The following is a 57,671-nucleotide window of genomic DNA, read 5'->3' as shown; positions in this document are numbered from 1 at the left end:
TAAATCAGTGCGCCTGCCAAGGGTGCTGAGACACACGGCGATACCACCAGGGCTGATAAAACCCCCATGACGGCTGCACCTGAAAGACTTCCTGACTTCTGAGGCTGTTTGTTCAGACGATCCCTGAGCTTTTCCGGAAGCTGGAGTTCATAAAAACCAAACATGCTCAGGGCCAGAATAACGAAGAGAATGGCAAAGGGGATCAATAGCCAGGGTGATTGAAGTTTTGCCTGCAGGTTCAGGCTCGCCCCGAAAAGCCCCATCAAAGTGCCAGCCAGAGCGAAGGTGATCGACATACTGAGCACATAAATGATGGAAAGAGTGAGCGTTCTTTTTCTACTGGCTCCCTTTGCTGCAGCGCCTACCAGCAGACTGGAGAGAATAGGAATCATCGGGAGTACACAGGGGGTGAAGGCCAGCCCCAGCCCCGCCAGTAAAAACAGCAGAAGTGTAACAGGAAGGTTCTTGTCGACAAAGGATTCCGGGATACTCTGATCCTTGCCGTCATCCGGCGCCTTTTCAGAAGACCTGACCCGATCAGTACTGGAGACATGGGGGTTTGGCAGAGTAATAGTAAGAGTCTGTGGCGGATAGCAAAGGCCCGCATCAGCACAGCCCTGAAACCTTATCTGGAATTGGGGCTCGGCTTCAGAACTCTTGACAGGAATTTTAACAGTGACATTTTTTGGAAAGACCTCCATGTCCTGTTCAAAGTTAATGTCGTACTTTTGTTTGCCTTTTGGAAATATTGGCTCACCAAGCAGGGTAGTGCTTTCATCACTGGAAAAGCTGAATCGATCCTTGTAAAGATAATGTTCTGGTGTTATCAGAAAGTGCAGGAGCAGTGTGTTGTTTTCGATCTCTGCTTCCAGCTGAAACGCCTCTTCAACTGGCAAAAATTGCTGCGTCCCGGAGCCCAGTAGTGCGCTTAAATTAGCAGAAGCACCACTGGAAAAAGCCCAGGTAAAAAGAATAATGAAAAAGGTGCTGAGGTAAGATTTTTGATTGCTTATGAATAGCTGAACCATGTAAAACCAACTGTTCCTGTTTCTGGTTCTTTAATTGTGAAGTGAAATGGCCGGGATGCAAGCTCCCGAGTCCGCTAATGGTGCTGGAGATAACATCTCCAGCACCATCAAAGGATTAATAAACCACTTATGAAAATAGTTTACTGCGTTAATTCCTTCAGCCTTTGTAGTTTGCTGCAGACTTTTTGATGACCTCAAAGGCAGCTTCTTTGCCTTCCCAGCCTTCGATCTTGACCCACTTTCCGGGTTCCAGATCTTTGTAGTTCTCGAAGAAATGCTCGATTTGCTTCAGCAGTAGTTCTGGCAGATCAGAGTATTCCTGTACATCGTTGTATAATGCAGACAGCTTCTCATGGGGGACTGCAATCAGTTTTTCGTCCTGACCACTTTCGTCTGACATGTTCAGCATGCCAACCGCACGGCAGCGGATGACTGAACCCGGAACAACAGGGTAAGGCGTCACTACCAGAACGTCCAGAGGATCACCATCGTCCGCCAGAGTCTGGGGAATGTAACCATAGTTGGCAGGGTAGAACATGGGGGTAGCCATGAAACGGTCTACCATCAGAGCATCGACATCCTTATCAATTTCATACTTGATGGGTGACGCATTGGCCGGAATTTCGATGGCAACATAGATATCTTCAGGCAGACTCTTACCTGCCGGGATATTTGCATAGCTCATGTGTATACCTTTGCCTTATTTCGATTACAGAGGTAAATGGATGGAAAGCTGGTCATTATAGAGTTCCCGAAGGGAGTTGTCTCCGTTCTGGACAAGACTTTATGAAGTATGTTCCTTTGGCAACTGGACATTGTTCGAAAAAGAGTAGAATACTGTAAGGGTCATATTGCTCCTGACTGCTCAGAATAACCGGAGAGGTTTTATGAGATCAATCAAAGTTAAAGACTGCATGACACCTCAGGTGATCACTATTCCACCAACTATGGAAGTGGTTGAGGCCATACGAATACTGCTCCACAACGATATTACGGCCGTACCGGTTGTCGATGAGAGTGGGGGCGTGGTCGGTATCCTCTCAGAAACCGACTGTCTCCAGGGAACATTGATGGGAGGGTATTTTTCCCAGGAAGGGAGTCTTGTGGGAGAAAGTATGACCCGGGAAGTCCTCACCGTATCACCCTTCGACAATATCATTACTGCGTACGAACACTTTATGAAAGCCCACGCTTTCAGGGTCCCCGTTGTTGACGACGGTGCTCTGGTCGGAATGCTCAGTCCTAAGGATGTAATGTCAGCGGTGTTGGAATTTTATGAAACACCAGCTAAACAAAAAGCTGTGTAAGTCGTCCTGCTCTCTCACCTGAAGCCTTATTTATTCTCTTTGAGTATTAAATTTTCCTGCCAAAGCGATAGTTCATCTAAGCTTTATTGAAGTACATGACGAACTTTTGGAAGAAGGTTTATGGAAGGGAGAACGACGGGAGTCGAAACTCAAACTACATCACCTGTTGATTTGGTGCCACCAGAGCATAAGACTGATGAATCGGGCCGGTTGGGTCCCAGAAATGTAACCGGAACGCCGGGAAGGAGTCTCATTGGGGGGCGTGGTTCTGAAGTTTCGAGCCCAGCGCCAGAGAGTATACACTCACGTACTGCCAGTGTCCGTAAAGATTTGCCAGCGCTGACGGATTCAAAGCTGAAAGATTCCATGGAAGATGATGAAGCTTCTCAAATATTGAATTCGCTGCAAGCCTCCAGAAAGTCTTCCAGAACCAGCCCTCCCGAACTTTCCGGACTTTATGAATCATCTACAGCATCTGATCCGCACAGTGATGAAAGTGCTCAGCTTCACGAAGAACCCGGGCAAACATCTCCGGGTGAGCATGGGGACAGTCCAGCCCCTGACGCGAATGATGAATCCATTTCACCAACAGCGACTTCACCTTCTGCGCAACCCCACGTGTCTGTCAGCTCATCCGATGATCCTGATGTGCAAAGCAGAAAAGAAGCATTCAAGAATCAGCTTCAGCCCAAGCTTGGTTTTTTCGATAAACACAAAAAAGAGTCAACGGTCACTGCAGTGGGTGGTGTTCTGGTGGGCATAGGTGCACTCGCAAGCATTGCTTTTCCCCCAGCAGGACTTTGTATATACGCTTGTGGAATAATGATGTTGAGTATGGGCCTCACCGAGATCATGGCTGCTCCGGGTGATGTTCCGGTTAACCCGCCTGAACCGAAGCCTGATAAGCCTGAGCCAAAACCTGATGAGTCTAAATCCAAGCCGGTTGAAAACAATGTCGATGATGGCAAGTTCGTGGCTGTTCGCAAACCCATTCTGGAAGCCCTCACTCAGGGCGATGGCCCGATTCCTGTCAGGGAAGATGGTTCTCTGGATGAAGACGAAGCCAAAAAAAGGCTAAGGAAGTTTGCTCAGCAGAGCGGGATTAATGGAGACCCCGAGGCGCTTTTAGAGCAAGTTTCTTCAGGGATGCAAGCAGGCTTGCCTCTCTCAGAAGTGATTTCAGAGGCTATTGCCGATGTATTGAGTAGAGATAAGAATTTTGATCCCCGCGATAATGAATTCAAATCGGTCACAAACGCTATTTTGAGTGCGGCAGAAGCTATGATGAATGCCACATCAGCCACTGAGAGAGAGCAGGCTCTGGCTGATTTTCTGTCGAAAATGAAAGAGATGCTGCCCAGAATGAGCGATGCTTCCCTGGGTCAGCTGATGGCCATGACCCAGGGAGCGCTGGCCAGTCCCGGCACAGAACAAGCCAGAGAAATATTGACTCATGTCCTGAAGTTGCTCGAAGCAGAAAAAGCCGAGCGTTTGTTAAAACAGCAGAGCCTGGCTGCATTTGGGGCTTCTGCAGGGGTCTCTGATGCGGTGCCAGAACCTCCTCTACCTCCTCCACCTCCTCCTCCTGTAGCTCTTAAGTCTGGAAAACCGACAACACCTCTACAGTCCTCTGCCTCTGGAACAGGCGCTTCAGAGGCCTTTGATCCGACTATTTCACAAAATCAAGTCCACCTTCGAGTGCTTTCTTTTGAACTGGACACTTTGAACAGGGCCGATCGTCTTGGTGTCAGTGACAGAAATGACTTTCTGAACGCCGCGAAGGAGGTGCTCGAAAAACCCAGAGGAAAAAGGATCACGGGAGCAGAGTTCCTGGATGAGCTTGAAAGACATACCGGAGACAGGTTTAGTAATGTGATCGACAAAATGAGAGATAAAAATCATTTCAAATAGTTCTTAATTTATGTTGTTGATGAAATTTTCACATTGAAGTCATGTACTAAATTAATACTAATGTGATTTGCTCAGGGCGGCAGGGAGCCAATTTATGACTGATTCCACACCGGCAGTGGATAATAAGGGGGGAGTAACACTCACTGGCACGCGGGGGTCTGTTCATCTTACTGATGCCAAAAGAGACTCACTCAGAGCTGCGGGTTTCAGTGATGCACAGATTGATGCTTTATTATCACTGGCCGACCCTGATGATCAGGGGAATTCCCTGACACCCACTCACTTTTATACCGTTGATAAGTCGACACTCAACTCTCTTCAGTACTCAGGCAAACTCACGGATGCTGCGAGGCAGCTGGTCTATGTCCAGACACCCGTCTCGCTTCTGAATCAGGTCAGTAATCCGAGCAATTGGCAGGGAGATAATTATATTGGCCCGGGTGCAGCTTCTGTAAATGCCTATTTGAATGGAGAGCCTGTCGATTTTTCCAAGCCCAGTCTGGATGCCTTGGTGATGTCAGTTCTAACGGCCAGGGCGGAAATCATAGAGGTTCAACTCAGAGATCAGATTCAATCGATTCAGGACAAGAACGCCCAGTTGGAAGTAGCAAACGACTGGTTAGCCAAAGCCAAAGCTAAAAAAGCTGACGCCGGTACATCGGGCACAACAACCTTTAGTCAGGAGTACAAGGACTTTTGGGACAGCCTTGGCGCGAAGTACCAGAGTGGTACTAATCACAATTCAGCTGACTGGGAAGTTAATATCGAAGGTTTGAAGACCAAAATTGAAGCTTTGACCAGTCAATCCCAGCTGGAAACAACCAAGCTACAGCAGACTATAAATAAATATAACCAAAGCTTTGAAATGCTTTCTAACTTTGTCAACAAATACTATCAGTCACTCAGTACGATTATTCAGAACCTACGGTGAATCATGGAGGATCCCGCTGTGAATGAAGAAGCCAAGATGAATGAAGGTGAAGAACTTGATGATATGCTTCTCGAGTTCTTTGGTAAGGGCGGAACCTTCAAAGACCTCAAAAATATGAGCGATGATGCCATGGAAGCCATATACAGCGTCGCTTATAACCTTTATCAGGGGGGCAAGTACGACGAGGCGCAAAAGGTCTTTCAGTTTCTCTGTTTCTATGATCACTTCAATCGAAAATACTTTATGGGTCTCGGTGCCTGCCAGCAAATGATGAAGCAGTATGAAAATGCTATTGAAATCTTCACTTTTGCCACTGTACTGGATGCCGACGACCCCAAGCCCATGCTCTACATCGGAGACTGTCATCTGGCAATGGGTGACAACGAAAAAGCAAAAATGTCATACGAAACAGCCATTGAATGGGCTGGAAATGCGGCTGCTTTTGAGGAAGAAAAACAGAGAGCCGAAAGCATGCTGGAAAACCTGAGCAGTTAAGGGAAGAGGTGAAAGGATGTCTTCAATCGGTCAGGGGCCTGCCCCTACAGAGCAAACCGGAAATATTCATCAGGCTTCTTATAATGCTGTTGATAATGAGGAAAATCCGGTTCAGCGAGGTTTTAGTAACCAGAACAGTTACTCAAGAACGGAAGGTGGAGAAGCCCCTAAAGCACAGATCAATGCTCCAGTCCTGGATGCGCCTTCAGCAAATGCTGAGTCTGAAAAGGCTACCGCAGAAGTGTTGAAGCATCAGGAAGGGCAGGCAACAGACAAGTCGGCAAAAGGCCCGAGGTCGCCAGGTGAGGTGGTTCAGGAACACAGTAACCTTCCCATCAGAAAGCAGACAAACCATCTTCAGAGTAAGAGCAATGAACTTGAAAGTATGGGGTTCAGCAAATCCCAAATCAATGGGATGCTGGCTGTGGCTGATCCCAAAGATTCTGAAAACGCTCTTGCTCCCATGCACTCTGCCACTGCCAGATTGAAAGATATGGAGGCCCGGGGTGGCGATCCCAAGCTGAATACACTGTTTAATACTTTCGAAGATGTCATGGTTCGTTTCTCTGCCATCAAAGAAATTCCGGATGATTTGAAAGCTGAGCTGAAGAAGGATCTCGATACATTTACCAAAGCAGCTCTCAACGCTGAAAGGCCCCTTGATATAGACTCCGCTACCACGATGCTGGTTCAGATCCAGTCAAAGTTGCAGAACGAGCGACTCCGCTTTGACCAGGAAAGTATCAAGATAGGTCAGGTCGCTGCAGAGCAACGCAGTAGCAATATCATCAGCAAAATTCGTGAATCCATTGCAAAAGTCGAAGAATCGAAAAAATCCCAAAGGGTAGGGAAGATTTTCAATTATATCGCGCTGGCATTCATGGCGATTGCCACCGTCGCTTTGGCTGTTGCGGGAGTTCTTACCGGTGGTGCTTTGAGTATTGTTGCCGCGAGTCTGATGGTTGCAGCGACAGGTCTTATGATCACCATGACGGTTTCATCAGAAACCAGCAACTTTATGATGAAAATTTTTGATGGCCTTGCCAGTGACGAAGACGCTGAGCAAGATACCAAAATTGGTGCCACAGTCTTTTGGGCTGTCATTATGATCGCACTTTCCGCAGGCGCAGCTTTCGCAGGTGGCGTTGCCGGTGCAGGTGGAGCCGCTGCCAGTACAGCTTCATCGAGTACCGCAGCAGGGTCTTCAACCGCTGCAACGGTGACGGCGACAGGCGCTAACACGGCTGCAACCACATCCGCTGCTGTTGCAAAAAAAATCGCGATCGTGACCAAGTTAGGACAGACAGCCCAGTTGATAGGGGGTGCCGGTCAGATTGCTTCGGGTAGTGCTGATATCGCAACCACTGTTTACAAATATCAGGCAGACATATTCAGGGCAGAAGCGCTTGAAGAAAAAGCCGAAATGGTCAGGATCCAGAAGGCCATAGATGATGCTATGGAAGGTTTGGAGAAGGCTATCCAGGAACTCCAGAATGGCTACTCCACAGCCGCCAGCATCATTAAAGCGAATCATGAAACCAAGACAACACTTGCGCGCAACCTGCGTGCCTGAGTCTCAAGGAGGTAGATTATGTCACAGGTAGGACAGACAGGCGCGTCACAGAATACGCCAGTGGACTATAGTTCCCAGACATCAGGGTCAGGTGGCACAGCGCCGCTGGATGAAGTCGGACGGGGAGATCTTGACGGCGAAAACCTTCGATATTCCCGTGAAAGCAAAAGTACCGAAGTTTTGAAAGGTCAACAGAAGAGAGCACCAGAGCTTGATAAACCCGGTGATGTCAAGCCCACCCATCTTGAAACAGCCAGTTCTGACGTCAACGATATCAGCAAGCAAACTCAGTCATCTCTTGAAAATACTCAGAAGCTGGCGGAAGGGTTGCGCACTGGTAACCTCAGCCCGGAACAGCAACAGCAACTGAAAAAAAACGCTGATCTTTTGAACGGCAGCGCCGGTCTTATAAGTAACCTTCATGGCCATAATCTCGGAACTGCTGAGGGTAAGAGAAGTGTTCTTGCCGGAATGGGCTTCAGTCAGAGCCAGCTCGATGCTCTGATGTCACTGGCTGATCCCGATGATGCAGGCAACTCTTTGGCGTCCCTGCATGGCGGTGAATCAGCCTTACAGGGTAAAAAAGATGCTCTGAAGGCCATGGGTTTCAGTGAAAGTCAGGTGGATGCCTTGCTGTCACTGGCTGATCCGGATGATGAAGGCAATTCACTGATGTCAACTCATCAGGCCGGGTCCGGGAAAAATAAATCGGCCCTTGCCTCTCAGGGATTCAGCAATGCTCAGGCAGAACGTTTGACGGCTCTGTTGAACGGCCAGACATTTGGTACTGAACAACAGAAAGAACTACTTAAACAGATGGGCTTTAGTGATGCAGAAGCCGATGTGTTGCTGGCCACGGCCGATCCTCAATCGTTGAAAACTCAAGGTAAGCTTGCCCGATCAATAGATTCTAATCAGCTTGCTCATTTGCAAGAGATGGCAAAGGCCGCCAACGTACTATCAACAGGCAGCCCGATCGGTGACAGAGTGCTGCAACAGCTGGTGGACATTTTTACAGTGTTTGAACTCCTTCACGAGATGGGTGTTCAGGGTCGAAGAACCGCCAGAGAAACCAGGGCCGCTGAGTATGATGCAGCCAAGCAGGAAGTTTTGCACCAGGCCGAAGAAATGAGATCAGCGGCCCTCTACACTCTGATAGCAGGCACGATCAGCGGTACCATGAAAATTGGTGGAGGTATTATTGCAATGAGAGGAGCATCGGGTGGTGGTTCCGCCGCTGAGAAGCAGGTCAGGATGCAGTTGGCTACCCAGAAGGCTCAGATAGCGACGGGAGCGGGTGACATTGTTTCCGGGGGCTTTAACTATTACGCTGCAGGACACCAGGCAAGACAGAAAGAGCATGAAGCCTTCCAGAAAACCCACGAAAACTCGGCTCAGAGTGCATCTGAGTGGATGCAGTTGCAGCAGGACATGGTGAAGACTGTTCAGAGTAAGATGGATGAAATTATACGAACCTGGTTCGAAACACTGAAAACCACTACACGAGGCTAAACAGAGACGTTCAGACTCTGAGGGTTCCCGTCCACAGCATGCAGGAGGCATGACATGACTATTCCACTCGACAGGGCCGGTGGTGCATCAGCGCCATCGTTTCTGGAGAGTAACCAGAACGTTGCAGGCAACCAGGGAGCCAAAGGCAAGGTTGCCGGACAAACGGTTCAGGTTCGGTCTGATGCCACTTCTGCGCTGCTTGACAGTGCAGAAGAGCTTTCCATGGTCGCTGACCGCTTCAAGCAAACCAAACTCAAAGACAGAAAACTTTCCAGTGGTTCAGAACTCTCCGACAAGCTGCTTGAGCGCATCAAGAAAATACAGGCTATTCAGGAAACCCAGGCATTCAAGGATCTGGTTAACAATTTCAGTAATCAAACCAATCTCAACCCCAATCAGGTTCTGAAGCAGGCCCAGGAATTTTCGGACGACGTGCTTGAGCAATTTGCGGCACTGGATTTTGCCGCAGAATATTTTGAAGAGCAGGGAGACCAGGAAAAAGCCAATCAAATTCGTACGGCTCAGCAAAGCATCAGGGAAAAGAACCCGACACTGATCCAGGCTGGCCTCAATATCTCTGAGTCAGCAGCCGAGATGATCGAAGAGATGGGCTTTGATGTTGATGTTCGTACGGTCCGTGAAAGCTATGCCAACCTCATTGATTCAGCGAAGATGGATCATGTGCGTGATGACGGTTCACTCAAGACAACTTATCGCTATCTGGTAGAAACCTACGGAGCAGAGAATCTGGAAGGAGCTATTCAGGGACAACTTGATCTCCTTGCGACGGATTTGAACTGCACCACTCACTCCACTTCACCGGTCAGATTGAAAGTCATTATTGATGATATGAAAGGGCTGAAGATTCAGTCGGGTGTTCATGATGCCTGTTGCGAAGCTGAAGAGAGGCTGGAAAGAACATTCCCTGAAGAAAAAGTCGTTCGATTGGTGCTGATGGAAGAGATGCTCGATCTTGTCGATCAACAGTGGGTGACAGAGTCTGATTTTGAAAAATTGCCGTTAAAAATGAATCTGGAAAAACTGGAAGCTCATATTTTTGCGTTGACTTCCATCGTCGATATCGTGAGGTCCATTCCCGAAGAAGTATTTACCAATGATGAGACCAAACTGAATATGCTGTCTGCGGCAACAGACAGTCTGGATAGCAAAATTGAAGAGGAAGAGTCAGAGGCCATTGAAGAGGCTGATCTGGATGCCAAGCTGGATGATAGTTTTCTGGGTGAAGTAACCGCCTCTCTGGATTTGCCATCAAGTAAGAAAGTTGAAACGCCTTTTTTTGCTGCTGGGAAGGAACAAAAATCTCAGTAGCCACCATTGAAGACTCTACAGCTGAAAAAGGGCAGGGCGTGCCTGTGAAAGCTGTTTAGCACGAGGGAAGCAAGCTATGGATTGGCGCGATGAGGTGGTTTCGGATATCGGCCGGGGAATGGGTGTTGAGGGACTCAGTTTCGGCGTATCCGGAGTGATCAGCATGGAATTTGAATCAGAAAGGACCCTGTATCTGGAGACACAGGAAGAGGGTGTTCTGGTCTACATGGTTCAGGGATTGTCCCGATTCGATGCCTCCAAAAGTCTGGTTTACGCGCTAAAAAAGTGTCATTACACCCAGTCACTTGTGCTGCCATTGCAGGCAGGACTGAAAGGAGAAGAGGAACTGGTCTGGTTGATTTATCTCAATAATGAACAGTTCTCCCGTCCAACCGTCGAAAGTGCTATCGAAACAATAATAAGACAATCTGAGCAGCTTGCTGCTTAAGGCTCCGTAGGGTGGCAGGCTTGACCTGCTGAAAACTGTGACCAACTCAAGAGGTCTGTTATATGGCCGAAAATATTATCAACTCAAAAGGCCTGACAGAGAAAGCACTTGAATCTGCCGAAACCTTTGCCGTTCCGGAGAAAGTGGATGCAGGTGCGGCAGATAAATTTGGCAACTTGCTGTCAGGTGATGCCGATGGACAGCAGGCAATACAAGCTGCATCAGCTGTTGGTCAGCCAGAAGGGGGAGCCCTGACTCTGGGAGATAAGATTCTCAGAGGTATGCAGGGGTTAAGAGAGCATGTTGAAGCAGGTAAAGAGAATGTCGTCTCCAACCTGCAGCCTGGTGAAACCATGACCATGCAGGACATGTTTAAAACCCAGATGGCCATGACCAACCTGATGGTCACCGAGGACTACATAGGGAAGATTGTCAGTAAGAGTACCCAGACGTTTGATACTCTGCTGCGCAATCAGTAATTCCTGACGGAGTCCTGAAGCAGGTGCACAGCTGTCTGGTTATTTTGGATCCAGAAATACAGCCGGAGTCACCCGTTCATGATCAAGGGAACTGTGCACCGTACTCTGAAATACCTGGGAGTCATCTGTCTCAGCTTTCTGCTGGCCGGGTGTAAGGTTGAGCTCTACTCTGGTCTTTCTGAAAAGGAAGGCAATGATATGCTGGCTATCCTGCTGGATGGGGGCATACCTGCAGAGAAGCTCATTAATAAAGAAAAGATGGTGACCCTGATGGTGCCATCTGACGAAGTTTCACGTTCGATCAAGTTGTTGCGTGGTTATGGATATCCCAAGGAGAAGTACTCTTCCATTGGTGATATTTTTCCGAAAGATGGTCTGATCTCCTCACCCACTGAAGAGAGAGCTCGTTATACCTATTCCATGTCACAGGAGCTTTCATCAACATTATCCATGATTGATGGTGTCATCACCGCTCGTGTTCATGTGGTGTTGCCTCAGGAGCAGGATTCTCTGAGTGACGTCAATTACCCTTCATCGGCCTCTGTGTTTATCAAGTACACACCAGAGCTGGAGCTGGCGGGTTTCATTCCAAAGGTCAAAACACTGGTGTCTAACAGTATTGAAGGACTGTCCCTGGATAAAATCACGGTTTCTCTGTTTCCTGCTACCCGTATTAATCAGGGGAGCAGTGCTGCACCCAAAATGGAATCGGTATTTTTCGTTAAGGTCAATCCTTCTTCTGCAGGGGCTTTGAGAGGGGTTATCTATGGGCTCCTGTTTCTTTTGATCATGACCCTTGCTGGTTGTGGAGCACTGTATTGGATGATGTTTATGAAGAAAGGCAAGAAGAAAGTCAGGAAGACTGAATGAACACAGAGCAACCAAACCTTCAGATGGACCCTGAATTAGAACTGTTTCAGTCCATTGCTGAATTTAACCTGTACCTGGTGCGCTTTATCCATCACAGCTGGTTGCAAACCATCAAGTTATCACCATTGGTCAAACAGCTCAGAAAGGCCGGTAATGCAGATTTTCATCTGTCTCATTTTTTATTAAAAGAGTTTGATCTTAGCAACGACTTTGATTACGACTTTGATGAAAAGCACAAAAGAGTAGCGCTGGCTGACGAAGAAGCCATTACAAAACTGGCTTTTTATTTGGGTATTATTCTCAACGAAAGTGTTATTCGAAATACCCTTCGTAAGCGGGAAAGGCTGTTGCTAAAGAAAACGTTGGGTGAGGATGGGTTTCGTTTCGCGGTTAAAAAGGCGCAGTTTTTCAGTCGCATCGGAACTGATCTGGGGCCAAGTTTTTTGATTGACTGGGATCATCTCGATAGTTTTAAACGATATCTTACGCAATCCGGTTTTCAGGTGCTTGGAAGGGCTTTCTCAGAGAGTTCTCCTGCCTTTATCAAAAGGCTGGAATTAAAACTGCCTGTTTCATTTCGCGATACTATCTGGAGTTCAGACCGGAGTTCAGAGAAATCGGACCTGGATATCAATCAGTGCAAGACACTGGTCGTTAAAGTTCATAAAGAGGTGAATAGAGAATGGCGTCACCTGTTCGTCTGACTTCCGGACAGTTGACGATTGACCCGTCAGCGAAAGTCCTGAAATCACAAGATTATGCAGACTATCTTGAGTCTGAAGAAATCGTCAGCAAAGCTCGGGAGCATGCCAGAGAAATACTGGAGCAGTCTCGTCAGGCCTATGAGAAAGAAAAGCAGAGAGGTTTTGAAGAAGGTTTAGCAGAAGGTAAGGTGGATCAGGCTGAGCAGATGCTTAAGGTTGTCAGTCGAACCATAAACTATCTCTCAGAGGTGGAGAAAGCCCTGGCTGATATTCTGATGTCGGGGATTAAAAAAATAATTGGTGAATATGATCAGGAAGAACTTGCCGTAAGTCTGGTAAAAAATGCCCTACAGCATGTCAGAAATGAGAAGCAAGTCACCATACGTATCCCTCCCAGTCAATTCAAGATGGTTAAAGCAAGACTCAATGAAATACTGGGGGAATACAAAGGTGTAGGCTTTATAGATCTTGTTTCGGATGAGCGTCTGTCTACCGGTGACTGTATCATGGAGAGTGACATCGGGGTTGTTGATGCCAGTGTGGATCTGCAAATCAAGGCGCTACAAAAACGCTTTGAAAGAATTAACTCTGAAGCTGTAACCAGTATTACCAACGATCACTCCATGTTCGATGAGCCAAAATGATTGTGATTCATATATAACGCGATAACCTTCCCTGATCGTTTTTTCTCAGTCCCTGAGTCATATTCAGATACTGGCTTACCCGTATTTTTGGTGTGAATAATAATGGTTCGGACATTGTACTCCCCCTGTGAGAGTCAGTATGTGTTAAATACTCATAACTATGAGATTTGAACTGATTGTTTAAGATGTTCTTAGTGAGTATATTCAACTTATTAACTTGTTAATGGGTTTGGTTGGCCACTGTCATTGCATCAGCCATAAAGAGCATTGAATAGAGCTATACTGGCTTTCAATGTGAGCATTGAAAATCCAACCATCCATCAGGCAGTAGCCAGAGATTACCCAAAAGGTTTCCTTTCTGACGATTTCACTCACCCCTGTCCGGTTTTGATGAAGGCTGCTGCCTGACTGAAAGGCCGGACCTTCAGAAGAGGTTGGCATAAAATGCAGGTCATTAAGACCGATGTTGCAATTGTAGGTGCTGGCGCTACTGGCCTTCGTGCAGCTATAGCGGTTGCAGAAAAAGACCCAAACCTGAATATCGCACTGCTTTCAAAAGTCTACCCGATGCGCAGTCACACTGTGGCAGCAGAAGGGGGGTCGGCTGGCGTTATTCAGGATCATGACTCTTTCGAGAATCACTTCAAGGATACCGTTTCGGGTGGTGACTGGCTCTGTGATCAGGATGCTGTCGATTACTTTGTTCAGAATGCTACTGAAGAAATGATTCGGCTGGAACACTGGGGATGTCCATGGAGCCGGAAACCGGATGGTAATGTTAATGTACGTCCATTTGGCGGTATGAAGATTGAGAGAACCTGGTTTGCTGCTGACAAATCCGGCTTCCACATGTTGCACACGCTTTACCAGACATCTGTCAAATATCCTGCTATTGAACGTTTTGACGAGTACTTTGCTACTGACCTGATTGTTGAAGAGGGCCGTATTCAGGGTGTGGTGGCTATTGAAGTTAAAACCGGTGAGCCGAAGGTTTTTCTGGCTAAAGCCGTGATTATGGCAACCGGTGGTTCTGGTCGTGTATTCCGCTTCAACACTAATGGTGCCATTGTGACCGGTGATGGTCATGGCATGGCTATGAGAGCGGGTGCGCCCCTGAGAGATATGGAGTTTGTTCAATATCACCCAACCGGTCTGCCCGGTTCAGGAATTCTGATGACGGAAGGATGTCGTGGTGAAGGCGGTATTCTCCTCAATAAGCATGGCTATCGCTATTTGCAGGATTACGGCCTGGGTCCGGAGACACCGGTGGGTCAGCCAAAGAACAAGTACATGGAACTGGGCCCACGTGACAAGCTCTCTCAGGCTTTCTGGAATGAGCAGCGCAAGGGCAATACCATTGAAACCCCTCTGGGTGATGCCGTACTGCTGGATCTTCGTCACCTGGGTGAAAAAACACTGATGGAGCGCCTGCCGCTGATCTGCTCACTGGCTAAAAACTATGTAGGTGTTGATCCTGTTCATCAGCCTGTCCCGGTTCGTCCTGCGGTTCATTACACCATGGGGGGGATCCGAACTGATATCAGCTGTGCCGCCGATATTCCCGGCCTCTTCGCTGCGGGTGAATGCGCCAGCGTGGGTATGCATGGTGCCAACCGTCTGGGCTCAAATTCGCTGGCAGAAACGGTGGTATTCGGTGCCCTGGCGGGTGATAAAGCAGCCGGGTTTGCTCAACAGGCTGTAATGTCCGATGAGAAAAAACTAATGGATCAGGCGAAAATGCACCTGGTCAGCATCGAAAACCTGCGCAACGCAAAGGGTACTGAAAAAGCTTCTCACATTCGTCATGAGATGGCGAAAACTATGGAGCGTTGTTTTGGTATCTATCGAATCGGCGAAGAGATGCAGGAAGGGGTCGACAAGATTGCAGAGCTTCGTGAGCGCTTTCGTAACGTTCGGGTTGAAGACCGCAGCAAGGCTTTCAACACTGAGCTCTTGCAGGCTTTTGAGTTGCAAAGCTCTCTCGCTGTCGCTGAAACCATGGCTGTAGGCGCCCTGAATCGCAAGGAGTCTCGTGGTGCTCACCAGCGGATTGATGGCTTCGAACACCGTGACGACGAGAAGTTCCTGAAACACACTCTGGCCTACTATAACGGTGACTCAGCTCCCCGTTTGGACTACCAGAACGTCAATATTACTCGTTATCAGCCAGAAGAGCGTGTTTACGGTGCAGCGGCTGAGAAGGGCGCTGTGGCTGAAAAGAGTGCTGCGGCGTCTGATACAAAGTGACGGGAGAGCTGAAAATGAGTCACAAGACAATCAACATCAAGATTCTGAGGTACAACCCGGAAAGCGATGAGAAGCCCGGTTATGGCAAGTTTGAGGTGCCTTTCCTCGAAGAGTGGTCCATGTTGGATGCCCTTGAATACATCAAGGACGAACTGGACTCTTCCCTGGCCTATCGCTGGTCTTGCCGTATGGCTGTCTGCGGTAGCTGCGGCATGGTCATTAATGGAACACCAAAACTGGGTTGTGAGACCTTCCTGAGGGATTACAAGGGAACTATCAGGGTAGAACCTCTGGCTAACTTCCCGATTGAGCGGGATCTGGTGGTGGATGCAGAAGACTTTATCAAAAAACTGGAGTCCGTTAAGCCCTACATCATCAACGCAATGGAAAAACCGGTTGTAGAAGGTGTGAACAGACAGACACCCAAAGAGTTGAGCCTTTACAAGCAGTTCTCCAGCTGCATTAACTGCATGCTTTGCTATTCAGCCTGCCCGCAAATGGGAATTAATCCGCTGTTTACGGGCCCAGCCGTTATTGCACTGGGACACCGTTATAATCTGGATACGCGGGATGATGGTTATGATGAGCGTACCGAAGTCATTCAGGGCAAGAATGGTGTTTGGTCCTGTACCTTCGTGGGCTATTGCTCAGAGGTCTGCCCGAAGAATGTCGATCCGGCTGCTGCTATCAACCAGAACAAGTTGCAGGGTGCCCAGGACTGGGCTTTGTCTTTCCTGATGCCGCGTAAAGGAGGCAAGTGATGAGTCGTCGTCCTTATGTGCGCCCCATGAAGCGCACCTGGTATAAGGATCATCCTTTTTACCGCACCTATATGGTCAGGGAAGCAACCTCTCTGTTTGATGCGCTATACAGTATCAACCTGTTCTTCGGTATTCTTCAGCTAACCCGGGGAAAAGATGCCTGGGAGGCCTGGCTGTCTTTTCAGGCTAATCCTCTGATGATTTTGTTCACTGTTGTGACACTGGGGATGACTCTGTTTCATGCAGTCACCTATTTTGATATGACACCACGGGTATTACCTCAGCAGATTCGCAAGATGGTGGCTGATAATCTGGTCAATAAACTGATGTATGCAGGTCTGGCAGCAGTTTCTGTCATTATTTTTGCAGCTCTAGTGCGGTTTTGAGGGAGAGAGTCATGAGTCAGAAAAGACATATTGAGCCGTTGCTCTGGAGCCTGTTTGGCGCTGGTGGCACGACAATCGCCTTCTTCTTCCCGGCTGTGATCCTGGTGATCCTGGCGGTATCTCTGGGCGTGATTCCTGCAGAAGCGCTTTCTTATGAAAGAATGTCAGGTTTCTTCCTGAATAACCTGATTGGACAGTTGGTTCTTCTGGTCGCCCTGGTGCCTTCCTACTGGGCCTGTATCCACCGGATTTACCACGGACTGCATGATTTGGGTTTTCATCCGGGGGCAGGGCTGAAAGCACTGCTTTATGGAGCCACTCTGGTTTTGAGTGTGGTGACTGTGATGCTGGTACTGGTCTGAATTAAAGAGATTTCAGATCAAGAAAAGCCGTCAGACAGTGTTTGACGGCTTTTCTTCTTTCTAAGCCCGGTTATAAAGCGGACATTTCGATGCGAATCTGACGAAGTTGCTGCTCCAGGGCCTTCTGCTGATCAGGCGTCAGCTCCCCTTCCTGTAACTTCACCCCCAGTTTGTTGATCATCTGACTTAAAGAAGAGAGGCATTCTTTTTCCGTACGCTCAACCATTTCCGGGAGGAGATCCTGCCCAAGCCTGCTGTTATCGAGGTAGTCATGGGCCCTGACTTTGGCAATGATTCTGACCGGGTTCTCTGAAGTGCCCAGCTGAGTCATATACTCACTGATTTGTTCAAATTGCTCTGTCAATGAAACGTCTGAAACCACCAGTTTACTGACGATATCTTCAGCAGTGAGCTGGCCAGCGAAGCCGGCTAACAGTTTCATGGCTCCATCTGACTGATTTTTTGGTAAGGTTGAGATCAGTTTATTCAGTTGATTCAGGTCCTTGATGAAGCGATCCATGGACATCTGAGCACCGACTAAATCACCCTCTTTAAAAAACTCCAACATCATGCCCAGTTCTGCAGGCGCCAATTTGCCTTCCGAGGGCGTTGTTTTGATACCTCTGGAGAGAATCGACTTGTTTCCTGGTCCTGACTCTGGCTTCTCTGATGAGAGATATTTCTTCGCTTGGGCGGGATCAGCAGACGCATTGCCTTCATCGACAAGGGGTTTTTTGGGGTCAAATTGTGTCTGGGGGAGCGGTTGTCCTGAGCCATCAATTTTCGACATAGTACCATTCCGTGGTTTTTAGCAAGAAAGGACGCCTGAAAGCGAAAGCATTCTTGCTGATATCGCTGCCTGATTTGCAGGCAGAGCAGTATTGTGAGTATCTTCTGAAAGAATAGCTCTTTTTAGCGTGGAAATGCAGTATTCATTCAAGAATGAACTCCCGACTTTCCTCAATGGCAGATGAAAAGGCAGACTCTTCCATGATTGACACGTTACCCAAAGCAGAGCTTCATCTGCATATTGAAGGTACTCTGGAACCCGAACTGATGTTTTCTCTGGCTGAAAGAAATAAAATCAGCCTTCCCTACCAAAGTATCGACGACGTCCGGGATGCCTACCAGTTTTCCAATCTGCAATCCTTTCTGGATATTTACTATGCCGGCGCCCGGGTTCTTCAGACCGGGCAGGATTTCTATGATTTGACCTGGGCGTATCTTGAGCGCTGTCAAAAGGACAATGTGATCCATACCGAGATTTTCTTTGACCCACAGACCCACACCGATAGAGGTATTGCATTTGGCACTGTGTTTGAAGGCATTGATGCCGCACTTCAGGATGGCAGGAAACAGCTGGGTATCAGCAGTCACATCATTATGTGTTTTCTCCGACACTTGGGTGCCGGGGCAGCGCTGAACACGTTTGAAATGTCGAAACCCTGGCATCAGAGAATGATTGCTGTCGGTCTCGACTCTACTGAGTTGGGGAACCCTCCGGAGATGTTTGCCGAGGTCTTTGACAAAGCCAGACAGGCTGGGTTGAAGGCCGTTGCTCATGCAGGAGAAGAAGGTCCGGCAGAGTACATTTGGGGGGCTTTGAAGGCACTGAAAGTATTGCGGGTTGATCATGGTGTTCGATGCCTGGATGACGAAAGTCTGGTTCAATATCTGGTTGAGAACAAAATTCCTTTGACAGTGTGTCCCCTTTCGAACGTCAAGTTGTGTGTATTTGACAGACTGTCAGACCATAATCTTAAGCAGATGCTGGACAAAGGACTCTGTGTCACTATCAATTCTGATGATCCCTCCTATTTTGGTGGTTATATCAACGACAATTTCCGTGCTATGCAGCAAGCGTTAGGGTTGGACGATCAGTCTGTTTATCAATTGATTCGAAACAGCTTCAATGCCAGTTTTCTTGAGCGTTCAGAAAGGTCTGAGTATCTGGCTCGTCTGGACAGTCTTTATGAGGAGTTAAGTGATGACTAAAACGGTGGTGGTGACCGGAGCAAACCGGGGTCTGGGTCTTGAGTATTGCAGGCAGTTTTTGGAAAAAGGCGACAAGGTCTATGCCTGTTGTCGGGCACCGGAGTCGGCGGAAGATCTGCTGAAGTTGAAGCAGCAATACTGTGAAAAGCTGGAAACGGTGCCGCTGGATGTCACCCATCCTGCACAGAGAACGAATCTGAAGAACACGTTGCAGGGAGAGCAGATCGATATACTGGTCAATAATGCGGGCATCTACGGTCAGCGACTAAAATTCGGCGAAGTTGAGTCTGAAGAATGGCTCAAGGTCATGAAAGTCAACACCATTGCACCTCTTTTGCTGGTGCAGGAGCTGGTTGAATTCATGCCTCAGGGTTCAAAGATTGTATTGATGACCAGCAAAATGGGCAGTATCGCTGACAACACAAGTGGTGGAAGCTACATTTACCGCTCCACAAAAGCGGCATTAAATGCTGTTGGCAAGAGTATGGCGCACGATCTGTCGGATAAGGGAATCAGTGTTGCTATCTGTCACCCGGGTTGGGTTTTGACTGATATGGGTGGACCCAATGCTCTGATTGATACCCGAATCTCCATAAAAGGACTGATTGCAGTGATTGAGCGGCTTGGGCTGGAGAACAGTGGTCAGTTTTTTAACTATGATGGCGCCCTGATCCCCTGGTAATCATAAGGTTAGACACTGCTTTTACAGGCAGTGTCTATGAGTTTAATAAGTCCGTGTACTCCAGTTTCCTTTGTTCAGAACAGGCCCCATATCCCAGCCGTTGGGTGCGCCCTTCTGGTCCTCCAGTGTGACTACAATCTTCGCTTTGGAAAGCTTTTCTGCCCACCCCCTGGGTATCGTCATCTCTTTAGTGCCTGATTCAGGCAGCATTCCCAGAGAAATGGGCTCAACACCATCCATCATCAACCATAGTTCACAGGCTTTCCCTTCAGGGACGGAATCAGGCTGAACGGTCTCCATGACCAGCTTTTTACTGCCCAGAGATGCGTTGAGAATCCACCCGGGGCTTTTTTCCTGATTATTGACGACATAAACGTACTCCATACCTGTCGGGTTGACCGATTGGAAGTTCGCCAGAGCCATCAAAAGAGCCAGGGCAACAGAGGCAAAAGCGGTACCTTGCCAGAACTTCAGGCTGCTCCAGAATGATTCTTTGTTGCTGGTGGCTTTCTGAATATTTTTCCAGATATATTTTGGCGGCTTCACAGGAAGTAAAGCCTCGTTCAGAACATCCAGATGCTCTCGCCATTCATCAACTTCACGCTGAGCATCGTGGCTCACGGCCATCAATACTTCAAATTGAGCTTTTTCATCGGGCGTCAGCAAACCGAGCACATAGTCTGCTGCAGCCTGATTTCTTTCATCAGGATTGCTCAGGTCTAAGCGGTCATGCATTCCTTCAACCTCATCAGTCCACGTCGAATCCATGTTTTCACGGTGCCAATAGGAACCTCCAGCTGGTTAGAAAGATTCTGATGAGTCATTCCATCAAAATAACTGAGTTCCAGACAGCGTCTCTGGTTATCATTCAGAGTTTTCAGACAGCGGTGAACCTCTTGACTGTTCTGCCTGTCCGTCACCATTTGTTCCTGGCTGGAACTCTGGTCGACCTGCAAGTCAAGGGTTTCCGTTTCCATCTGGGGCTCTCGTTTCAGCTTTCGCAAATGGTCCAGTGCCTGATTTCTGGCAATGGTGTTCATCCAGGTCATAGGAGCAGCCTTGCTGCTGTTATAGCTGGATGATGCCTGCCAGATTTTGATATAAACCTGCTGAAGGCAGTCTTCAGCAAGCTCCCTGTCTTTCAATATACGCAGGATCACGGCAAAGAGTTTCGCCGAAGTCTGCTGGTAAAGATTTTTTAAGGCTTTTTGTTCCCCCCGGGCACACCTGGCCAAGTCTTTAGCAAGGCTCTGTGGAGAGGGTGTTGATAGTGGGGTGGAGGTCAGACTCATTCCGCACGTTCTGTTTATGGGTTAAGAGGCGTTACTCTACCGGATAAATCGCTCCCATCAAACCTCCATAAAAGACTCGTCTCCTGTCTGACTGTCTTAAAACAGACAAAGAGTGCATGCAACAGTGGTTCTGTAGCCTTGATCCGGGTCATCGGAATGCTTCCGGTAACATTGGCTGCTGAGATTATCCGGCAGGATCTTTCCGGTTTGAGTACAGCTCCCGTCAGACAACTGTAGTCGTGGTCTTTACAGCTTTCTGATAGCTTCAGAAACACCGCTGTAACACTCTTTGATAGCAGAAAGTAATGATTCGAACTTCTCATTTTCAGCGCGTTTGCCGACTTCTTCGAGCTCATTGGTCAGCTGTATCAGCTGGCTGGCTCCCACAATCATAGAAGAGCCTTTGATTCGGTGTGCCAGGCTGGCGATCTCTTGATGCATCTTTTTTTCAACCGCCTGATCCAGAGACCTGAGATCTTCTTCTGTGGTGTTCAGGAATTCATCCAGAAGCGTCTGCATGAGAGGAGCATCTTCCTCGGTGAGCTGTCGCAGATTCCCAAGGTCGATCAATGGATACCTCCTTTTTATCTTGATCAGTTCTGGAGAGCATTCAGAATATGTGTCGTCGATAGATGCTAAAACTTCAGGAATTTGTTCATCACGGCATGCAGAGCCTTATCGAAGAACTGAGTGTCTTCAATAATACAGATGCGCTCATTTTCTATGCCGGACTTGAGTGCATAGCCGGACATTTCGGCAACTTTCATCCCAGAGCTGTTAACAAAGGTATAGCGATGGGTGACTGCATTGATAGAAGAGAGTTTGCAACGGAAATGCTGATCCTTCTTGCCTATGAATTCAACCCATTGGCCTACAATTAGTTGCACTCCGGTATGTTCATCAAGAGTATTCTTTTCGCTGACTTCGTCATCTTCTGAAACATTATCATCGACTTCAGGGGTAAGAGCACCTAATTCAAGGTCAGAATCATCTAACCTCTTACTCTGGAGTACGATCTCTTCGGTATCCGGTTCTGGATGCACTTCTTCTGCTGTTGAATCTTCGGGGGATACAGTAATGACTTCTTCTCTGGGGAATTCACTGGGTATTGATATCAGTGCGTCCAAATCATTCATCCATTCAACTACGATAAAGGGGTCATGACTGGTTTTGTTGAGGTAGTCGAGTAACATAGTTTTCAACAGAAGCCAGTCCTGAGTTGAGACTGAGTCAAGGTGATCAGTTTGTAGATTCCATAACAAAATATCCAGTGTATTGATGGCATCGAACCATGAAACGTCTGTTGATTCTGAGTGACTAAGGACACTCTCCAGAATATCAGACCAAACGTCATTAACCAGCTTTTCCATGGACTCCGGGACTGTATATTGGCGTGTAGAAATAAGATTGGAGATGATGAACTGGAGCTCGTTGTTAACCTCGCCTGTCTCAGCTTCGGGATCAATAGCCTCGGTAATGTCAACCTCTTCATGTACGGCAGATTCAGTCTGATTGGGCTCTGTCGTGGTTTGATTCTGCTCTATGGAACCCCTGATTTTAAGTAGCTTTTCGTTAAAGTTTTTATGACAAATGGAAAATATTTCAGGGTTTTCTGTGAAGTGTTTGATAATGTACTTGATGGTGTCTTCAATCAACTCGATGACTGGCTTCTCGGTTTCTGGCTCCAGTGTCGTACGCATGCCAGCCGAAGTCATGTCATTGAGCAATTCTCTTGCCGCATGGTGGCGATCGGTTAAAAAATTTTCTTCCAGCAAAGTCAGTTTTAAAACGGGAATCTGAAGTAAGCCAATCAGTTTTTTAACTTCATCCGGTAACTCATGATCGTCCAGAATAAACTCGAACAGCATGCCGACCACGTTGATAAGGTCACGGTGCCTTGGTGATAGTTTTTGTTTTACGCCTTTGTCTTTCAAAGCGCTTTTTATAGACTCTGCCAGGCTGAAGATAGAGGCATTTTGACTTGAGAGCTCTTCTTGTATAGATGTCAGGGTGCTGGCTAGCTCGACGCTGGCAAACAGACTGGCATCGCAACTCACCGTAGCATCAGGAGCCTTTGACGGAGCATTCAGGAGTCCTTCTACTCTGGAAAGCAGCCTGTTTGCCAGCTCATTTATGAATGCTTCATTCCAGATGTGGGATGAGTCTTCCGTTTTTTGACTCGTATCAGGTGCAGGCGCTTCTTGCTTATTTCGGGGAACAGCATCTCTGCTGTTCCCCGCTGATAATACTTGAATGTGTTTCGATTTTGAAAAGGGTTCATCTTCAGGTATTTCTGCAATTTTTGTAGCCGGTTTACTGATTTCAAGGCCGATAGAGTCAAGGTAATCGTCTACTTCATGCCAGAGCTCCATCACTGCAGGCTTTATCTTGACAGCAAATTGTAAAAGCAGCTCCTGGGTCAGTTCCGGTTCCAGCTGAGCGGGAAATAGTGCCTGCGCAAAACTCTCACAGATCTTCTGAGCACCGAGTGGATTATTCTCCGGCTCATAATGGATTAATCCGGACAGCCTGTTTTGAATATTGTTGAAGTATTGAAGATGGTCATTCATGCTGAGCTGTCTGGCGGCAGACTGCCACGCCAGTTTTTTCTCAAGATCGCCATTGTCAATTAATGACAACTCACCCTGGGATATGGAGGTGTTTGTATTGTCCTCTTCTTCAAAATCATGAAAATGTTTTAATACTTCCATCCGGAAGTATTCTATGATTTCACTTTCTGATCTTATCAGGTTCTGCCTGGCTTCCATGAACTGCATAATTTGAACATTGTTTTCGCCAGCCTCAGAAAGCTCTACCAGATGTTGAATCAGGTCAGTAAGAATAGGATCGACAGGGGGGAATATCCTCTTTTGGAAAGCATTAATGAGAACGGTGTTTATTTCACCGACCTGAGAGAGTTTTGCCGAACTCGGTAGCGTTACAACATTGCTCAACGTTCCTGTCATAAATCTTACTACTCCTTGTATGACAATCAGATCTGAGTTTGGCTCTGGTCCTTTTATTGAGTGGCCTGTCTAACTGGCCTGAAACAGACTCAGGTTATGCCTCAAGCCAATGCATGTAGTTATTTGTCCTATTGAAATCTATCAAAAAAAGTAAAAGAGCTAGAGGGTTAGCCCTCTTTTAACTCTTTAGATATTTCCCGAGCTTTCTCCATAGCCTTGTTAAAGCCATTTTTGAAAAGGTTCTCCCTGATCTGCCTTTGAAGCTCTTCCGGGCTGATCATGCCGTCTTCGACTTCACTAGCCTCACCTTCTTTCATCTCTGCCTGCTTCTTGAGATTAGCAAAGCGCTCAGCCTCAGCCGCATCAATTGGCTGTACCGGCTTGGTCGGTTCAACTTGACCACGGTTGGAAGGCTGGATGGGTTCAGCGTCATGGTTTGTTATCATGGTTCTCTCCCTGGGTTGAATATTCTGATGAGCGGTTATGTCTATCCTTGCTTATATCGCCCACAAACATTCTTCATTGTAGCTAAGTGGGCTGAAAGTTTACCTGAGAGCGAAATGGAGGTTGTTCTATGGATCAAGGATTTTTATTTCCAATCTGTGTAAGAACAGGGGGGGCATACCTTAAAGCCCGCCATAGCTTCGCCGACAACTGGATTAGTTATGTTTGGAGAATGTTATGAGTGGCCAACATTTCACATTGACCATCAGTCAGAGCACATCAGACGCAGGCGATTTTGCCATCCATATGAAAGAAGAAGGCAAATCGGAGCAGCTTTTAGTACACCTTCGGTTTATGGACTTGCCCATGCTGGACGAGAAGTACCTTGATGATATCGTTGGCGTTCTGGCTCGAAAACTTGCCAAGCGAGTCATTGAATGGCGTGTAGCTCCCGACCTTAACCCTGACACTATGCCCGATGCGCAGGATGAAGCAAGAGCTGTTGTTGATGCTATGTTGGATAAAATGAAAAAAAGGCAGTAACAGACCTTATGCCTCTCTTCAGTCACACAGTATTTTGCCGATTGAATACCTGATAAATTGATCATGTCAGGCTATGGATATGCGCTTTGATCTGGGTAACGGATATTGTGTTAGAAGCTTTCTTTATGGTGATGCACCATCACTTTCACGTCATGGCAACAACTGGAATGTGGCCAAGAATCTCAGGGACAGTTTTCCTCACCCCTATACGATAGAGCACGCCAGGGCATGGATTCAGCATGTGAAGGAAAATGAAGCTGATTCCCGTTTTGTGATTGATCATCAGGGGGAGGCCATCGGTGAGATCGGCTTTGTAACCCAACTGGATGTTCATCGCTTTACGGCTGAAATCGGCTACTGGTTATCTGAGTCTCACTGGGGTAAAGGGGTAATGACTCAAGCTCTCAGCCGGGTTACCCAGTATGCTATGGACGAAATGGGTCTGGTTCGCATTTATGCCGATGTTGTTGATTACAATAAGGGGTCTGGGAAAGTACTCGAAAAGTGCGGCTTCCAACTCGAAGGTGTCCTCCGAAAACATATTTTCAAAGGTGAAGATTACTTTGATCAATACGTTTACGGTCTGGTTCGCTCTGATCTTCAATAATCCTCCAGCTAACGTCCTTTAAAAGAAGATCTGTCTTCATTCCCTGACTTTCTTTTCTAAGCAGACAGCCTTTCTACTAAAGAGAATAGGCTGTCTGAGTTATCAGCATTGATCAAAGTGATATACGACCCAAAGGTTGTACTGTGATCTCTTCAGTAAGCTCCTGGTGGGACAATACGGCCAGATCATAAACTTCCAGTTCCAGAAGTTTCCTGACGTATCTGCGAATATCCATGGATGTGATCAGGACAGGCTTATGTTCAAGGTGTCCAATTTTACCCACTGTGTTTTTTACATTCTCGACAAAGCGAGCAGACTGGGATGGATCAAGGGCCAGGTAACTGCCTGCCGACGTCTGTCGGATGCCACCACGAATGGTATCTTCTACATCTTGATCAAGAAGATATACGGGCAGCATGTTTTTACCATTCGAATACTTGTAACTGATGTATCGTTTCAATGATGAGCGGACGTATTCAGTTAGCTGAACCACTTCTTTTTCTTTATGGCCCCAGACGACCAGTGCCTGGAGTATGGACCTCAGGTTTCTGATCGAGATGTCTTCTGAGACCAGTCGCTGGAATATTTCAGTGATTTTATTGACTGGTAGAAGACGCTGGACTTCCTTTATCAGCTCGCCAAATGAAGATTCCATTTTTTCCAGCAAATATCGGGTTTCCTGAATGCCAATGAACTCTTCTGCGTATTTTTTCAATACATGTGCCAGATGAAATGTCAGGATTTTAGGGGCATCCATGTAATTAACATTATTTTTTTCCAACTTCTCTTTCTGGCTTTCTTCTGCCCACAGCGTATCAAGGCTGGGTAGGAAATCTTCTTCCTGCTCATAAGGTATTTTCAGCATTTCCAGATGGTCGATGGTTTCGCGCACGAAGACATAACCCGGTCTGAAATGGCCGTTCGCCACAGGAACTTCCTGAAGCATGATGGAATAGGTGTTGTCCATCATCGAGTCATTAAAGCGAAGATGGATACCAGGGAAGGGAACCCCGAGATCCATGTATAGAGCTTTTCGAACTTTCAGAAGCTCATCGTTAAGCATCTGGGTGTTCAATGTTTCCTGAATGGAAGTCGGTACATCAATAATCAGTGGCAGGGTTTGTGTAAACTCTTCCTGTTGATCCAGTCTGGACTTGGCATCTCCGGCTGTTTCAGTCGCAGCGGCCATGGCTGGAATTCCGCCTTCGGCTTCCTGAGCCATCTCGCGGGAGGCCTTCCTCAACAGGTAATAGCCACCACCACCAATTATCAGAGCCAGCATTAGAAATATGAATGTGGGAAAACCGGGAATCAGGGCAAAGCCAAGAAGCAGAACGCCCCCAACCAGAAGCGCTTTGGGTTTATCGAGCAGCTGTCCACCAATTTCATTACCCAGATCTTTGGAGTCTTCGTTGGAGACCCTGGTGACGATAATACCGGAGGTGATGGAGATCAGCAGAGCTGGTATCTGTGAAATCAGACCATCGCCCACAGTCAGTATGGCATAAAGCTGCAATGCCTCACCTGCCGTCATATCGTTCATCATGGTACCAATGGCAACACCAGCTGTGATGTTCACAAAGATAATGATCAGACCCGCGATGGCATCACCTTTAACGAACTTCATGGCGCCATCCATGGAGCCGTACATCTGACTTTCTTTCTGCACCAGTTCCCGACGTTTTTGTGCTTCTTCCATCTCGATGGAGCCGGCACGAAGGTCGGCGTCGATACTCATCTGTTTACCGGGCATACCGTCCAGTGAGAAACGGGCACTGACTTCTGCAACCCTCTCAGAGCCCTTGGTGATGACAAGGAACTGCACAATCGTGATGATCAGGAAGATTACGATACCGACAATCAAGTTGCCGCCGACCACAAAATTACCGAAGGTATAGACGATTTCACCAGCATCAGCCTGGAGAAGTATCAGTCGGGTAGTGGTGATGGACAGTGCCAGCCTGAACAGGGTCGTTACCAGAAGCACTGCTGGAAACGAAGAGAATTCCAGCGGAGATAACAGATAGATAGACGTCATCATCAGGATGAAAGAGAGCCCCATGTTAAGGGCAATAAGAAAGTCCACCAGAACGGTGGGCATGGGCAAAATGATGAGACTGACGATGGCTACCAGCATGACTGCCAGCATCAGGTCATTTCTTTGGCCCAGTTTATTAAGCCCTGCGACGACAGGATTCATGCTTTATGACCAGTCTGTTTGCAGGAGAGAGCAGTCTGGTCAAGCAAGAGATTATTTTACAGCAGCTTTCTTTCTCTTTTTGAGCAGTGCTCGCCCCTTGATCCATTTAATAGCCCGGGTATCCATTCCAGGCTTCGCGTACTGCAGAAAAGTATCGGCGGCCTTGATGGAATCTTCAGGTCGATCCGTTTGCAGGTAGGCGTAGCTGAGCATTCGATAAACATCGGGATTTTTGGGCTCAAATCGTCTAACGGCTTCCAACAAAGCGATCGACTTTCGTGGCTGTAGATACTCCATATAATAAGAGGCCTGAGCCAGTAACCACTGTCTTAATGGCCTATTCATGGTTTCTCCTCCCTATTGTTACTATTAGCCTGCGACCAGAACGTTTCGTGTCATGGTCAGGTATTCCTGCAATTCTTTTGACTCTTTTAATACGGCCAGAGCTGCTTTTGCTTCGGGCCATTCTTCAGCGTGTTTACTTAGAAGGCTCATGGCCATATCCGTCATCATGTGATGTTCATCAGGGGAGAGTGAAGGAGTCTTTTCAGTCAGGCCGAGCGCGTATTTTTTTTCACGATTCTGGTAGTTACGACCCAGTTCAAGGGCTTTCCAGAGCTCGGCTGAAATACCCTTGCCGGAGGGTTTAAAAGAAGACTTGTTTTTCGGAAAATCTTTATCAATGAAATCATTATTGATGAATGAAATCCCCGAAAGACCGTTTTTAAAAGACACGTCCATAATGCACAGCCTCTATTTAGATGAATTGATTATCTTCGTTTTAGCATCGGCTGGATGACAGTAAACCGTAGCACTGGCTCTAAAACTGTGTAAATGATTAGAATTGATGGGTAATCTTGGATACACTGGTCTTATTCTGTTGTGTATTCAAAATAGTTATAAAAAAATAAAATATTAATTGTAAAAAGTTTATTTAGCCGTTAATACCTTTATTACTGGGTTGTTTAGAGGATGGGCATGGAGGCACTCTTCAAATGGGCTCAAAAAATCTAAAGCTCTGGCTGATTTTGTTGCCTGCTCTGGCTTTGTTAAGCCAAATACTTTTTGCTGGCTTGTTGTCGTCCAATTCTCAGGCGGCGGTCTGGTCTTCCGTTTCCCAATCTGACACTACTCGAAGGCATATTGTGCGCCCTGGTGAATCGCTCTTCATCATTGCTCAGAATTATGGTTTTGAGCTCCATGAGCTGGCTGAGTTGAACAATATTAGCAACCCTTCAAATCTGATGGTGGGACAAACCATATACCTTCCAGATAATTCTACCGAATATGTTGAGCCCGGGTTTCTGACAACCCGGCCAGCAGAGCCTCCGGTTCAGGCTCTGGATGCAACTGCGTTTCCTCCGTCAAGATCCAGACCTGATGAAGAGGAATATTTCAGGTTGCAGCAGTGGATGGGTGGTCAGAAACAAACGACAGGTATCGAAAATATCGACTACAACTATGTGCGAAAGGCTCCACAGCCCGAAATCAGGGTTGGCTTTGATATTCCTCTGGAAGTTGAAGCATCATCCAGGGAACAAGATAGTTCTGAGTCTGCGGTCAAACAGATGAAAAGTATTGAGGCGGCCAGCAAGGCATTATTGGAAGAATTGGAGGAGGACGTAAAAGATTCAGACTCTCCAGCCCTGGCTGTCTTTGGAGACCGTCCTTATTCCTTCTATGGCAGTGGTGAAGATCTGCTTGAGGCATTACAGAACTTTGCTGCCAGTTACTATGTTCCAATCGTTATCTCTGAAGATGTTATAGGAGAAGTGAACGGCAAGATTGGTCCACTGACGCCCGTCGATTTTTTGGATCACATGGCTAATATTTACGGGTTTATCTGGTATTTTGATGGCCACTCACTCTACATTTACAGTGGCAGTTCAGCTGAGCAAAAGATCATCAGCCTAGAATACATGAGTACCCGGGACTTCAAGAAAACACTTAAAAAAGTGGGTGTCTGGGACGGTCGCTTTTTCTGGAAAGAACAGCCAAAAGATGGCCTGATCTATGTATCCGGACCACCAAGATACATTGAAATAGTGGGGCAAACGGCTGAGTTACTCGATGATAAAGAGGGGGAACGGCAGAAGAGTAAACTGACAGTGCGTATGTTCAGACTCAAGTACGCTTGGGCTACCGATAAAAGTTTCAATTTCAGAGGTCAGCAGATTGTTGTTCCCGGAGTAGCTAGCCTGTTAAGAAACATCGTCAGTGGAGGAGGGGTTGCCAGCGTTGAACGTAAGCCTGTTGAACCACTTGCAATGCAGCCCGCAAAGGGTGTTGTTCGCAATGGTGCTCAGAATAAACAGCAGTCCCGGCAGCCCGAAGAAGCATTGAATGCCGGTGCCTATATAGAAGGGGCTTACATTAGTGCAGATCCGAGGCTGAATGCCATTATTGTCCATGATCTGGAGTCCAAGATGGTCATGTATGAAGGCCTTATTGAATCTCTGGACAAACCTTCTTCCCAGGTCGAGGTCAGCGTCTCCATTATTGATGTTAATACAGCCGACATAGAAGCGCTGGGTGTTGACTGGAACAATACCCGTGGAACGAATTCTGAAATTACTTTTGATCCGGGTTCTTCTGCCTATGCTGATGACTTCTCTTCATTTACGACTGTTCTGGGTATGAACATTGGCAGTTTTAATGCTCGACTCAGTCTATTGGAGGATGAAGGTCGAGCCAAAGTTGTTTCCAAACCTTCCATTCTTACACTGGACAATCTGGAGGCAGTCTTCGATAACAGCAGTACCTTTTATGTTCAGGTGGCCAGCCAGGAAGATGCAGAACTGTTCCCCGTTACTTCGGGAACCGTTGTTCAGGTTACCCCCAGAATTGTCAAAGAGGAGATGGGTCGTCGGATCCATATGAGTGTGAATATTCAGGATGGAGGAGATTCCAACGACCAGAACCTTTCCCTGCCCAGGGTCAGTAACAGCTCGATTAGTACACAAGCAATCGTAAACGAAAATGAAAGTTTGCTGATTGGTGGCTTCTATAAAGAAAGTCAGGATCAGAAGACGACTAAAGTTCCGGTACTTGGCGATATACCTGTTCTTGGTCGCTTGTTCCGTGCCGATAAGAAGCAAAACATCAGCCAAATGCGCCTGTTCCTGATAACCCCTCGCATTCTTGGTGCAGGAGCCTGATCTAAGGTCTTCCTGCACCCTTCCTATTTGTGTTATTGCCCCGTTATGAGTCACCTGTATATTCGTATTTGTCCGAATTGGTAAATGCATTGGTTTTTTTTGTACTATTAAGTTCACTATAGTTTATAAGTATTCGTAAATATTCGTTTTGGGTGTGAGTGAAATGAAACAGGTGCAGACAGGGGATCTCTTTGACATCTACGTGATTGGTGGTGGTATCAATGGTGTAGGCATTGCCGTAGATGCAGCAGGCAGGGGCCTGAAAGTAGGTCTGTGCGAGAAGTCCGATCTGGCCGGTGCCACCTCATCAGCCAGCAGCAAGCTGATTCATGGTGGTCTCAGATATCTGGAGCATTATGAGTTCCGACTGGTCAGGGAAGCGCTGGCAGAGAGAGAAGTTCTGCTTAAAATGGCTCCTCACATTGCTTCTCCCATGCGCTTTTGTCTGCCTCACAGACCGCATCTGAGACCCGCCTGGATGATTCGTGCCGGGCTCTTTCTCTATGACAACCTCAGTGCCCGGTTTTCTCTGAAGGGATCAAAGTCTCTCAGGTTTGGCAAGGATTCTGCACTTAGGGAAGACTTCAGAAAAGGCTTCGAATATTCTGATGCCTGGGTAGATGATGCCCGTCTGGTCGTTCTGAATGCTATGGAGCTTCAGAGAAAAGGTGGGGAAGTTCGAACTCGCACTCAGGCATTGCATGCGGAACGAAAAGATGGCGTCTGGCATATTACTCTTCGTGACGAGATCACTGGAGAAGAGTCTATTGTTCGAAGTCGTGCCCTGCTGAATGCGGCCGGCCCCTGGGTTCAATCTTTCTTTGATGAGGGGCTGAAGCAAAGATCCCCGCGTAAAATTCGTTTGATCAAAGGCAGTCATATCATTGTTCCTCGTATTCACGAAGAGCCACGTGCTTATATTTTGCAGAACGAAGATAACCGGATTGTTTTCGTCATTCCTTATCTGGACCAATATTCATTGGTGGGTACCACCGACGTTGAGTATAAGGGTGATCCTGCTGATGTATGCTGCTCTGAAGATGAAAAACGTTATCTTTGTGATATCGTGAACAAACACTTTAAACAACAGATCTCACTGAATGACGTTGTTTGGGATTACTCTGGAGTGCGGCCACTCTGTGAAGATGAATCAGACTCTCCCCAGGCGATTACCCGTGACTACACCATGGAGCTGGAAGATCAGGACGGCAAGGCGCCGTTGCTTTCTATCTTTGGCGGTAAACTCACGACCTATCGTAAGCTGGCTGAAGCGGCTATTGGCAAACTTAAGCCTTATTTCCCTGTTATGGGTGAAAGCTGGACCAAAGCCTGTCAGCTGCCGGGCAGTGAAGGGTTCAAGAGTGTTCAGGACTGTACCGAAGAGCTTTGCAATGCTTACCCCTGGCTGCCTCCAGAGATCGCTTCCCGCTTCAGTAGAACTTATGGAAGCCTGAGTCGTCGTTTGATGGGAGAGAGTCGTTCATTGGACGATTTGGGAGAGTATTTCGGTGCCGGTCTCTATGCCGCTGAGGTTGATTATCTGATTGAGCATGAGTGGGCTTACCAGGTTGAAGATATCATCTGGCGTCGAAGCAAGCTGGGCATTGAGCTGGATAAAACCGGCAAGACCAAACTGGAAGCCTATCTTACAAAAAGGTTACCTGAACTGATTCCGGATCGATTTATCGACAAAGGCTCATTACTGAAGAAAGTCGTATAAAGTCGTGTAAAGGTGGAGACATCAGCCACCTTTCTTAAACAAAGGGGTTTATCCTGACGTTCTCTTGTGGCCTGAGGAGCGTGAAGCACCGGAAGGGATAGGGTGTTCACTGCTTCAGAGGCCCTTGGCCGACCCTTTCCGGCCTGGGGTTCATAGCCGGGAAGGAATGCGCAGAGCATTGGACATACTGGAAGAGAACCATCTGAATTATTGAGGTCATTAGTTTGATGGTTGTTACCGCTTGCCCGTAGCCATAACCCAAAACGTCTTGAACAGGATGCTAACGTCCATCTTTAGCCAGTCAGCAGGGTTGCTCAAAGACAGTGCATAGGCATGGTCATAAGCGACTCTGTTTCTCAGATCATAGAGGGTTTCGTCACAACTCAGGTTTACCTGAGCCAGTCCGGTCATTCCGGGGATAACATCATAGGTTCTTTCGGTATAAAAGGGGATGTTGTCTTCCAGCTTATGACAGATTCCAAGGCGCTCAGGTCTGGGACCGACGATGGACATATCGCCCATGAGAACATTCCAGAGTTGAGGTAATTTATCCAGACGGGTCCTGCGAAGAAAAAGACCTGCCTTGGTGACTCGGAGTTCATTCTTCGTCGTCCGGACAGGATCACTTTGGGCTTCTTTATCGACGCTCATGGTTCTGAACCGGTTCATCAGAAAGAGGCAGACATAGTTTTTGCTCTGATAGCCAATACGCATCTGACGATAAAAAACCGGACCAGGACTGTCCAGTTTGATCATTAAAGCAATGAAGGGGTAAAGAGGCAGTGTAAAAATAATGCCGATCACTGCTAAGGCCAAATCCATTGCTCTTTTACCGAGAGTGGTAAGCGGGTGAACATAGGTGACTCCTTTCACGGTTCGACTCCCTTTTAGCTTCGGCTTTCATTTCATACATCGTAAATCGAGGGGTCCGGATAAACGTGCACAATCACAGAAAAGGTCTTTTCACTTCGGGCATCAAGTAGTGCATCAAGATTGACTGCTTTGACGGGCTTGTCACAGTAAGTCACGGTCAGGTCGGCAATTTTAAGTCCCAGGTCCTGTGCGACTCTTACAGTGCTCTTGCCATTATGGGTGGTTTCCAGAAAGTCTTTGCGAAAGCTTTCGGTGCTGTAATCCTGATGATGATGGCGCAAAACATCGAGAGTCACATTATTGACAATTTTGCAGCGTTCAATGGCTGTTGGCAGTTCCAGAAGCCAGCGTTTGTCCAGAAAAGTCCATTCAAGCTGGTACGTAATCACGTTACTCATGAAAAAATCTCTGGCGACATTAGTTCCACGTTTGAAATTGCTCATGAATTTCCAATGCGTCCGGGTAAACTCATTACTGAAGTGATAATCCCAATCTGCTATACCATAGATTGACCCGCAACCACCGGTTTCGGTCTCTCCCTTTCGGCCCACTTTCGTTTCGGTCCGTTCGTGCATAATGGCAAATTGAGCGGCATAATCAGCCTTCAAAGTCTCTAACCTATTTCGGATTTGCCGGTCCCGACGAATCTTCTTCTTATATTCACCCAGGGTCTGAACGCCAGTTTTTAGTGCGTTCTCAATCATCCGCTCCCTTATCGACTGATCTAACTCCGGGGGCATTAGCGTTCCGAGCTGTTGTTCAAGCATCTGATGCAGTTCCAGCCGTTGGCATTCATCATGCTCGGCCAACCGGACAATCCGCCCATCTGCCGTCATGCCAAGTGCATTCAGTGACTCATCGCCAGGGTTGTCGGTCAGGTAGCGCTCAATGGCACGAGTGGTTTCTTCAGTGCTTGTCGACGTCGGGTTCATTGGGGAATGTCCTTTTCCTGGAGCTAGCAGATTTGTTTTTCCAGTTTCTTAAAAATTCAGCAAATTCCTGATCCGCAAGGGGTTTGCTGTAAAAGTACCCCTGGCCTTCTGTGCAACCTGACTTGATAAGGTGTGTTTCCTGCTCTTTGTTTTCAACACCTTCGGCGATGACTTTAATGCCAAAGCTGCGACCCAGTTGAATAATGGCTTCAACGATAACGGTGTTTTCCTTATTTCCTGGTAGCCCTTCGACAAAGGATTTATCTATTTTCAATTTATCGAATGGAAACTGTTTCAGGTAACTTAATGAGGAGTAGCCTGTGCCGAAATCATCCATTGCAAGGGTAATGCCCGTTGCCTTGATGTTATTGAGCTGTTCAGAGGAAAGCTCAATATCTTCCATTATGGAGGTCTCAGTCACTTCAATTTCCAGCAACTGGGGGGGAATCTGATATTTTTTTAACAGGTATTTGATGCGATCAACGATATTTTTGTCTCTTAGCTGAATGGCAGAAAGGTTCACGGCGATTCTCAGATCATGGAACTCTGTTTTATGCCATTCATGGAGCTGTTGGCATGCCGATTCAAGCACCCAGTCACCTATAGGAATAATTTCCAGATTATCTTCTGCCATAGGGATAAACATTTCCGGTGAAATAAGTCCCTTCTCAGGATGTTTCCAACGAAGTAAAGCCTCTGCACCCACCATCCGGGAAGTTTTGAAATCAATCTGTGGTTGATACACCAGACTGAGTTCATGATGCTTCAGAGCTTCATGAAGATCCCTTTCAAGTTTCTTGCGCTGCCGGATCTCGGTATCAACGGAGGCAATATAAAATTGGTAGCGGTTCTGATTTCTGGACTTGGCCATAATCATGGCGAATTCAGCCTGCTGCAAGAGATTATCCACTTGCTGACCATCGTCAGGAAATAACGTGATACCAACAGTTCCGTTAATGGTTATCTTTTCATCATTCACTGTAATGGGGGTTGCCAGCTGTTTCAGAAGTGCCTGAGCCGTTTCAGCTGCTGTATACGGTTGGGCGATTTTAGAAAGAATGATTGCAAACTGATCCTCTCCAAGCTTACCGATGAAGCCTCTATTACCAATATGGTTTCTCAGACGATCTGCAATTTTGACCAGTGCATGCTCTGCCGCATTGAAATTGAAATGGGCATTTAGTGATTTGAAATCATCAAGGCCGAGACAGAGAATGGCAATATTGTTATCAGAGCTCCCGGGTTTATTGATCATGCTCTGCAAGTGCTTCTGCAAGGTTCTTCTGTTTGGCAGGCGGGTTAAATAGTCATACTGAGACAGTCTCATGATCTGAGCCTCAGCTTTCTGTCTCAGGTTCAGGTTTCGTTCTATTGATTCCAGTAGCTGATTGGCTGTTCTAACCCAAAGACCGAGCTCATTGTTCTGATGGCCATTTGGGATGCGCAGTTTATGAGAGCCGGGAGCGTCCGGGTTAATCTGAGACAGGTTTCTGATCAAACGGTTCAGAGGTTTAGTAAGAATCAATGAATAGATCAGGTAGAGCAAGAATGCCATTGCAATAGCTCTGAAAATACCGCTGACCATTACTATCACTGAGCGCTGAATGAACTCCTGGCCATGGTGAGCCGTATCAATGGCCAAAAAGAGCTCGCCGTAATGTTCATGAACGGGTTCTTTTTTGTACAGAGGAATACGATAAATTCGAACAGGTTCAAATAGATAGTCTGAAAAATAGCGATACCCTGATTTGGAAAGGTCACGCTTTATAACAGCAAGTTCAGGTTCATTGGGTATTTTGATCGCCGCGATGTGAACTGCCTGATGCTCCATTAACCCGAAAAGAATCTCTTCGCCCATTGTGGGTTCCATTCTGTGGGCGGCCTGAATGGAGGGTTCCCTGATCATAGACAGCATTTGCCAGGCTTCCGAGTCAATGCTTTTGCTGGACTGGCGGGCATCAAAGAAAATCTGAACACAGCTGATCGAAATACCCAGCACACAGGCTGCCATTAGAACAGCTTTTAGCAATTTGGCAGATAAGCGTTGCTTAGCATCAATGCTTGTGCTGGTTTCCATATTCTTTGACTTTTTTGACGCCATCCATAGAACGTTTTCAACGACAGACTTCAACGAGGTTGGCTATGTATTAAAAAAAGAGGAAAGCAACTAGTGAGCAAACAAATGTTGGCTTAAGAGTTTTTTATTTCCTTGTGAAATTAACTATAGGAAGTTGAGAGCAGTTTACTAATACAAAATTGTAATCCTTAAACACAATTTTAATTAGCTTTTTATCAGGTAAAATAATTGTCGGAAGGTTTTTTATTTGTTTTTTCTTTAAAAAAACGATGGCAAGTTGGCAAAAGAGTATTTTGATTGGGAAGTGTTATTTTGAGCTTGTTTTGTTATTGCCAAAGGATATAGATGTGTTCATCTTTTAGGCTACGGCTTGTCTATTATGAGAATAGAACTTGTAAAAAATGTCTGGTTCTTCGCTGTTGAAAGTCAGGAGTAAAGTTAAGGAGTAGGAAGTAATGGATTACTCAATCTCGCACGCTCAGTCATATGATGTCATCTCACTGAAAGGTCAATTTAATGCTGAAACCGTTAATGGTTTAAGATCTCAACTCGATCACCTGATCAAAGATTGCTCAGGTGATTTGATTATAGACATGAGTTCTGTTGAAAAGTTTGATTCTTCTGGTATTGGTGTATTGGTCTTTCTTTATAAGCGTTTAAAAATTGAAAAAAGAAAGCTTACCTTGGTAGGTGTAAATGCTAAGACGGACGAGCTTCTGAGCATGTTACAAATTAATAAAACGATCAGGCAATTTAGTGATTTAGACGATTACTTGTCCAATCTCTAAGGAATTTTAGGACGTCGTTATCCTTTATCGATACATTTTTATTATCTGATCTATGACACCTTCTGACTTTAACTTTTGAAGAATCCTGTTGATCTTTATTCCGTGCTTTTCAGCAGACTTACTGAACATGAATGTCACAGGAACACAGTCGAATGTTTTCCCTGTCACAAACAAACCCGCGAACCGGGTTTTAATGAGGTGGCGTGCTACCATTTCGTCCATCAGTGCTGCATCATTTCGGCCTTTCTCCAGAAGCTTCAGAGCGTGCACTTCATCCCTGGAGTTGTGGCGAATCACTTCTCCGGATTGGAAGTAAGGTTCAAAAGTCTTAAAGGTATAGTTCTGCACCACCCCAAGTCGCTTTCCCTGAAGGTCGCCAGGTTGGTTTACTTCCAGTTTACTGCCTTGTAACTGCACAATGATTTCACAGTGCTCTGCAAAAGGTTCGGTAAAGTAAACTTTCCCGGAAACGCCTTCTCGCCACTGGGGGGAGCTCCAGGCTTGCAGATCCAGGCTGCCATTGCCTACCTTGTAAATGATACGGTTGAAAGGGTAGTACTCTTCCGTGAAGTCAAAGTCGCTCCGCTCGCTGATGGCTTCAAGGGTTTTCTGCACAATGCCTTTTCTTCCATCTTTCCATGAAAGAGGAGGGTAATCTGTCGGATACATCCCTGTTGAAATAGTGATCCTGTTTTGATCGGCCAGAGCGAGAGTGCTGGGTAGAAGCAGGCAGAAAGCCAAAAAATGTATGCCTGTCTTTTTTTTGTTGTTTTTTTTGTTGATAATCAGTCGCATTTCAGGTCTGGTTCTATGTCGGAGGTGTATTACCAATATCGATCGTTGGGCCCAGGTACTTGGGGCCAGTGTTTAACCAGTGAACTTCCAGGACGGCCAGAACTCTTGCAAGGATCTCTCTGGCCTTATTGCTCAGGTCACTATCGGCCCCGTCACCAGCGTTAAAAGCAATAGCATTAATTTCTTTATTCTGGGCGATATAGAGTGCCCGTTTATTGTGATAGGTCTGGGAAATTATGGTGAACGTATCAAGCCCGAAGACAAACTTTGCCCTGATAATGGAGTCCAGGGTTCGAAAACCTGCATAATCCCTGTAGATCCTTTCGGCAGGAATGCCCATTTTCAAAAGGTCCTTTCGGATGGTGCTCGGCTCATCATAATAAGGTGTTCCATTGTCGCCGCTGATCAAAATATAATCGATCTTGTCCCGGGTGTAGAGAAGATAGGCAGTCTTGAGCCTGAGAGCATAATGGTTGTTAAACCCGCCTTCACGAGAGTACTTACTGGTGCCGAGCAGAACACCGACTTTATTGTATGGAATGCTTTCTACATTGTTATAAAGCCGCGAGCTGGTTTTGGTATTGACCAGCCAGTTGGCGATAGCGATCAGGGAAATGAGTCCTATCACAGCTCCAGCAAACAAGCCAGTAACAACCTTTAGGCGGGTCGGCCTGCCCTGCATTCGGAAGTCTCCGTAAAATAAGGAATTCAGAGACAGTTAACCATAATCATCCTGCTGGTTAAAGTGTATCGGACTCTGATCGTCTCATATCCTCCAAAATAGTCTCGATTTCGATGGCAATAGACAATGAAGGCTGATCGGGTATACCCAGCGACTCCAGTGAGGGAACCTGGTTATCGCTGGCAATGGCAGACTGAAACTTTTTGACCACTTCTTCCGGAGTAGAAGCCAGAAAGGCTGCCTTTTCGCGGATCAGAAAGTTGTCTGTTCCTGGTTCAGCAATGTAAATAACAGGTTTTCCCTTATAGCGTGCCATCGTTCCAATAGAGGATTTATGGACCATAACAGCAACAGACATTTTTGTGAGAGCAGCGGTAGAATGGCGATTATTTTCCACTAATCGAACATTCCCGGTACCTCTTTCCTTAATCCAGCGTCGCTCGACCTCACCACTGGTCTTAGGGTGATGGGTGACCAGAAAGGTCACGGACGGCAGCTTTCGGGTGGCTTCAATAAAGATTCTGAAATACTCTTCATAGGTGTCGTCATAACCCCCGGCGAATACCGCAACAGGCTCATTGGGACCAATGTTTAGTTCAAGGCGGACAGATCGGTTATCCGTTTGTCGGTAAATATCATCCCAAGCCTCAAGCGCCGGTTGCCCAATTACTACGTAGAGGGGATTGGGGCAAAATACAAGATCTTTGAAGCTTACTGCGGTTGCAGAAGTGGGAATATGGAATTCATCAAGCGTTCGAATTGTTTCCAGAAATGCCTGCACATATTCCTTGTTGGTAATGGGATCAAAATTATCATAGAAAGCCAGAGTGAAGCTGCCACCTTGCTTCATATGATTGAGAATCTGGGCCTGTACAGCACTGGCCATTCCGGAATAAACGATCTTAGGCCTAATACGTTTCGATAACTCAATGAGAGCGCTTTTGGGCCAGACTGTTTCCCGATTGTTCCTGAGCTGCTCTGGATCAGGTACAGAAATGGTAAGGTTGAGCGGGTGATTCCGGAAGATTTCTGCGGCCCTGCCAATCGATAAAATGCGGTAGTTAATACCTCGCTTCTTCAGGGCTTTTTCAAGCTGTTTAAAAGCATTACTTTCCCCTTGATCATAAGCGACCAAAAGAAGATCAATGTTTTCTGTTGCCAGTGCATTGGAGCTGAAAATGTTTATAAAGAAACAAACAAACAGCGCACAAAGAGAGTCTGCATAGTTTTTCATTCTGTCTCCGTTAGAATCCCCGTTACTGGTTTTATCTGCTTTTGAAACAGGGAGGCTAACAGTCTGGTACAGAATTCCGTTTAAGGAAAGGTCAGCAGCTGGTTGCTTTTTGGCCTTTCAGGGAATTATTTTCGCATCAGGAATACACCCATTTCGCGATGATGGGTATAAGGGAACTGATCAAAAAGGGCTATACGTTGCACACTATGAGTTAGGGTGATCTTTTCCAGATTCTTCTTCAGTGTGTCAGGGTTACAAGAAATGTAGACAATATTGTCGAACTTTTGAACCAGGGCTTCAGTGCCTTCATCAAGGCCAGCCCTGGGAGGATCTACCAGGATGGTGGATACGTCATAGCTGTCCAGATCAATGTCTTGCAAGCGTCTGAACAATCTCTCACGATTCATTGCCTGAGTGAACTCTTCGCTGGATAAACGGGCTATCTGAACATTCTCGATGGCATTAAGCTCAAAGTTGTCATGAGCAGAGTTCACTGATGTTTTGGATATCTCTGTTGCCAAAACTTTGTCAAAGTGATTGGCCAGGACACAAGTGAAATTGCCGTTTCCGCAATAAAGCTCGAGCAGATCCCCTTTCAGACCACTACAGACATCACTGGCCCAGCCAAGCATATGCTCATTAACTCCGGCGTTGGGTTGAGTGAAACTATTCTCGACCTGAGTGTATTGGTAGTTTTTACCCAACACATTAAGGGTTTCGACAACGTAATCCCGATCCAGGACTATTTTCTGCTTTCTGGCACGACCGATGATGCGAATATTGTGAGAAAACTGTAATTTCTCCGCCGAAGCCCTCCACTCATCATTCAGCGGTTTGTGGTAAAGCATACTGATCAGAGCCTCACCGGTCTGGGTTGTCAGAAATTCCAGCTGGAAAAGCCTTTTTCGCAGGACCTCCTGCTGCTCGATGTCTCTCATCAGCGGCATCATTAATTCATTGATACGCTTTGTGCCTGCAGGAAACTGGTCGACGTTGAAAGGCTGTCTGGTCTCAGGGTCAAACATTCGGTAGTAGCTGCGTTCTTGCTCATGCCAGATGCGAAACTCTGCCCGCATTCTGTAATGCTGAGGCCGGGATCTGAAAACTTCCAGTTCAGGAACATCAAAAGTCTTAAATTCTTCTCGGGTAAGGCTTACCTTCTCGCTCAGCTGGGCTTCGTACTTTTCAGGCTCTACTACGGCTAATGACATGATGCTCTTCGATAAATAAAAACGGCCCATATTATGGGCCGCTTTCGAAGAGATGAAAACTGGTTTTCAGTTCATTAATTGAATATCACCAGCTTAACGGTGAACAGCAGAGATAGAACAATCAGTGCACTATTAAGGTCTTTTGCACGACCACTCAGGAGTTTGATGGCGGTATAGGAGATAAAACCAAAGGCAATACCGGTTGTGATCGAGTAACTCAGAGGCATGGAAACAGCTGCAATAACCACTGGAGCAGCTTCTGTCAGATCGTCCCAGTCAATCTGGAACATACTGTGAGTCATCAAAACGGCTATGAAGATCAGAGCAGGGGCGGTTGCGTAGGCAGGCACTACGGCTGCCAGTGGCGACAGGAACAGGCATCCCAGGAACAGTATGCCAACAACCACAGCGGTCAGGCCTGTGCGACCACCCACTGAAATCCCGGCGGTACTTTCAACATAACTGGTAGTGGTTGAAGTACCCAGTCCAGCCCCTGCCATACTGGCCATGGAATCTGCCATCAGAGCTCTGCCCAGGCGAGGGAATTTACCATCTTTGTCCAGCAGGTCGCCTTTTTGCGCTACGGCAACCAATGTGCCTGAGGTATCAAAGAGGTCAACAAACAGGAAAGAGAAAATAATGCTGATCATGCCGACTTCCAATGCTCCGGCAATATCCAGTTGCAGAAATGTCGGGGCGACGCTGGGAGGCATGGAAAACACACCATTCATCTCTACTTTGCCGACTACAAGGCTGATGACGGTAATGGCCAGAATGCCAATCATGACTGAGCCGGTGACATTGCGGTAGTAAAGAGCCACAATCAGGGCGAAGCCAATGGATGCCATAATGGCGCTCCAGGAATTCATATCTCCCAGTGTTACCAGTGTGGCCGGGTCGCCAACGATAATGCCGGCATTCTGCAGAGCAATAAAGCCCAGGAAGAGCCCAATACCCGCAGCAATACCACCTCGCAAAGAGAGAGGAATGCTGTTGATAATCCACTCACGAATCTTGAAGACACTCAATGCGAAAAAGCAGACACCTGAAAGAAAAACCGCCCCCAGTGCTACCTGCCAGCTATAACCCATTTGACCTACAACGGTGAAGGCGAAGAAGGCATTGAGACCCATACCAGGAGCAAGAGCAATAGGGTAATTAGCATAAAAGCCCATGATCATACAGCCGATAGCAGCAGCCAGACAGGTAGCAACAAAAACGGCCCCCTGATCCATACCGGTGGTGGCCAGCATGCTTGGGTTTACAAAAATAATGTAAGCCATGGTCAGGAATGTAGTAATGCCTGCCAGCACTTCTGTCTTAACATCGGTGTGATGTTCTTTCAGTTTGAATAGCCGTTCTAACATGCTGAGGTTTCACTCGGGAGTAAAAACCCCCGATGATAACGATTTTTACGGTCGGTTAGAATATGGGAGTGGTATCGTTATTTTTTCGATAAATCACGGTTTATGGTGGAGATTTCTTAGGTTGATCTTTGTGGGTAAAGTGCTGTCTTGTGCTCGTTTTCTTTTATACCCCCATATCTGGTAGTCTGGATTTTTTGTGAGCAAATAATGCCCACTTTGCTGGAAGGCCCGTGACTGACGGGGTTAGTTCAGGATGATGTGAGCAATTAACAGGGTTATCCACAGAAGTTGTGGTTAAATTGATAGTGCCTGCCCTGAATATCGGATATTCGATATGGCGCAAATTTGACCAGTCTTGTCACTATATTTTGAAGTGTTTCAGGTATTTTTACGGGCGAGTTTGCAGAAACCGTATTGAATTCTCTGCTGCCGTTTCAAAAATGACAACCGAGTCGACCCCAATAGAGTCGACTCTGGTAGCGATCAGGCTACTGCTGCCAGCTTCCCTGTTTGCATTTCCTGAATTCTGGCATTGAGTTTTGCCAGGGTTTCGGCCATTTTTCTTCTTTCGTTCTCCTGACTTTCAGCACTGCGTTGTGCGCGTTGTTTTCTGTGGCGTTCAATAGCCTCACGTATGCGAAGCTCTTTCGGGCAGATGGGGTCAGCAGCAACGACCTCTGTTTCAATAATGGCTGCTGGCTCTGGCTCAGTGGTTTCTGGCGGTTGAGAGCTTTCTTTAACTGCAGGTTCAGACTGAACATCCAGTTGACTCAGGGCGTCGCTGTCACCGGCCAGGCAGGCGTCGGCAGCGGCAGTAATCGCAGCCAGCTGGGCTGTGATGTCATCGCTCATTTCAATGCTGCTCAACTGAACCATCGCATTGGCCCTGGAGCCCGCAGACTGGGTTGGTTCAGGCTTTGGCTTTTCTTTTTCGGACTGGACAACCTTGATCCCGGTTGAGTCTGGAGTCGGGCTGGGTACAGCTGGCGCAGACACAGGCTCAGCAGCTGAGTGTTGAGCGGCCTGAGCAGGCGCAGTCGAACCGGCTTCTGACTGTTGAGCAGAGTCATCATTCGCTTTATTGCCAGCATTGCCGGATTTCATGGCAAGGCTTGGAGGTGTATTGGAATCACCTTCATTGATTTCTGCAAAAATGGAGGCCAGCTCTTTTTCAATGTTGGACTTGCGCTGGCGCCGCTTCTTTTTGGGCAGGATTTTTACCGTGCTGGTCTTATAGCCTCTGAGGCTATGGGCACCAAAGAAATCGATCGCGTCCTGCTCGAGCTCAGCCAGTTCCTCACGGGACTCGGCCCTATCCCACTCCTCCACGGTAAATGCGTCTTCGCCGTGGATACGGATTTCTCTGTAAAGCGGGTAGTCCATATCCTGGTGTGCAGCTGCCACCATTTTTTCCCACTGGCTTTCAAGGTCATTGCGAGTGGAGCCTACAAAAATTTGTTTTGTTACTTTATTAGTGACGGTGAAGATAATCAACGCTGGATGACCTTTCTACTGACGGTGACAGGCGCGCAATTATACCTGCCGATTTCCTTCTGTGTAGTGGGGATTGTGCGCTATTCAAAAACTGTTTTAAGGGATACCGGGCTGAGGTGGCATTGTAATGGTAAGAAAAGTAGGAAAATCCCGAAGCTCAGAGGGTTACTACACTTTTTTATCGGGCTGTAAAAGCGGCTGTTTTGTGGCTCTGACCGGCAGTTAGCATTTTGACAAAGAAGGGTAATCAGCTAATGTCAAAATAATTAATAAATAGAGTGGCGACAGAGATGGCAGGTAAGTGGAACTACAAAAATGGACTGGTAGTTGTTCCTGTTTCATTATGGGGATTTTTGCTCTTCGGAGCTTTTAATCTTTTATCTGTTTTCTTCGTTTTTTTTCCGCTCCTGTCCGGGGCAGATGTCTCAGACGATCATCGGCCGGTTGCACATTTTGCCAATCAATTCTTCCTCCAGAAAGAGGGCGCTTCCTATTGCCTGGGGCTGGATGTTGAAGGGGATGAGTCTACTACCTGTGTGCATCAGAACCCTGAGCAGAAAAGGCTCTGTTATCCCGGAAACCGGGCAGTGATCAAACCCTGCGACGACAATAGCCCATTCCAGAAATGGTATTATGATTTCCAGAGAAAAACGATCCATTATCAGGGCTTTGCTGCCAGTATCTGTCTATCCAGAATGATAGACACTCTGGCAATGTTGCCCTGTATAGAATCGACCAGCGCCCAGATCTGGCTATTTGATGAGCAAGGCAGATTGTCGAACGCAACTGATCGACAACAGGAGAACGGATATATCGCGCTGCTTGATAAGAGTGAGGATCCTGCACCTTTATTATATCGGTATCTTGAGACGGACATGGGAGAGCGGCGCTGCTATCAGAATCTGCATACCGGACAGACCGTCTGTGAGTTTGAGCGGGAACCTCTAAATGACCAGGGGCCCGAATCCGGTGAAGAGAAAGAGGTGTCTGGGCAAGAAACGAAACCTGAAAAGCCCCTTCCACCTGAAGAGATAATGCCGCCGGAAGAAGCGCAACCTGAGGAAGAAAAAGTCCCACCTGTTTTGAGCTGGGAAGAGCGGCCTGAGAGAGCTTTCTGGGTCTCTGAGCGTTTGACAGAAGATATCCTGCTGGTGAATCAGAACCTGAGGCTTTGCCTTGGTGTTAGCGCCGCAGAAAGCTGTTTGTCCGAATCTCCTGACATGAGTAGCTGCTATTCATCGACATCCATTGAACTGGGTACTTGCGATAGCCAGAACAGCCAGGTTTGGCGCCATGACTTGTTAACCAAGCGAATCTTTAATCGTGCTGCAGGTTACCGATATTGCCTGACCTGGCTGCCGGGAAGCTTTTCACTATTACCCTGCTTTCCCGGAGGAAGTCCGTCTCAAAAGTGGTATTTTGCCCGTGGCAAGACTCCTGCATCCCCGGAAAGAGGGCGTCTGAGAACTATGTTGAACGGGGGCCTTGATCCTTATTCATACACTGAGGCATTGACGTTGCCCATCACAGTGAACGAACAGAAGAAAAAGAAACCAAAAGAGCTAAAAGTCTACTTCGAGTGGCTACTTGGCAGATGTGGCAGACATCCTGTCACTGGCGTTTGGCTGGATGACTGTCCGGTCACTCCCTGACGCTGAGATCCAGAGCCATAACAATAGCATCCTCGGCCTTATGGTCTTTGTTTGCCGGGTAGTAGTTTTTACGGCGGCCAATTTCACTGAAACCAGATTTAAGATAGAGGTTGAAGGCTTTTTTGTTGGATTCGCGCACTTCAAGAAACAGGGTTTCTGCCAATTTGGCTGAAGCATCGATGAGTTGATTCAGCATGGCAGTGCCATAGCCTCTGCCCTGCTCACTGCGAGAGACGGTCAGAATCAGCAGGCTGGCTTCTCTTGCAGCCAGCATGACGACTCCCTGGGCAACAATTCTACCCTGGTGTTCGGCTACCATGCAGAGATAACCCGAGTCGATACTGTTCATGTAGTGCTTTTGATTCCATGGATGAGGTCCGGCTTCCTGCTCGATAGCCGCCAGTTCCGGAAGATCCTGGTGAGTCATTGTTCTGAATGACAGCATATAAGTTTTCTTTATCGTGATAACTGAGGAATATCGGGCGTCTGGCATCAGCACAGGCTGCTAAGCGTAATCGATTTTCTGCTCATGAGGCGGTTATGAAGGGGTCAGCTCCCTGATTATCGGTGAAATATCCTGCCAGACTTCTGACTTCAGGGCTGGAAGTTTCATCAACTCATTAAGACCGTGAGTGACAATGAAGTATTGATTGGAGTGAAGGCCCGTCTGCAAACCTCTCAGGTCGTTGAACTGTCGGCTTGGATCTATCACAAAACGGGCTGCTGCCTGACCGAAGAGCAGAACTACTTTTCGTCTGGCCAGGCCAAACTGGTTACTGAGGTAGGCGCAAACTGCGTCGGCAGCAGCGGAGTCGTCCTGGCTCAGGTGCTCCATCAGGCCAGCATTGCCCAGTGGCCAGACGAACTCACTGAAAGGCAGAGTTTCAGACCCTGCAGGCAGTTGAATAGCGCGAAGAATATCGCTGAGTAATCGAAGGTGAAAGCGTGAAAATTGATTCAGTCCGGAGTGAGGCATTTCGGCGACTACCAGACAGTGTTCGTTGGCGGCCAGAGTGACCAGCCTGAACTTGCTGATTTCTATTGGCCGGGGTTCAGAAATAATGTTCTGTTCTACAGAGGTTGCTGGCTCCGGATCCTGTTTCGTTTCAACACGACTGGATATGCCCAGCAAATCTTTTGCTGAAGAAGCACCTGTGGCAACTTCAGAAAGTGGAGCTGAAGATGGGTGGGAAGAAACAGTTAATTGTCCGGGCTTATACGCTTCTACCGGCTCTTCCTCTGGAAAGTCAAACGCCCTGGGGGGCAATGCATTAGGCAGGATTTGGCTGGGAAACCAGGTCTGGATACCCATGGCATCGAGGTAGTGCTGCCGAGTTTGCTCGCTGATCCTGCCTTGCATGACTGTTAGAGGTTCCCTGTCTGTGGGTTGGTTTTTGGATGGTCAGCATTCAGCAGGTTCAAAGCATTGATGTAGGCTTTGGCAGAAGCGACCACAATATCGGTGTCTGCTCCGGAGCCATTGACAATGCGACCCTGCTTCTCCAGACGTACGCTGACGTCGCCCTGTGAATCAGTACCGCTGGTAATCGCGCTAACATTATACAATGCCAGACGGGCACCGGAATTAGCAATACTTTCTATGGCCTTGAAGACCGCATCAACAGGACCGTCTCCTGCACTGCGTACTTCAATCTCATCAGAGTCTACTGCAATAACCAGACGTGCTTCTGGTGTTTTACCGGTACTGGAGCCCGCTTCCAGCTCAAGCAGACGGTATTTCTCTTCTTCATTAGCGGAGCGAACATCACTGACCAGTGCCTGCAAGTCGTCATCGAAAATTTCAGATTTCTTGTCAGCCAGCACCTTGAAGCGGTTAAAGGCTTCGGTCAGTTCGTTACGATCAGCAAAAGTAATACCCAGCTCTTCCATCCGGGACTGAAAGGCGCTGCGGCCGGATAATTTACCGAGGGTCAGACGGTTAGTGTTCCAGCCAACGTCTTCAGCCTTCATGATTTCGTAGGTTTCGCGGTTTTTCAGAATGCCATCCTGGTGAATACCGGATTCGTGAGCAAAAGCATTAGCACCGACAATGGCCTTGTTGGGCTGAACCGGGAAGCCGGTGATACCGGAGACCAGACGGGACGTAGGAACGATATGCTGAGTGTTGATGCCCGTTTCGACCTTGAGTTCGTCCTGGCGGGTACGTATAGCCATAACGATTTCTTCAAGAGAGGCATTACCCGCCCTCTCTCCAAGGCCGTTGATGGTGCATTCAATCTGACGAGCACCGTTAACCACGGCTGACAGGGAGTTGGCTACTGCGAGCCCAAGGTCGTTGTGGCAATGAACCGAGAAGATGGCTTTGTCTGAATTGGGAACACGCTCAATCAGCTGGGCAATCACGTTGCCGAATTGGTGAGGCAGGGCGTAGCCAACCGTGTCCGGAATGTTAATGGTGCGGGCACCGGCATCGATAACGGCTTCAATGATACGGCACATAAAGTCGATGTCAGATCGTCCAGCGTCTTCCAGAGAGAACTCAACATCGTCAATGAGGTTGCGGGCCAGCTTAACCGAAGCCACTGCCTGTTCCAGCACCTGCTCAGGCGTCATACAAAGTTTGTGTTTCATGTGCAGCGCAGAGGTTGCAATAAAGGTATGAATACGACCTTGAGCAGCTGGTTGCACAGCTTGTGCTGCTGCTTCAATATCTTTGGGCAATGCCCTGGAAAGACTGCAGACAGTGCTGTCTTTAATGGTTTCAGCGATGCTTTTGACCGCTTCAAAATCGCCTGGGCTGGCAATGGCGAAGCCTGCCTCAATGACGTCCACCTTGAGTATTTCCAGAGATTTGGCAATCCGGACCTTCTCATCCCCGGTCATAGCAGCGCCGGGACTCTGTTCACCGTCTCTCAGGGTGGTGTCGAAAATAATAACCTGATCGTTGCTCATGGTTGCTGCTCCCGCTGTTCTTTTATCAGTTCAATGTTTTTTGACGCGCTTTTTGTGCAAAAGGTTCTATTTGTGCAAAAGGATTTTTGAAAGTGCCGACATAGAAGATGCTGCTTGCAACAGGCGGCATTTTCTGCACTTGTCAGTCGGAATTCGTACAAATGTAATCATTTTTCTGACTTTGGGGTCAGAGGGCCAGACGGCCGGGGTCGAAGGTGAAATTAAATAGTCTGCTCAAGGCAGTAGGAGTAGCAGGCGGGAAGGACGAAAGATGGACTTGGGAGTGAACACCACAGGCTCACGGGCAGCTGTTACCTGCGCATTGGTGTCGTTATCAGAGTCCCGGAAGATTTCGGGCTGTTGCTTATCGTTCGCTATAGGCATTGTAATCACGCTCAGCGTTCTGAAATCAGCGTAAGATTGTTTAATGGATTATGTGGAATGCACTATATCCTCTATAAGTCGCTTTGCCAAGCCGGTTGATCCGGTTTTCGAGACTGGATAGGATTTGTGTCGACCCTATTTTCTTTCGCCAAGGGCGCCCCGCCCATCACAGGATAGCCGGACTCATGAAAAAAATGTCACTTATTTTATTGGCCGCTCTCGCCCTGGCCGGCTGTGCCCTGAGCCCTCAGGAAGTGGATGTAACCCCCAGAATTGCTGTGGAAAAGCCAATTAAACCATTGCAGGGAACGGTCAGTGTGACCGTCTATGATGAGCGCTTGTCCCGCTCTCTTGGTCATCGTGGAGGGGTTTATTCAAATACCAACGCCATTACGACCAATGACCGCCTGACTCTGGCTATTCGCTCGGCAGTGGAGCTGGGTCTGAGAGAGATGGGGCTGACAGTTACTGAATCTGAAGATGTATCCCAGTTCCAGGTTTATCTTGATGATCTGGAGTACAAGGTACCAGAGGGCAGTTACATCACCCAGGTGGACCTGAAGGCAAAAGTCCGGGTCAGGGTTGTAAAAGGCGATCAGCGTTTCGAGGGGGTCTACTCCAGCGAAATCAGTGAGCGTGTACCCAAGGCACCCTCTGATGAAAAGAACGAAGAGCTGATCGATAAAGTGCTCAGTGATGTGCTGAGCAGAGCCTTGGCAGACCCAAGGTTGAGAGGTTTTCTGAAACAGGCCTGAGTCTTTATCATTTAATCCTGTCGATCGAACACCAGGTAGCCTGAAATCTGATGTTCTCACAGGCAGAAAAAACGCCTTGAGGAGCAGTCCCTTAGGGAATTTTTCCCTGTAATCATTGTCCAACCATGAAGAGGTTTTTCAATCGGGCGCTATTGCAGCCTGAATGGCAACATTTTTGCGAATAACAATGATCTTCGTAGAGTCCATGGGCTTTACGATAATCTGTTTAAATGGAGAACAGATTATGTATACATTTGGTTCTGATAACGGCGCTGGCCAAACAGCGCCCCCGCTCCGTCAAGAAACTGCTGCCACTGACCAGCCGCCCAGCTATGAGAGCACGGTGCAAGCCATTAATGCAGAACAGGCACAGTTTCATTCTCGCATGGTAGCCCTTCAAGAGCAGACTGTCAGGCTGATCACAACTCAGTCGGAGGAGCACCAGTGTCGGCCAGAGCTATTTGCCAGACAACTGGCTAACTTTTTGATAGAGCGTTTTGGTTTGACAGATACGCGACTTTCACCAGCTGCCAGTGTTACCAGTAGCGCTGATAGCACCCTTCAAAACCCTACCGAACCGGATCTATGGGACTGGGATGCCTGGCAAGCAGAGCTGTATAGCCTCCCTTACTACAATCGCAATGACGAGGAAATATATTTAGTTGAAAAGGAAGAAATTCTGGGGGATGTTGAAATCAAACTCGATGTTTATTTACGTAAACCGGAGCTGTTAAATCACTTTAAACTTCTACCTTCAGTCAAAAAGAGTGTTGGCGCCTGGAATCTTTCAGTTATGAATAGTTTTTTGCAAATGAAAAATGTGATCCGTGATAAATGCTTACCACTGACACCCATCATTAAGGACTGCATCAGTAGTGGCCTGTTTCCGAGAGCATTCATTGATAAATTGCACAAAATGGCAATCCCGGGCAGCGCCAGTTAGCAAAATCGTCGTAAACCCTCGCCCAATCGAGGGTGTCGCAAAAGGTCAATTAAAACGCTTCAAGCTTCAAACCGTCATCTCCGCGAAGGCGGAGATCCACTGTTCGTGGTGGGTTCCCGCCTGCGCGGGAACGACGATCTTGATATATCCTGCTGACCATACCCTTTTGCGACACTCTCAATCGGGCGGGGATATAAGACGGGAACGCAGAGCGTTCCGCTTGCGTGTTTGTACGTAGCTGGCTATATTCTCTGTCGGTCTGTCCCTATGCAGGGACTCACGGTGACGAAAACCAAGCACTGTTAAAAAAAAATCCATAGCAGAGTTAACTGCTTGTTGGGCTAGAAGACTTTCGAAAGTCGTTATTGCAACGCATCGACTGGAACCGTATAGATACTCAACAAATCAAACAAAAGACCAACAAAATAACCGAGGGGCACCCGGTTACTGCTGATGGAGGCTTCTGTGTAAGTCCAGTCGCTATAGGCTGGCTGTAGCCCGTGAAGTCAGAAGCCTCGCCTGACAAGGCGGGGAGTGTCACCAAAGCAGAAAAACTCTCATGCATCTGTCGGCAAACGCCAAAGTCATTGGCTACCCAAGGCTGTTTTCTGGATTTTTTGGGTACACAGGCTACTCTGATCAGTCCAAATGAAATGATCACTTGTTGTGGGGCTGACTTAGTGCACAATTTATTTTTTGTCATAGCGATGTTTTTTTTATCAACTGAAGTAAAAACGAAAGAAATAAACAAAGCAGAGGGTTGCTACAGTGTTTTTGCTGTTCAATTGATAAGTGCATTGGCTGAAGCTCCACTGTCTTTAGCTTTTTATACCAGTCCGTCAGAATACGTGCACAAAATAAAGCTTACCGCATCTAAGGGTGTTGTTTATGAACAAGATATTGGAATTAATGATTTAGAATCCATCAGGAGATATATTACCCGAGATAGACATGGTGCGATTGTATATGCGGCCAATGCACCTGAAAAATTTATGGGTTGTTTACGGCCAGAGCCTGTTGAATTAAAGAGCATAATTGACGAATTCGATATGAGTGAAGGCCTTTATCTTTTTCGAGGTGGTCTCCTTAGTTGTATTTCGCTGGCTGCATCATTAAGTGAACGTGTGTCGGTCTATAACGAGTTTGGAGCTGATCATCTAAAATCAAATGAAAATGAGTTTATTATCATCTCTCTGGCTGCAATGTTACTTTATCAGGGAACAAAAAACAGACTGTTTTATATTTTTTCAGACAGTAATGCTCTGGCATCTTTCCTATCCGTTACTGTTAGATATTATGGGAATCAGAGTAAACAATTAGACATAAGCGATATCTCAAAAATGGTGATATTAGCTATGCCTGTTATTGTTGGAAGCTCATATGCAGGAATCAAGCATAATAACTATGTTCTAAAAACAATAATTCTTCTAACGCCGGTAATCATTGATCGCATTCTCAGTTGGCCAGTTCTATTGTATAACATATGGCAAAAACCAGATGCCGCGCAGTAGGCGCAGGCACCTGAGAAAGCGTGTCGGGCTCATCCCGTGATCAATTATGGAGCGGTTTCTCTAGCCATTGACTGACCAGCTTCGTCCAGGCAGGGTGGCTGTTCAGGCAGGGAATGAGTTCCAGGGATACACCGCCAGCTGCAATAAAGTCCTCTTTCGCTTCCATGCCAATCTCTTCAAGGGTTTCCAGACAGTCAGCCACGAATGCCGGGCAGATGACCAGAACCTTTTTGATGCCCTGTTCTGCCAGTGATTTAATGGTACTGCTGGTGGCCGGTTCCAACCATTTGTCCCGCCCCAGTTTTGATTGGAAGGCGACGGAGTATTTGTCCACCGGGATGTCGGCTTTCTCGACAAAGCAGGCGGTGGTTCTGTAAACCTGATGTCGATAGCAGGTAAGGTGAGCAGGTGATGCTTTCTGACAACAGTCCTCGGATTTCAGGCAGTGGGAACCTGTGCAGTCATCCTTACGGATGTGTCTTTCCGGAACACCGTGATAACTGAACACAATGTGATCATAATCTTTTTCCAGATACTCTTTTGCACTTTCTACCAGTGCCTCAATGTAGGCATCGTGATTATAAAACACGGGGTGAACTTTCAATGTCACCGGCAGTTTGTAGTCTTTGATGATTTCTTCAGCTTTCTCTACCACTGTCTTGACGGTTGACATGGCGTAGTGAGGGTAGAGAGGGAACAGCAGAACTTCCTTGATCTCCGGCTTGCTGGCCAGTCTGACCAGAGCGCTCTCCATGTCTGGCCTGCCATAACGCATGGCTAACTCTACTGGCATGGAAGTGAGCTTCTGGACTTCTTCATGAAGGTCTTTACTGTTGCTGATTAGAGGTGAGCCCTTCTCAGTCCAGACAGAGGCGTAGGCTCTGGCGGATTGAGCCGGTCTTTTGGGCAGGACAAACAGACTGACAATCATGCGTCTTACGAGCCAGGGCATATCGATGACATTAGCATCCATCAGAAATTCATTCAGATAGTGTCGTACATCTTGTTCATGCGGACTATCGGGCGAACCCAGATTAACCAGCAATGCTCCGGTATTTTCCATCCCTACTTCCTGCCTACCTTGTGAAATCTTTGATTGTCAGATGCGAAAAATATCCTCTATCGCACACGACTGTTTAAGGGTTTACTGCTTCAGCTAAGAGCAGAGGAGTATAACCAAACGTAAGCATAGGGGAAATGCAGCTATCAGGCTCCGGTTCAGGCGGTTTTTTGCGCCAGGGTGACACGGTCCTGACCAGACAGGTCTTGTTGTGTGCTAATGGCGGTAAAGCCATTGGACTCCAGAATGATCCGGATATCACTGCCCTGATCATAGCCGTGCTCAAACAACAACCAGCCACCCGGTTTCAGCTTCCCGAAGGCTTGTCGGCTGATGGTGCGTATATCATCAAGACCGTCTTTGCCTGCAGTCAATGCTGATCGGGGTTCAAACTGTACATCCCCCTGAGCAAGGTGCTCATCGTCTTCACGAATGTACGGCGGGTTGCTGACAATCATGTCCAATGGGTCGGATAAGGGTGAGCACCAGTCACCTTCTACAAAGGTTACATTGCCTATCTGGTTCAGGGCGGCATTTTCTTTGGCGATGGCGACTGGCCCGGACAGTCTGTCAACGCCAATCACTTGCCAGTGTGGCCTCTCGATAGCCATTGCCAGAGCAATGGCACCGCTGCCTGTGCCAAGGTCGGCAACGGTTGCCTGGTCCGAAACGGGCATAGACAAGGCGAGCTCAACCAGCCTTTCAGTGTCGGGTCTGGGAATCAGTACGGAGGGTGAAACGTTAAGCTTCAGACTCCAGAACTCTTTCTCACCCGTTATATAAGCGACAGGGGTTCCCAGTATCCGTTGTGCCAGCATGGACTCAAACTGTTCAGCCTGTTCGGGCGTCAGCTCTCTTTCGGGCCAGGTGAAAAGGTAGCTGTATGGTTTGCCCAATACATGGCAGAGCAGAACTTCGGCATCAAGACGGGCCGTGTCGCTTTGTTCTTTTCTGGCTGTATGACTATCAGTGAGGCGTTGAGTGGCCTCACTGAGGGTCTGATCAATCCTGCTCATTAGTCTACTCATCGGACAATCCTGTCAACAGGTCCGCCTGATGTTGCTGAAGGAGGGGGTTAATCACAGGGTCGAGGTCGCCCTCGATAATTTCTGGCAATTTATAAAGTGTCAGGTTGATGCGATGATCAGTGACCCGCCCCTGAGGGTAGTTATAGGTTCTGATACGTTCGGAGCGATCGCCACTGCCCACCAGACTTTTACGGGTTTCGCTGATCTCTTTGGCGGCAGCCATCTCCTGAGCATCCTGTAGTTTTGCAGAAAGCAGAGCCATGGCCTTGGCCCGGTTCTTGTGTTGTGAACGTTCGTCCTGACATTCAACCACAATACCGGTAGGCAGGTGGGTCAGTCGAATGGCCGAGTCGGTGGTGTTTACATGCTGACCACCGGCACCCGATGAACGGTAGGTGTCGACTCTAAGATCTTCCTTTTTGATCTCGATGGCTTCCTGCTCATCAGGTTCTGCCATGATGGCGACAGTACAGGCTGATGTGTGTATACGCCCCTGGGATTCTGTTTCAGGCACACGCTGGACCCGATGGGCACCGGATTCAAACTTCAGATGACCAAAAACATTATTGCCGACCACGCGGGAAATAATCTCCTTATAGCCACCGTGTTCACCGTCATTGGCACTGATGACTTCGATTTTCCAGCCACGTTTTTCAGCGAAGCGGGAATACATCCGGAACAGGTCTCCCGCGAAAATAGCAGCCTCGTCACCACCAGTACCGGCACGAATTTCCAGGAAAGTATTGTTGTTGTCCCTGGGGTCTTTGGGTAAGAGCAGTAGTTGCAGCTCCTGAGCCAGGGCTGGCAGCTTTTCTTCGCAGCTCTGAATCTCTTCCTCAGCCAGATCAGCCATTTCCGGGTCGTCTTTCATGGCCCGGGCGTCTTCCAGATCTCTCTGAATCTGGTCGTAATCCCGGTAGGCATTGACGACGGGTTCAAGTTCAGCGTATTCCTTGGAGAGTCTGCGGAACTGGTCCTGGTTACCGATGACTTGTGGGTCACTCAGTAAAGCACCGAGTTCCTCAAAGCGTTCCAGCAGGTTTTCAAGCTTGGCGCTCAGACTGTCCAGATTGGGATCTTTCATTTGGATTTAATCAATGCTTGTTTCAGGTGTGAACCTGATGGGTTATACAGGTATCCGGTGGCTTCTGGCTGAATTTCAGCCGGTAATGGCTGGCACAGCTAGGAGTGGCTCGGCTCTTTAGCGCGGTCTTCATAACGGCGATGAATGCCCAGCAGTTCTTCAGCCCATTCCAGTCGGTTGTTCTGACCTTCTGCAGCGGCTTTTTTCAATTGCACGCTGGGGGTATGCATGAGCTTGTTGGTCAGTGAACGTGCAAATTGAGTCAGAACCTGTTCCGCCGGAACACCATTGGCCAGAGAAAGCATGGCTTTTTCAAGCTCAAAATCTCTGAGTTCCTCGGTATTTTTTCGATAGCTCCTCAGCACATTCACTGCATCCAGTGAGCGCAGTTGGCTCATGAACTCAAAAGCACCGGTTTCGATCAGCAGCTCAGCTTCTTTTGCAGCATCCTGTCGCTGTTGCATATTGTCCTGAATAACGTCATGCAGGTCGTCGACGGTATACAGGAAGATGTCTGGTAGCTCAGTGACCTCGGGTTCGATATCCCGGGGAACAGCGATATCCACCATAAATATGGGGCGGTGTTTGCGTTTTTTAATCGCTCTTTCAACACTGCCTTTACCCAGAACGGGAACCGGGCTGGCCGTTGAGGAGACGACAATATCAGCGGCTGGCAACAAGTGAGGAATATCTGAAAGCAGGGCCGGCTTGCCGTCAAATTTGTCGGCCAGCAGTTTCGCCCGGCTCATGGTCCGGTTAGCGACAAAGATGTCTTTGAGGCCTTGTTGATGAAGGTGTCTGGCCACCAGTTCAATGGTTTCACCGGCACCAATCAGTAAAGCGGTGTTTTCAGAAAGGTCGGCAAAGATCTGCCTGGCCAGTGTCGTGGCTGCATAAGCGATGGAAACAGGCTGTCTACCAATAGCGGTATTGGTTCGAACTTGTTTGGCGGTAGTAAAGCAGTACTGGAACAGTCTGGAAAGCAGCGAGCCAATAGTACCGGCTTCCTGGGCCTGGGCGTAGGCTGACTTCAGCTGACCGAGAATCTGGGGTTCACCGAGAACCATGGAGTCAAGGCCGCATGCCACTCTCATTATATGGCGAACAGCGGCTTTATCGTGATGAATATAACTGTGCTCGCTAAGCAGCTTCTGATCCAGGTTGTGATACCCTGTCAACCATTCAAGCGCTCTGTGATAATCGGCGTTGCTGGCACAGTAAAGTTCTGTCCGGTTACAGGTGGACAGAATGGCCACTTCATTGGTGTGCATGAAATGACGGGCATCCTGTAGCGCCTCGGGCAGTTGCTCAGGTGAAAAAGCAACCTGCTCCCTGAGTGCGATGGGTGCAGTTCTGTGATTGATACCGGCGGTAAGATACCCCATAAAGTCCTGTTGCCTTTTCTTACGCTCTAGCCAGCCACAAGTAACCCACTGGCGAGGTACTCAGGGCTGTCTTTTTACTCTGGAGGTTCATTTATCTAATCCAGTCTCCGTGCCTTTTGACGAAAGATTGGGCTGTCTATTTGAGAGCCACTGCTATTATTGACCGTACAGTATTCTACAACACTGGACAGCAGACTGATGCCTGTGCCCTTAATTATGTTGCCCGAAGCAGATCGAAACTTCTGTTCCAGACATTCGGGTAACTGGTTTGACTTTTTGTCTGTCCATGGTTGTCTCAATACAAGTTGTTTCAATGGAAGCTGAGGGAATCCCTGTCATGCCAGGCAGATTTTTAACACCTGATAATTCGCAGTTTGTTGTCAGATCTTCGTTCAGTGCGAGGCCCCGGTGCTGTTTAAGTACTACAGTCAGCAAACAGTGATACGCTCAGGTCAGCGAAGAATCTTGATCTTCACTCTGTTTTAACAGCACCTTCTTTCGTTATGGACATTCTGGCCGATCAATTCTCCTATGGAACGGCAACAACTGCAAACCCGGATGTATCCAGTCATACCCATAGAAAAAGAGAAATATTTTGTCCGGCCTTTCTTTGCAGGCTCTGTAGTAAAATGTTTTTCACAATAATTTGCGTATGTCATGATAAAGAAGGCCACAGTTCAAAGCTGATCCATCCGGGACTGCAGAGTTCAGTGCAGAAATTATTTCCAACGGGTAAAGGCATACCATTCATGAAGAAACTTAATAGTTTCTCTATAGTGCTGACAGCCATGCTGGTATCAGGTTGTTCTTCAGTTCAATATTCATGGCAGCCCGGGGCGGCTGAATCGGTTCCTGCCCAGGTCAGTCACGAGCCGCAAGAGCCGGTAGCTTCTTTTGAACCTGATACCC

55 protein-coding genes (2 of these 55 running past the window's edge) are annotated in these 57,671 nt (G+C 47.5%); 28 read left to right on the top strand and 27 right to left on the bottom strand.

Annotated features, from left to right (window positions below; genetic code table 11):
• Together dsbD and ppa are read right to left on the bottom strand one after the other, a co-directional pair.
• Positions 1-1,028, bottom strand: partial view of a protein-disulfide reductase DsbD gene (dsbD, locus tag ACO6VG_RS25465; RefSeq protein WP_422134886.1) — the 5' portion only. Its footprint begins 796 nt before the window's first position; 1,028 of the gene's 1,824 nt are visible here — the first part of the coding sequence; its start codon is at positions 1,026-1,028; its stop codon lies beyond the left edge, outside the window.
• A gap of 157 nt (positions 1,029-1,185) precedes the next feature.
• Positions 1,186-1,713, bottom strand: a complete 528-nt coding sequence (gene ppa, locus ACO6VG_RS25460; protein WP_422134885.1) for an inorganic diphosphatase — start codon at positions 1,711-1,713, stop codon at positions 1,186-1,188.
• 202 nt (positions 1,714-1,915) lie between these two features.
• On the opposite strand from ppa, the gene ACO6VG_RS25455 reads away from it, so the two are divergent.
• The 16 genes from ACO6VG_RS25455 (at position 1,916) to frdD (ending at position 16,987) form a co-directional block, all read left to right on the top strand.
• Positions 1,916-2,335, top strand: coding sequence for a CBS domain-containing protein (locus ACO6VG_RS25455; RefSeq protein WP_317145470.1), 420 nt, complete (start codon positions 1,916-1,918; stop codon positions 2,333-2,335).
• A 120-nt stretch (positions 2,336-2,455) separates the two neighbouring features.
• Complete coding sequence (locus ACO6VG_RS25450; RefSeq protein ID WP_422134884.1) at positions 2,456-4,246, top strand: hypothetical protein; 1,791 nt, start codon at positions 2,456-2,458, stop codon at positions 4,244-4,246.
• Positions 4,247-4,340: 94 nt separating this feature from the next.
• Positions 4,341-5,177: a hypothetical protein gene (locus ACO6VG_RS25445; RefSeq protein ID WP_422134883.1), complete on the top strand. Its 837-nt coding sequence runs from the start codon at positions 4,341-4,343 to the stop codon at positions 5,175-5,177.
• A gap of 18 nt (positions 5,178-5,195) precedes the next feature.
• Positions 5,196-5,672: a SycD/LcrH family type III secretion system chaperone gene (locus tag ACO6VG_RS25440; protein WP_422134882.1), complete on the top strand. Its 477-nt coding sequence runs from the start codon at positions 5,196-5,198 to the stop codon at positions 5,670-5,672.
• A gap of 16 nt (positions 5,673-5,688) precedes the next feature.
• Positions 5,689-7,245 (top strand): type III secretion system translocon subunit SctE, encoded by a 1,557-nt coding sequence (gene sctE, locus ACO6VG_RS25435; protein WP_422476192.1) that lies wholly within the window; start codon positions 5,689-5,691, stop codon positions 7,243-7,245.
• An 18-nt stretch (positions 7,246-7,263) separates the two neighbouring features.
• Positions 7,264-8,757, top strand: coding sequence for a hypothetical protein (locus tag ACO6VG_RS25430; protein ID WP_422476190.1), 1,494 nt, complete (start codon positions 7,264-7,266; stop codon positions 8,755-8,757).
• A gap of 54 nt (positions 8,758-8,811) precedes the next feature.
• The gene (locus ACO6VG_RS25425; protein WP_422134879.1) at positions 8,812-10,086 is read left to right on the top strand and encodes a TyeA family type III secretion system gatekeeper subunit; all 1,275 of its coding nucleotides are present in this window, start codon (positions 8,812-8,814) and stop codon (positions 10,084-10,086) included.
• A gap of 76 nt (positions 10,087-10,162) precedes the next feature.
• Positions 10,163-10,534, top strand: a complete 372-nt coding sequence (locus ACO6VG_RS25420) for a hypothetical protein (RefSeq protein WP_422134878.1) — start codon at positions 10,163-10,165, stop codon at positions 10,532-10,534.
• Positions 10,535-10,596: 62 nt separating this feature from the next.
• Positions 10,597-11,013, top strand: a complete 417-nt coding sequence (locus ACO6VG_RS25415; protein WP_422134877.1) for an EscI/YscI/HrpB family type III secretion system inner rod protein — start codon at positions 10,597-10,599, stop codon at positions 11,011-11,013.
• A gap of 78 nt (positions 11,014-11,091) precedes the next feature.
• Positions 11,092-11,883, top strand: coding sequence for a type III secretion system inner membrane ring lipoprotein SctJ (gene sctJ / locus ACO6VG_RS25410; RefSeq protein ID WP_422134876.1), 792 nt, complete (start codon positions 11,092-11,094; stop codon positions 11,881-11,883).
• Positions 11,880-12,587 (top strand): SctK family type III secretion system sorting platform protein, encoded by a 708-nt coding sequence (locus ACO6VG_RS25405; protein ID WP_422134875.1) that lies wholly within the window; start codon positions 11,880-11,882, stop codon positions 12,585-12,587. Before sctJ ends, ACO6VG_RS25405 begins: the two co-directional genes overlap by 4 nt.
• On the top strand, positions 12,566-13,231 hold the full coding sequence (locus ACO6VG_RS25400) for an HrpE/YscL family type III secretion apparatus protein (RefSeq protein WP_422134874.1): 666 nt from the start codon (positions 12,566-12,568) through the stop codon (positions 13,229-13,231). Before ACO6VG_RS25405 ends, ACO6VG_RS25400 begins: the two co-directional genes overlap by 22 nt.
• A 444-nt stretch (positions 13,232-13,675) precedes the next feature.
• Positions 13,676-15,478 (top strand): fumarate reductase (quinol) flavoprotein subunit, encoded by a 1,803-nt coding sequence (frdA, locus tag ACO6VG_RS25395; protein WP_422134873.1) that lies wholly within the window; start codon positions 13,676-13,678, stop codon positions 15,476-15,478.
• Between the two features lie 14 nt (positions 15,479-15,492).
• The gene (locus ACO6VG_RS25390; RefSeq protein ID WP_422134872.1) at positions 15,493-16,239 is read left to right on the top strand and encodes a succinate dehydrogenase/fumarate reductase iron-sulfur subunit; all 747 of its coding nucleotides are present in this window, start codon (positions 15,493-15,495) and stop codon (positions 16,237-16,239) included.
• On the top strand, positions 16,239-16,625 hold the full coding sequence (locus tag ACO6VG_RS25385) for a hypothetical protein (protein ID WP_422134871.1): 387 nt from the start codon (positions 16,239-16,241) through the stop codon (positions 16,623-16,625). Before ACO6VG_RS25390 ends, ACO6VG_RS25385 begins: the two co-directional genes overlap by 1 nt.
• A gap of 11 nt (positions 16,626-16,636) precedes the next feature.
• Positions 16,637-16,987 (top strand): fumarate reductase subunit FrdD, encoded by a 351-nt coding sequence (gene frdD, locus ACO6VG_RS25380; RefSeq protein WP_317145485.1) that lies wholly within the window; start codon positions 16,637-16,639, stop codon positions 16,985-16,987.
• A gap of 70 nt (positions 16,988-17,057) precedes the next feature.
• On the opposite strand, the gene ACO6VG_RS25375 is transcribed toward frdD, so the two are convergent.
• Complete coding sequence (locus ACO6VG_RS25375; RefSeq protein ID WP_422134870.1) at positions 17,058-17,777, bottom strand: hypothetical protein; 720 nt, start codon at positions 17,775-17,777, stop codon at positions 17,058-17,060.
• Between the two features lie 200 nt (positions 17,778-17,977).
• On the opposite strand from ACO6VG_RS25375, the gene ACO6VG_RS25370 reads away from it, so the two are divergent.
• Positions 17,978-18,982, top strand: coding sequence for an adenosine deaminase (locus tag ACO6VG_RS25370; RefSeq protein ID WP_422134869.1), 1,005 nt, complete (start codon positions 17,978-17,980; stop codon positions 18,980-18,982).
• Positions 18,975-19,664: an SDR family oxidoreductase gene (locus ACO6VG_RS25365; protein WP_422476187.1), complete on the top strand. Its 690-nt coding sequence runs from the start codon at positions 18,975-18,977 to the stop codon at positions 19,662-19,664. The genes ACO6VG_RS25370 and ACO6VG_RS25365 overlap by 8 nt, the downstream gene beginning before the upstream one ends.
• Before the next feature lie 42 nt (positions 19,665-19,706).
• On the opposite strand, the gene ACO6VG_RS25360 is transcribed toward ACO6VG_RS25365, so the two are convergent.
• From ACO6VG_RS25360 to ACO6VG_RS25340, 5 genes are all read right to left on the bottom strand, one after another.
• Positions 19,707-20,399: an anti-sigma factor gene (locus ACO6VG_RS25360; RefSeq protein WP_422134867.1), complete on the bottom strand. Its 693-nt coding sequence runs from the start codon at positions 20,397-20,399 to the stop codon at positions 19,707-19,709.
• Positions 20,384-20,956, bottom strand: a complete 573-nt coding sequence (locus ACO6VG_RS25355) for a sigma-70 family RNA polymerase sigma factor (RefSeq protein WP_422134866.1) — start codon at positions 20,954-20,956, stop codon at positions 20,384-20,386. Before ACO6VG_RS25355 ends, ACO6VG_RS25360 begins: the two co-directional genes overlap by 16 nt.
• 246 nt (positions 20,957-21,202) lie before the next feature.
• Complete coding sequence (locus ACO6VG_RS25350; RefSeq protein ID WP_422134865.1) at positions 21,203-21,526, bottom strand: Hpt domain-containing protein; 324 nt, start codon at positions 21,524-21,526, stop codon at positions 21,203-21,205.
• A gap of 65 nt (positions 21,527-21,591) precedes the next feature.
• Positions 21,592-23,922: a DUF1631 family protein gene (locus ACO6VG_RS25345; RefSeq protein ID WP_422476185.1), complete on the bottom strand. Its 2,331-nt coding sequence runs from the start codon at positions 23,920-23,922 to the stop codon at positions 21,592-21,594.
• Positions 23,923-24,089: 167 nt separating this feature from the next.
• On the bottom strand, positions 24,090-24,368 hold the full coding sequence (locus ACO6VG_RS25340) for a hypothetical protein (RefSeq protein WP_422134863.1): 279 nt from the start codon (positions 24,366-24,368) through the stop codon (positions 24,090-24,092).
• A 235-nt stretch (positions 24,369-24,603) separates the two neighbouring features.
• Here ACO6VG_RS25340 and ACO6VG_RS25335 point away from each other — a divergent pair, with 235 nt between their 5' ends.
• Positions 24,604-24,909: a hypothetical protein gene (locus ACO6VG_RS25335; protein WP_317145494.1), complete on the top strand. Its 306-nt coding sequence runs from the start codon at positions 24,604-24,606 to the stop codon at positions 24,907-24,909.
• A 73-nt stretch (positions 24,910-24,982) separates the two neighbouring features.
• Complete coding sequence (locus tag ACO6VG_RS25330) at positions 24,983-25,516, top strand: GNAT family N-acetyltransferase (protein ID WP_422134862.1); 534 nt, start codon at positions 24,983-24,985, stop codon at positions 25,514-25,516.
• 112 nt (positions 25,517-25,628) lie between these two features.
• Here the strand turns inward: ACO6VG_RS25330 and sctV are convergent, their stop codons facing one another.
• From sctV to ACO6VG_RS25315, 3 genes are read right to left on the bottom strand one after another with little or no spacing between them, the layout of a single operon-like run.
• The gene (gene sctV, locus ACO6VG_RS25325) at positions 25,629-27,716 is read right to left on the bottom strand and encodes a type III secretion system export apparatus subunit SctV (RefSeq protein WP_422134861.1); all 2,088 of its coding nucleotides are present in this window, start codon (positions 27,714-27,716) and stop codon (positions 25,629-25,631) included.
• Between the two features lie 51 nt (positions 27,717-27,767).
• Complete coding sequence (locus ACO6VG_RS25320) at positions 27,768-28,061, bottom strand: hypothetical protein (protein WP_317145497.1); 294 nt, start codon at positions 28,059-28,061, stop codon at positions 27,768-27,770.
• A 24-nt stretch (positions 28,062-28,085) separates the two neighbouring features.
• Positions 28,086-28,457: a hypothetical protein gene (locus ACO6VG_RS25315; protein WP_422134860.1), complete on the bottom strand. Its 372-nt coding sequence runs from the start codon at positions 28,455-28,457 to the stop codon at positions 28,086-28,088.
• Positions 28,458-28,711: 254 nt separating this feature from the next.
• On the opposite strand from ACO6VG_RS25315, the gene sctC reads away from it, so the two are divergent.
• Positions 28,712-30,874 carry a type III secretion system outer membrane ring subunit SctC gene (gene sctC / locus ACO6VG_RS25310; protein ID WP_422476183.1) on the top strand — a complete coding sequence of 721 codons (2,163 nt, stop codon included), beginning with the start codon at positions 28,712-28,714 and terminating at the stop codon, positions 30,872-30,874.
• A 163-nt stretch (positions 30,875-31,037) separates the two neighbouring features.
• Positions 31,038-32,594, top strand: a complete 1,557-nt coding sequence (gene glpD, locus ACO6VG_RS25305; RefSeq protein ID WP_422410749.1) for a glycerol-3-phosphate dehydrogenase — start codon at positions 31,038-31,040, stop codon at positions 32,592-32,594.
• Positions 32,595-32,828: 234 nt separating this feature from the next.
• Here the strand turns inward: glpD and ACO6VG_RS25300 are convergent, their stop codons facing one another.
• From ACO6VG_RS25300 to ACO6VG_RS25290, 3 genes are read right to left on the bottom strand one after another with little or no spacing between them, the layout of a single operon-like run.
• A complete protein-coding gene (locus ACO6VG_RS25300; protein ID WP_422410751.1) occupies positions 32,829-33,467 on the bottom strand; it encodes a sugar transferase in 639 nt (212 codons plus the stop codon).
• A gap of 32 nt (positions 33,468-33,499) precedes the next feature.
• Positions 33,500-34,399 carry a hypothetical protein gene (locus ACO6VG_RS25295; protein WP_422476181.1) on the bottom strand — a complete coding sequence of 300 codons (900 nt, stop codon included), beginning with the start codon at positions 34,397-34,399 and terminating at the stop codon, positions 33,500-33,502.
• The gene (locus ACO6VG_RS25290) at positions 34,374-36,476 is read right to left on the bottom strand and encodes a putative bifunctional diguanylate cyclase/phosphodiesterase (protein WP_422138692.1); all 2,103 of its coding nucleotides are present in this window, start codon (positions 36,474-36,476) and stop codon (positions 34,374-34,376) included. Before ACO6VG_RS25290 ends, ACO6VG_RS25295 begins: the two co-directional genes overlap by 26 nt.
• 455 nt (positions 36,477-36,931) lie before the next feature.
• Between ACO6VG_RS25290 and ACO6VG_RS25285 the strand changes: the two genes are divergently transcribed.
• Positions 36,932-37,264: an STAS domain-containing protein gene (locus ACO6VG_RS25285; RefSeq protein WP_422134853.1), complete on the top strand. Its 333-nt coding sequence runs from the start codon at positions 36,932-36,934 to the stop codon at positions 37,262-37,264.
• 24 nt (positions 37,265-37,288) lie between these two features.
• Here ACO6VG_RS25285 and ACO6VG_RS25280 read toward each other — a convergent pair whose 3' ends face one another.
• The 6 genes from ACO6VG_RS25280 to ACO6VG_RS25255 form a co-directional block, all read right to left on the bottom strand.
• Positions 37,289-38,059, bottom strand: a complete 771-nt coding sequence (locus ACO6VG_RS25280) for a substrate-binding periplasmic protein (protein WP_422138691.1) — start codon at positions 38,057-38,059, stop codon at positions 37,289-37,291.
• Positions 38,060-38,072: 13 nt separating this feature from the next.
• Positions 38,073-38,687: a SanA/YdcF family protein gene (locus tag ACO6VG_RS25275; RefSeq protein ID WP_422476179.1), complete on the bottom strand. Its 615-nt coding sequence runs from the start codon at positions 38,685-38,687 to the stop codon at positions 38,073-38,075.
• 112 nt (positions 38,688-38,799) lie between these two features.
• Complete coding sequence (locus ACO6VG_RS25270) at positions 38,800-39,975, bottom strand: hypothetical protein (RefSeq protein WP_422138690.1); 1,176 nt, start codon at positions 39,973-39,975, stop codon at positions 38,800-38,802.
• A 125-nt stretch (positions 39,976-40,100) separates the two neighbouring features.
• Positions 40,101-41,186, bottom strand: coding sequence for a tRNA (uridine(54)-C5)-methyltransferase TrmA (gene trmA / locus ACO6VG_RS25265; protein WP_422134849.1), 1,086 nt, complete (start codon positions 41,184-41,186; stop codon positions 40,101-40,103).
• A 74-nt stretch (positions 41,187-41,260) separates the two neighbouring features.
• Positions 41,261-42,553: an NCS2 family permease gene (locus tag ACO6VG_RS25260; protein WP_422134848.1), complete on the bottom strand. Its 1,293-nt coding sequence runs from the start codon at positions 42,551-42,553 to the stop codon at positions 41,261-41,263.
• Between the two features lie 483 nt (positions 42,554-43,036).
• Complete coding sequence (locus ACO6VG_RS25255) at positions 43,037-44,047, bottom strand: hypothetical protein (RefSeq protein WP_422138688.1); 1,011 nt, start codon at positions 44,045-44,047, stop codon at positions 43,037-43,039.
• A 290-nt stretch (positions 44,048-44,337) separates the two neighbouring features.
• On the opposite strand from ACO6VG_RS25255, the gene ACO6VG_RS25250 reads away from it, so the two are divergent.
• On the top strand, positions 44,338-45,699 hold the full coding sequence (locus tag ACO6VG_RS25250) for an RICIN domain-containing protein (protein WP_422476177.1): 1,362 nt from the start codon (positions 44,338-44,340) through the stop codon (positions 45,697-45,699).
• Here ACO6VG_RS25250 and rimI read toward each other — a convergent pair.
• The 3 genes from rimI to ACO6VG_RS25235 form a co-directional block, all read right to left on the bottom strand.
• A complete protein-coding gene (gene rimI, locus ACO6VG_RS25245; RefSeq protein ID WP_422134845.1) occupies positions 45,689-46,144 on the bottom strand; it encodes a ribosomal protein S18-alanine N-acetyltransferase in 456 nt (151 codons plus the stop codon). The genes ACO6VG_RS25250 and rimI overlap by 11 nt on opposite strands.
• A gap of 93 nt (positions 46,145-46,237) precedes the next feature.
• Complete coding sequence (locus ACO6VG_RS25240) at positions 46,238-47,059, bottom strand: hypothetical protein (RefSeq protein WP_422134844.1); 822 nt, start codon at positions 47,057-47,059, stop codon at positions 46,238-46,240.
• Positions 47,060-47,064: 5 nt separating this feature from the next.
• A complete protein-coding gene (locus tag ACO6VG_RS25235; protein WP_422138685.1) occupies positions 47,065-48,612 on the bottom strand; it encodes a 2-isopropylmalate synthase in 1,548 nt (515 codons plus the stop codon).
• Between the two features lie 569 nt (positions 48,613-49,181).
• On the opposite strand from ACO6VG_RS25235, the gene ACO6VG_RS25230 reads away from it, so the two are divergent.
• The 3 genes from ACO6VG_RS25230 (at position 49,182) to ACO6VG_RS25220 (ending at position 52,205) form a co-directional block, all read left to right on the top strand.
• The gene (locus ACO6VG_RS25230; protein ID WP_422134841.1) at positions 49,182-49,751 is read left to right on the top strand and encodes a YajG family lipoprotein; all 570 of its coding nucleotides are present in this window, start codon (positions 49,182-49,184) and stop codon (positions 49,749-49,751) included.
• Between the two features lie 244 nt (positions 49,752-49,995).
• Positions 49,996-50,694 carry a hypothetical protein gene (locus tag ACO6VG_RS25225; RefSeq protein ID WP_422138683.1) on the top strand — a complete coding sequence of 233 codons (699 nt, stop codon included), beginning with the start codon at positions 49,996-49,998 and terminating at the stop codon, positions 50,692-50,694.
• Positions 50,695-51,194: 500 nt separating this feature from the next.
• Entirely contained in the window at positions 51,195-52,205 is a 1,011-nt protein-coding gene (locus ACO6VG_RS25220) for a hypothetical protein (RefSeq protein ID WP_422134839.1), read from the top strand.
• Between the two features lie 40 nt (positions 52,206-52,245).
• Here ACO6VG_RS25220 and hemH read toward each other — a convergent pair whose 3' ends face one another.
• From hemH to hemA, 4 genes are all read right to left on the bottom strand, one after another.
• Positions 52,246-53,268 (bottom strand): ferrochelatase, encoded by a 1,023-nt coding sequence (hemH, locus tag ACO6VG_RS25215; protein ID WP_422134838.1) that lies wholly within the window; start codon positions 53,266-53,268, stop codon positions 52,246-52,248.
• 155 nt (positions 53,269-53,423) lie between these two features.
• Positions 53,424-54,293: a peptide chain release factor N(5)-glutamine methyltransferase gene (gene prmC, locus ACO6VG_RS25210; RefSeq protein ID WP_422134837.1), complete on the bottom strand. Its 870-nt coding sequence runs from the start codon at positions 54,291-54,293 to the stop codon at positions 53,424-53,426.
• Complete coding sequence (gene prfA, locus ACO6VG_RS25205) at positions 54,286-55,377, bottom strand: peptide chain release factor 1 (protein ID WP_422134836.1); 1,092 nt, start codon at positions 55,375-55,377, stop codon at positions 54,286-54,288. The genes prmC and prfA overlap by 8 nt, the downstream gene beginning before the upstream one ends.
• Positions 55,378-55,475: 98 nt before the next feature.
• Positions 55,476-56,762, bottom strand: a complete 1,287-nt coding sequence (gene hemA / locus ACO6VG_RS25200) for a glutamyl-tRNA reductase (protein WP_422134835.1) — start codon at positions 56,760-56,762, stop codon at positions 55,476-55,478.
• A 749-nt stretch (positions 56,763-57,511) separates the two neighbouring features.
• Here hemA and ACO6VG_RS25195 point away from each other — a divergent pair.
• Positions 57,512-57,671 carry the start of a tetratricopeptide repeat protein gene (locus tag ACO6VG_RS25195; RefSeq protein ID WP_422134834.1) on the top strand. Its footprint extends 1,613 nt past the window's final position, so the window shows 160 of its 1,773 coding nt (coding positions 1-160); its start codon is at positions 57,512-57,514; the stop codon falls past the right edge of the window.

This window comes from Endozoicomonas sp. ALB032 (assembly GCF_049310125.1).
Classification (GTDB): Bacteria; Pseudomonadota; Gammaproteobacteria; order Pseudomonadales; family Endozoicomonadaceae; genus Endozoicomonas_A.
This window is presented reverse-complemented; position numbering and strand designations above follow the sequence as displayed.

Bases quoted from the DNA above. Each gene is read 5' to 3' on its own strand.
- ACO6VG_RS25320 (WP_317145497.1), bottom strand. From the start codon at position 28,061: ATGAATAGGCCATTAAGACAGTGGTTACTGGCTCAGGCCTCTTATTAT.
- prmC (WP_422134837.1), bottom strand. From the start codon at position 54,293: ATGAGTAGACTAATGAGCAGGATTGATCAGACCCTCAGTGAGGCCACT.
- ACO6VG_RS25240 (WP_422134844.1), bottom strand. From the start codon at position 47,059: ATGCAAGGCAGGATCAGCGAGCAAACTCGGCAGCACTACCTCGATGCC.
- sctC (WP_422476183.1), top strand. From the start codon at position 28,712: ATGGGCTCAAAAAATCTAAAGCTCTGGCTGATTTTGTTGCCTGCTCTG.
- sctV (WP_422134861.1), bottom strand. From the start codon at position 27,716: ATGAATCCTGTCGTCGCAGGGCTTAATAAACTGGGCCAAAGAAATGAC.
- frdD (WP_317145485.1), top strand. From the start codon at position 16,637: ATGAGTCAGAAAAGACATATTGAGCCGTTGCTCTGGAGCCTGTTTGGC.
- ACO6VG_RS25450 (WP_422134884.1), top strand. From the start codon at position 2,456: ATGGAAGGGAGAACGACGGGAGTCGAAACTCAAACTACATCACCTGTT.
- ACO6VG_RS25285 (WP_422134853.1), top strand. From the start codon at position 36,932: ATGGATTACTCAATCTCGCACGCTCAGTCATATGATGTCATCTCACTG.
- ACO6VG_RS25400 (WP_422134874.1), top strand. From the start codon at position 12,566: ATGGCGTCACCTGTTCGTCTGACTTCCGGACAGTTGACGATTGACCCG.
- ACO6VG_RS25365 (WP_422476187.1), top strand. From the start codon at position 18,975: ATGACTAAAACGGTGGTGGTGACCGGAGCAAACCGGGGTCTGGGTCTT.
- hemH (WP_422134838.1), bottom strand. From the start codon at position 53,268: ATGGAAAATACCGGAGCATTGCTGGTTAATCTGGGTTCGCCCGATAGT.
- ACO6VG_RS25445 (WP_422134883.1), top strand. From the start codon at position 4,341: ATGACTGATTCCACACCGGCAGTGGATAATAAGGGGGGAGTAACACTC.
- ACO6VG_RS25225 (WP_422138683.1), top strand. From the start codon at position 49,996: ATGTATACATTTGGTTCTGATAACGGCGCTGGCCAAACAGCGCCCCCG.
- ACO6VG_RS25455 (WP_317145470.1), top strand. From the start codon at position 1,916: ATGAGATCAATCAAAGTTAAAGACTGCATGACACCTCAGGTGATCACT.
- hemA (WP_422134835.1), bottom strand. From the start codon at position 56,762: ATGGGGTATCTTACCGCCGGTATCAATCACAGAACTGCACCCATCGCA.
- ACO6VG_RS25315 (WP_422134860.1), bottom strand. From the start codon at position 28,457: ATGGACGTGTCTTTTAAAAACGGTCTTTCGGGGATTTCATTCATCAAT.
- prfA (WP_422134836.1), bottom strand. From the start codon at position 55,377: ATGAAAGATCCCAATCTGGACAGTCTGAGCGCCAAGCTTGAAAACCTG.
- sctE (WP_422476192.1), top strand. From the start codon at position 5,689: ATGTCTTCAATCGGTCAGGGGCCTGCCCCTACAGAGCAAACCGGAAAT.
- ACO6VG_RS25420 (WP_422134878.1), top strand. From the start codon at position 10,163: ATGGATTGGCGCGATGAGGTGGTTTCGGATATCGGCCGGGGAATGGGT.
- ACO6VG_RS25385 (WP_422134871.1), top strand. From the start codon at position 16,239: ATGAGTCGTCGTCCTTATGTGCGCCCCATGAAGCGCACCTGGTATAAG.
- frdA (WP_422134873.1), top strand. From the start codon at position 13,676: ATGCAGGTCATTAAGACCGATGTTGCAATTGTAGGTGCTGGCGCTACT.
- glpD (WP_422410749.1), top strand. From the start codon at position 31,038: ATGAAACAGGTGCAGACAGGGGATCTCTTTGACATCTACGTGATTGGT.
- ACO6VG_RS25290 (WP_422138692.1), bottom strand. From the start codon at position 36,476: ATGGAAACCAGCACAAGCATTGATGCTAAGCAACGCTTATCTGCCAAA.
- ppa (WP_422134885.1), bottom strand. From the start codon at position 1,713: ATGAGCTATGCAAATATCCCGGCAGGTAAGAGTCTGCCTGAAGATATC.
- ACO6VG_RS25270 (WP_422138690.1), bottom strand. From the start codon at position 39,975: ATGAAAAACTATGCAGACTCTCTTTGTGCGCTGTTTGTTTGTTTCTTT.
- ACO6VG_RS25345 (WP_422476185.1), bottom strand. From the start codon at position 23,922: ATGACAGGAACGTTGAGCAATGTTGTAACGCTACCGAGTTCGGCAAAA.
- ACO6VG_RS25415 (WP_422134877.1), top strand. From the start codon at position 10,597: ATGGCCGAAAATATTATCAACTCAAAAGGCCTGACAGAGAAAGCACTT.
- ACO6VG_RS25330 (WP_422134862.1), top strand. From the start codon at position 24,983: ATGGATATGCGCTTTGATCTGGGTAACGGATATTGTGTTAGAAGCTTT.
- ACO6VG_RS25280 (WP_422138691.1), bottom strand. From the start codon at position 38,059: ATGCGACTGATTATCAACAAAAAAAACAACAAAAAAAAGACAGGCATA.
- rimI (WP_422134845.1), bottom strand. From the start codon at position 46,144: ATGCTGTCATTCAGAACAATGACTCACCAGGATCTTCCGGAACTGGCG.
- ACO6VG_RS25235 (WP_422138685.1), bottom strand. From the start codon at position 48,612: ATGAGCAACGATCAGGTTATTATTTTCGACACCACCCTGAGAGACGGT.
- ACO6VG_RS25230 (WP_422134841.1), top strand. From the start codon at position 49,182: ATGAAAAAAATGTCACTTATTTTATTGGCCGCTCTCGCCCTGGCCGGC.
- ACO6VG_RS25295 (WP_422476181.1), bottom strand. From the start codon at position 34,399: ATGAACCCGACGTCGACAAGCACTGAAGAAACCACTCGTGCCATTGAG.
- ACO6VG_RS25340 (WP_422134863.1), bottom strand. From the start codon at position 24,368: ATGATAACAAACCATGACGCTGAACCCATCCAGCCTTCCAACCGTGGT.
- ACO6VG_RS25425 (WP_422134879.1), top strand. From the start codon at position 8,812: ATGACTATTCCACTCGACAGGGCCGGTGGTGCATCAGCGCCATCGTTT.
- ACO6VG_RS25260 (WP_422134848.1), bottom strand. From the start codon at position 42,553: ATGTTAGAACGGCTATTCAAACTGAAAGAACATCACACCGATGTTAAG.
- ACO6VG_RS25360 (WP_422134867.1), bottom strand. From the start codon at position 20,399: ATGCATGACCGCTTAGACCTGAGCAATCCTGATGAAAGAAATCAGGCT.
- ACO6VG_RS25375 (WP_422134870.1), bottom strand. From the start codon at position 17,777: ATGTCGAAAATTGATGGCTCAGGACAACCGCTCCCCCAGACACAATTT.
- ACO6VG_RS25250 (WP_422476177.1), top strand. From the start codon at position 44,338: ATGGCAGGTAAGTGGAACTACAAAAATGGACTGGTAGTTGTTCCTGTT.
- trmA (WP_422134849.1), bottom strand. From the start codon at position 41,186: ATGTCATTAGCCGTAGTAGAGCCTGAAAAGTACGAAGCCCAGCTGAGC.
- ACO6VG_RS25370 (WP_422134869.1), top strand. From the start codon at position 17,978: ATGATTGACACGTTACCCAAAGCAGAGCTTCATCTGCATATTGAAGGT.
- ACO6VG_RS25335 (WP_317145494.1), top strand. From the start codon at position 24,604: ATGAGTGGCCAACATTTCACATTGACCATCAGTCAGAGCACATCAGAC.
- ACO6VG_RS25390 (WP_422134872.1), top strand. From the start codon at position 15,493: ATGAGTCACAAGACAATCAACATCAAGATTCTGAGGTACAACCCGGAA.
- ACO6VG_RS25430 (WP_422476190.1), top strand. From the start codon at position 7,264: ATGTCACAGGTAGGACAGACAGGCGCGTCACAGAATACGCCAGTGGAC.
- sctJ (WP_422134876.1), top strand. From the start codon at position 11,092: ATGATCAAGGGAACTGTGCACCGTACTCTGAAATACCTGGGAGTCATC.
- ACO6VG_RS25405 (WP_422134875.1), top strand. From the start codon at position 11,880: ATGAACACAGAGCAACCAAACCTTCAGATGGACCCTGAATTAGAACTG.
- ACO6VG_RS25355 (WP_422134866.1), bottom strand. From the start codon at position 20,956: ATGAGTCTGACCTCCACCCCACTATCAACACCCTCTCCACAGAGCCTT.